Origin of the sequence: Pseudonocardia nematodicida, from assembly GCF_040105385.1 — a bacterium.
GTDB lineage: Bacteria > Actinomycetota > Actinomycetes > Mycobacteriales > Pseudonocardiaceae > Pseudonocardia > Pseudonocardia nematodicida.
The window spans coordinates 230,143-286,720 of the sequence record NZ_JBEDNQ010000008.1; the positions used below are offsets into that span (position 1 = coordinate 230,143).

54 protein-coding genes and 1 pseudogene (1 of these 55 cut by a window edge) are annotated in these 56,578 nt (G+C 72.8%); 17 read left to right on the forward strand and 38 right to left on the reverse strand.

The features are described 5' to 3' along the window. Window positions 1-31 carry the 5' portion of a LacI family DNA-binding transcriptional regulator gene (locus WIS52_RS20065; RefSeq protein WP_349299838.1) on the reverse strand. The gene continues 1,034 nt to the left of window position 1, outside the view, so 31 of the gene's 1,065 nt are visible here — the first part of the coding sequence; the start codon lies at window positions 29-31; the stop codon falls past the left edge of the window. Window positions 32-136: 105 nt separating this feature from the next. On the opposite strand from WIS52_RS20065, the gene WIS52_RS20070 reads away from it, so the two are divergent. The 5 genes from WIS52_RS20070 to WIS52_RS20090 all read left to right on the forward strand — a co-directional run bounded on the left by WIS52_RS20070 (window position 137) and on the right by WIS52_RS20090 (window position 4,995). After that, window positions 137-1,063: a sugar phosphate isomerase/epimerase family protein gene (locus WIS52_RS20070; protein ID WP_349299839.1), complete on the forward strand. Its 927-nt coding sequence runs from the start codon at window positions 137-139 to the stop codon at window positions 1,061-1,063. Window positions 1,064-1,089: 26 nt separating this feature from the next. Beyond that, a complete protein-coding gene (locus WIS52_RS20075; protein ID WP_349299840.1) occupies window positions 1,090-2,097 on the forward strand; it encodes a Gfo/Idh/MocA family protein in 1,008 nt (335 codons plus the stop codon). Beyond that, window positions 2,094-2,999 carry a sugar phosphate isomerase/epimerase family protein gene (locus tag WIS52_RS20080; protein WP_349299841.1) on the forward strand — a complete coding sequence of 302 codons (906 nt, stop codon included), beginning with the start codon at window positions 2,094-2,096 and terminating at the stop codon, window positions 2,997-2,999. Before WIS52_RS20075 ends, WIS52_RS20080 begins: the two co-directional genes overlap by 4 nt. A gap of 68 nt (window positions 3,000-3,067) precedes the next feature. Next, the gene (locus tag WIS52_RS20085) at window positions 3,068-4,564 is read left to right on the forward strand and encodes a sugar porter family MFS transporter (protein ID WP_349299959.1); all 1,497 of its coding nucleotides are present in this window, start codon (window positions 3,068-3,070) and stop codon (window positions 4,562-4,564) included. A gap of 74 nt (window positions 4,565-4,638) precedes the next feature. Next, on the forward strand, window positions 4,639-4,995 hold the full coding sequence (locus WIS52_RS20090; protein ID WP_349299842.1) for a universal stress protein: 357 nt from the start codon (window positions 4,639-4,641) through the stop codon (window positions 4,993-4,995). Window positions 4,996-5,021: 26 nt separating this feature from the next. Here the strand turns inward: WIS52_RS20090 and WIS52_RS20095 are convergent. Continuing rightward, a pseudogene (locus WIS52_RS20095) lies at window positions 5,022-5,654 on the reverse strand (ABC transporter ATP-binding protein); the annotation flags it as partial. A 953-nt stretch (window positions 5,655-6,607) separates the two neighbouring features. Between WIS52_RS20095 and WIS52_RS20100 the strand changes: the two are divergent. The 7 genes from WIS52_RS20100 (at window position 6,608) to WIS52_RS20125 (ending at window position 12,323) form a co-directional block, all read left to right on the forward strand. Beyond that, the gene (locus tag WIS52_RS20100; RefSeq protein WP_349299843.1) at window positions 6,608-7,774 is read left to right on the forward strand and encodes an enolase C-terminal domain-like protein; all 1,167 of its coding nucleotides are present in this window, start codon (window positions 6,608-6,610) and stop codon (window positions 7,772-7,774) included. Window positions 7,775-7,817: 43 nt separating this feature from the next. Further along, complete coding sequence (locus WIS52_RS20105) at window positions 7,818-9,164, forward strand: TRAP transporter large permease subunit (RefSeq protein ID WP_349299844.1); 1,347 nt, start codon at window positions 7,818-7,820, stop codon at window positions 9,162-9,164. Window positions 9,165-9,173: 9 nt separating this feature from the next. After that, the gene (locus WIS52_RS20110; RefSeq protein WP_349299845.1) at window positions 9,174-9,434 is read left to right on the forward strand and encodes a hypothetical protein; all 261 of its coding nucleotides are present in this window, start codon (window positions 9,174-9,176) and stop codon (window positions 9,432-9,434) included. A gap of 57 nt (window positions 9,435-9,491) precedes the next feature. Continuing rightward, complete coding sequence (locus tag WIS52_RS20115) at window positions 9,492-10,493, forward strand: LacI family DNA-binding transcriptional regulator (RefSeq protein WP_349299846.1); 1,002 nt, start codon at window positions 9,492-9,494, stop codon at window positions 10,491-10,493. A gap of 58 nt (window positions 10,494-10,551) precedes the next feature. Continuing rightward, window positions 10,552-10,698: a hypothetical protein gene (locus WIS52_RS20120; RefSeq protein WP_349299847.1), complete on the forward strand. Its 147-nt coding sequence runs from the start codon at window positions 10,552-10,554 to the stop codon at window positions 10,696-10,698. A 50-nt stretch (window positions 10,699-10,748) separates the two neighbouring features. Continuing rightward, complete coding sequence (locus WIS52_RS31755; RefSeq protein WP_379610687.1) at window positions 10,749-11,150, forward strand: SDR family NAD(P)-dependent oxidoreductase; 402 nt, start codon at window positions 10,749-10,751, stop codon at window positions 11,148-11,150. 1,029 nt (window positions 11,151-12,179) lie between these two features. Beyond that, a complete protein-coding gene (locus WIS52_RS20125; RefSeq protein WP_349299848.1) occupies window positions 12,180-12,323 on the forward strand; it encodes a hypothetical protein in 144 nt (47 codons plus the stop codon). Between the two features lie 15 nt (window positions 12,324-12,338). Here the strand turns inward: WIS52_RS20125 and WIS52_RS20130 are convergent, their stop codons facing one another. Beyond that, window positions 12,339-13,586 (reverse strand): type II toxin-antitoxin system HipA family toxin, encoded by a 1,248-nt coding sequence (locus WIS52_RS20130; RefSeq protein WP_349299849.1) that lies wholly within the window; start codon window positions 13,584-13,586, stop codon window positions 12,339-12,341. After that, a complete protein-coding gene (locus WIS52_RS20135) occupies window positions 13,573-13,914 on the reverse strand; it encodes a helix-turn-helix transcriptional regulator (RefSeq protein WP_349299850.1) in 342 nt (113 codons plus the stop codon). The genes WIS52_RS20130 and WIS52_RS20135 overlap by 14 nt, the downstream gene beginning before the upstream one ends. A gap of 759 nt (window positions 13,915-14,673) precedes the next feature. On the opposite strand from WIS52_RS20135, the gene WIS52_RS20140 reads away from it, so the two are divergent. Beyond that, a complete protein-coding gene (locus tag WIS52_RS20140) occupies window positions 14,674-14,946 on the forward strand; it encodes an SbtR family transcriptional regulator (RefSeq protein WP_349299851.1) in 273 nt (90 codons plus the stop codon). Between the two features lie 236 nt (window positions 14,947-15,182). On the opposite strand, the gene WIS52_RS20145 is transcribed toward WIS52_RS20140, so the two are convergent. The 3 genes from WIS52_RS20145 to WIS52_RS20155 form a co-directional block, all read right to left on the reverse strand. Continuing rightward, a complete protein-coding gene (locus tag WIS52_RS20145) occupies window positions 15,183-15,665 on the reverse strand; it encodes an OsmC family protein (RefSeq protein ID WP_349299852.1) in 483 nt (160 codons plus the stop codon). Window positions 15,666-16,230: 565 nt separating this feature from the next. Beyond that, on the reverse strand, window positions 16,231-16,809 hold the full coding sequence (locus WIS52_RS20150) for a class II glutamine amidotransferase domain-containing protein (protein ID WP_349299853.1): 579 nt from the start codon (window positions 16,807-16,809) through the stop codon (window positions 16,231-16,233). Window positions 16,810-16,999: 190 nt separating this feature from the next. After that, window positions 17,000-17,605 carry an NADPH-dependent FMN reductase gene (locus WIS52_RS20155; RefSeq protein WP_349299854.1) on the reverse strand — a complete coding sequence of 202 codons (606 nt, stop codon included), beginning with the start codon at window positions 17,603-17,605 and terminating at the stop codon, window positions 17,000-17,002. Between the two features lie 141 nt (window positions 17,606-17,746). On the opposite strand from WIS52_RS20155, the gene WIS52_RS20160 reads away from it, so the two are divergent. Beyond that, on the forward strand, window positions 17,747-18,412 hold the full coding sequence (locus tag WIS52_RS20160; RefSeq protein ID WP_349299855.1) for a TetR/AcrR family transcriptional regulator: 666 nt from the start codon (window positions 17,747-17,749) through the stop codon (window positions 18,410-18,412). Here the strand turns inward: WIS52_RS20160 and WIS52_RS20165 are convergent. The 30 genes from WIS52_RS20165 to WIS52_RS20310 all read right to left on the reverse strand — a co-directional run bounded on the left by WIS52_RS20165 (window position 18,391) and on the right by WIS52_RS20310 (window position 50,370). Beyond that, window positions 18,391-19,035 (reverse strand): response regulator transcription factor, encoded by a 645-nt coding sequence (locus WIS52_RS20165; protein WP_349299856.1) that lies wholly within the window; start codon window positions 19,033-19,035, stop codon window positions 18,391-18,393. The genes WIS52_RS20160 and WIS52_RS20165 overlap by 22 nt on opposite strands. Window positions 19,036-19,345: 310 nt before the next feature. After that, window positions 19,346-20,341 carry a glutathione S-transferase C-terminal domain-containing protein gene (locus tag WIS52_RS20170; RefSeq protein ID WP_349299857.1) on the reverse strand — a complete coding sequence of 332 codons (996 nt, stop codon included), beginning with the start codon at window positions 20,339-20,341 and terminating at the stop codon, window positions 19,346-19,348. After that, complete coding sequence (locus tag WIS52_RS20175; RefSeq protein ID WP_349299858.1) at window positions 20,338-21,261, reverse strand: LLM class flavin-dependent oxidoreductase; 924 nt, start codon at window positions 21,259-21,261, stop codon at window positions 20,338-20,340. Before WIS52_RS20175 ends, WIS52_RS20170 begins: the two co-directional genes overlap by 4 nt. A gap of 33 nt (window positions 21,262-21,294) precedes the next feature. Continuing rightward, window positions 21,295-22,221, reverse strand: a complete 927-nt coding sequence (locus tag WIS52_RS20180; RefSeq protein WP_349299859.1) for an aldo/keto reductase — start codon at window positions 22,219-22,221, stop codon at window positions 21,295-21,297. After that, entirely contained in the window at window positions 22,218-23,717 is a 1,500-nt protein-coding gene (locus WIS52_RS20185; RefSeq protein WP_349299860.1) for an MFS transporter, read from the reverse strand. Before WIS52_RS20185 ends, WIS52_RS20180 begins: the two co-directional genes overlap by 4 nt. 27 nt (window positions 23,718-23,744) lie before the next feature. Continuing rightward, the gene (locus WIS52_RS20190) at window positions 23,745-24,251 is read right to left on the reverse strand and encodes a nuclear transport factor 2 family protein (RefSeq protein ID WP_349299861.1); all 507 of its coding nucleotides are present in this window, start codon (window positions 24,249-24,251) and stop codon (window positions 23,745-23,747) included. Continuing rightward, window positions 24,241-25,668 carry an NDP-hexose 2,3-dehydratase family protein gene (locus WIS52_RS20195; RefSeq protein ID WP_349299862.1) on the reverse strand — a complete coding sequence of 476 codons (1,428 nt, stop codon included), beginning with the start codon at window positions 25,666-25,668 and terminating at the stop codon, window positions 24,241-24,243. The genes WIS52_RS20190 and WIS52_RS20195 overlap by 11 nt, the downstream gene beginning before the upstream one ends. Then, window positions 25,665-26,663 (reverse strand): NAD-dependent epimerase/dehydratase family protein, encoded by a 999-nt coding sequence (locus tag WIS52_RS20200; RefSeq protein ID WP_349299863.1) that lies wholly within the window; start codon window positions 26,661-26,663, stop codon window positions 25,665-25,667. Before WIS52_RS20200 ends, WIS52_RS20195 begins: the two co-directional genes overlap by 4 nt. Next, a complete protein-coding gene (locus tag WIS52_RS20205) occupies window positions 26,660-27,283 on the reverse strand; it encodes a dTDP-4-dehydrorhamnose 3,5-epimerase family protein (protein WP_349299864.1) in 624 nt (207 codons plus the stop codon). Before WIS52_RS20205 ends, WIS52_RS20200 begins: the two co-directional genes overlap by 4 nt. Then, on the reverse strand, window positions 27,280-28,044 hold the full coding sequence (locus WIS52_RS20210) for a class I SAM-dependent DNA methyltransferase (protein WP_349299865.1): 765 nt from the start codon (window positions 28,042-28,044) through the stop codon (window positions 27,280-27,282). The genes WIS52_RS20205 and WIS52_RS20210 overlap by 4 nt, the downstream gene beginning before the upstream one ends. Continuing rightward, window positions 28,041-29,162: a DegT/DnrJ/EryC1/StrS family aminotransferase gene (locus tag WIS52_RS20215; RefSeq protein WP_349299866.1), complete on the reverse strand. Its 1,122-nt coding sequence runs from the start codon at window positions 29,160-29,162 to the stop codon at window positions 28,041-28,043. Before WIS52_RS20215 ends, WIS52_RS20210 begins: the two co-directional genes overlap by 4 nt. After that, window positions 29,159-30,733 (reverse strand): FAD-dependent monooxygenase, encoded by a 1,575-nt coding sequence (locus WIS52_RS20220; RefSeq protein WP_349299867.1) that lies wholly within the window; start codon window positions 30,731-30,733, stop codon window positions 29,159-29,161. Before WIS52_RS20220 ends, WIS52_RS20215 begins: the two co-directional genes overlap by 4 nt. Window positions 30,734-30,775: 42 nt before the next feature. Next, window positions 30,776-31,753 (reverse strand): dTDP-glucose 4,6-dehydratase, encoded by a 978-nt coding sequence (gene rfbB, locus WIS52_RS20225; RefSeq protein WP_349299868.1) that lies wholly within the window; start codon window positions 31,751-31,753, stop codon window positions 30,776-30,778. After that, on the reverse strand, window positions 31,750-32,919 hold the full coding sequence (locus tag WIS52_RS20230) for a nucleotide disphospho-sugar-binding domain-containing protein (RefSeq protein WP_349299869.1): 1,170 nt from the start codon (window positions 32,917-32,919) through the stop codon (window positions 31,750-31,752). Before WIS52_RS20230 ends, rfbB begins: the two co-directional genes overlap by 4 nt. Window positions 32,920-32,921: 2 nt before the next feature. Further along, a complete protein-coding gene (locus tag WIS52_RS20235; RefSeq protein WP_349299870.1) occupies window positions 32,922-33,635 on the reverse strand; it encodes an antibiotic biosynthesis monooxygenase family protein in 714 nt (237 codons plus the stop codon). A 30-nt stretch (window positions 33,636-33,665) separates the two neighbouring features. Next, window positions 33,666-34,532 (reverse strand): glucose-1-phosphate thymidylyltransferase RfbA, encoded by an 867-nt coding sequence (rfbA, locus tag WIS52_RS20240; RefSeq protein WP_349299871.1) that lies wholly within the window; start codon window positions 34,530-34,532, stop codon window positions 33,666-33,668. Then, complete coding sequence (locus WIS52_RS20245) at window positions 34,529-36,094, reverse strand: FAD-dependent monooxygenase (RefSeq protein WP_349299872.1); 1,566 nt, start codon at window positions 36,092-36,094, stop codon at window positions 34,529-34,531. Before WIS52_RS20245 ends, rfbA begins: the two co-directional genes overlap by 4 nt. Beyond that, window positions 36,091-37,047, reverse strand: a complete 957-nt coding sequence (locus WIS52_RS20250) for an aromatase/cyclase (protein WP_349299873.1) — start codon at window positions 37,045-37,047, stop codon at window positions 36,091-36,093. Before WIS52_RS20250 ends, WIS52_RS20245 begins: the two co-directional genes overlap by 4 nt. Window positions 37,048-37,081: 34 nt before the next feature. Next, window positions 37,082-37,855 carry an SDR family NAD(P)-dependent oxidoreductase gene (locus WIS52_RS20255; RefSeq protein ID WP_349299874.1) on the reverse strand — a complete coding sequence of 258 codons (774 nt, stop codon included), beginning with the start codon at window positions 37,853-37,855 and terminating at the stop codon, window positions 37,082-37,084. Window positions 37,856-37,904: 49 nt separating this feature from the next. Next, window positions 37,905-38,177, reverse strand: a complete 273-nt coding sequence (locus tag WIS52_RS20260) for an acyl carrier protein (RefSeq protein ID WP_349299875.1) — start codon at window positions 38,175-38,177, stop codon at window positions 37,905-37,907. Between the two features lie 37 nt (window positions 38,178-38,214). Further along, window positions 38,215-39,417 carry a ketosynthase chain-length factor gene (locus tag WIS52_RS20265; RefSeq protein WP_349299876.1) on the reverse strand — a complete coding sequence of 401 codons (1,203 nt, stop codon included), beginning with the start codon at window positions 39,415-39,417 and terminating at the stop codon, window positions 38,215-38,217. Then, window positions 39,414-40,694: a beta-ketoacyl-[acyl-carrier-protein] synthase family protein gene (locus WIS52_RS20270; protein WP_349299877.1), complete on the reverse strand. Its 1,281-nt coding sequence runs from the start codon at window positions 40,692-40,694 to the stop codon at window positions 39,414-39,416. Before WIS52_RS20270 ends, WIS52_RS20265 begins: the two co-directional genes overlap by 4 nt. Next, complete coding sequence (locus tag WIS52_RS20275; protein ID WP_349299878.1) at window positions 40,694-41,020, reverse strand: TcmI family type II polyketide cyclase; 327 nt, start codon at window positions 41,018-41,020, stop codon at window positions 40,694-40,696. The genes WIS52_RS20270 and WIS52_RS20275 overlap by 1 nt, the downstream gene beginning before the upstream one ends. Window positions 41,021-41,277: 257 nt before the next feature. Then, a complete protein-coding gene (locus tag WIS52_RS20280; RefSeq protein WP_349299879.1) occupies window positions 41,278-43,377 on the reverse strand; it encodes an alpha-L-rhamnosidase C-terminal domain-containing protein in 2,100 nt (699 codons plus the stop codon). Then, window positions 43,374-44,219: a sulfurtransferase gene (locus tag WIS52_RS20285; protein ID WP_349299880.1), complete on the reverse strand. Its 846-nt coding sequence runs from the start codon at window positions 44,217-44,219 to the stop codon at window positions 43,374-43,376. Before WIS52_RS20285 ends, WIS52_RS20280 begins: the two co-directional genes overlap by 4 nt. Continuing rightward, window positions 44,216-45,271 (reverse strand): LLM class flavin-dependent oxidoreductase, encoded by a 1,056-nt coding sequence (locus WIS52_RS20290; RefSeq protein ID WP_349299881.1) that lies wholly within the window; start codon window positions 45,269-45,271, stop codon window positions 44,216-44,218. Before WIS52_RS20290 ends, WIS52_RS20285 begins: the two co-directional genes overlap by 4 nt. Beyond that, window positions 45,256-46,947 (reverse strand): dipeptide ABC transporter ATP-binding protein, encoded by a 1,692-nt coding sequence (locus tag WIS52_RS20295; RefSeq protein ID WP_379610724.1) that lies wholly within the window; start codon window positions 46,945-46,947, stop codon window positions 45,256-45,258. The genes WIS52_RS20290 and WIS52_RS20295 overlap by 16 nt, the downstream gene beginning before the upstream one ends. A gap of 20 nt (window positions 46,948-46,967) precedes the next feature. Beyond that, on the reverse strand, window positions 46,968-47,846 hold the full coding sequence (locus WIS52_RS20300; protein WP_349299883.1) for an ABC transporter permease: 879 nt from the start codon (window positions 47,844-47,846) through the stop codon (window positions 46,968-46,970). Continuing rightward, a complete protein-coding gene (locus tag WIS52_RS20305) occupies window positions 47,843-48,814 on the reverse strand; it encodes an ABC transporter permease (protein ID WP_349299884.1) in 972 nt (323 codons plus the stop codon). Before WIS52_RS20305 ends, WIS52_RS20300 begins: the two co-directional genes overlap by 4 nt. After that, the gene (locus WIS52_RS20310; RefSeq protein ID WP_349299885.1) at window positions 48,811-50,370 is read right to left on the reverse strand and encodes an ABC transporter substrate-binding protein; all 1,560 of its coding nucleotides are present in this window, start codon (window positions 50,368-50,370) and stop codon (window positions 48,811-48,813) included. The genes WIS52_RS20305 and WIS52_RS20310 overlap by 4 nt, the downstream gene beginning before the upstream one ends. Window positions 50,371-51,136: 766 nt before the next feature. Between WIS52_RS20310 and WIS52_RS20315 the strand changes: the two genes are divergently transcribed. The 3 genes from WIS52_RS20315 (at window position 51,137) to WIS52_RS20325 (ending at window position 55,444) form a co-directional block, all read left to right on the forward strand. Further along, window positions 51,137-52,123 (forward strand): sulfurtransferase, encoded by a 987-nt coding sequence (locus WIS52_RS20315; protein ID WP_349299886.1) that lies wholly within the window; start codon window positions 51,137-51,139, stop codon window positions 52,121-52,123. A 2-nt stretch (window positions 52,124-52,125) separates the two neighbouring features. Beyond that, entirely contained in the window at window positions 52,126-53,400 is a 1,275-nt protein-coding gene (locus WIS52_RS20320) for a YeeE/YedE family protein (protein ID WP_349299887.1), read from the forward strand. Window positions 53,401-54,211: 811 nt separating this feature from the next. Further along, window positions 54,212-55,444, forward strand: coding sequence for an IS110 family RNA-guided transposase (locus WIS52_RS20325; protein ID WP_349299888.1), 1,233 nt, complete (start codon window positions 54,212-54,214; stop codon window positions 55,442-55,444). Between the two features lie 53 nt (window positions 55,445-55,497). Here WIS52_RS20325 and WIS52_RS20330 read toward each other — a convergent pair whose 3' ends face one another. Then, the gene (locus WIS52_RS20330) at window positions 55,498-56,019 is read right to left on the reverse strand and encodes a hypothetical protein (RefSeq protein WP_349299889.1); all 522 of its coding nucleotides are present in this window, start codon (window positions 56,017-56,019) and stop codon (window positions 55,498-55,500) included. Between the last annotated feature and the right edge of the window lie 559 nt (window positions 56,020-56,578).

The window sequence follows — 56,578 nt, forward strand, 5'->3', positions numbered from 1 at the left end:
GTCGGCGCCGGGGTGGAACCGGAGTGGCCACGAGTCTCCTCCCGTGCATTCTTTGTCTTGACATAGTCATCCCGGCCTTGGATAGTTCCGCTCCGAGCGTACTAGCGCGCTCTAGCTCTACATCGGGAGATACAGCGTGGTTACCCCTTCGACTATCAAGATCGGTTCGGCGCCGGACTCGTGGGGCGTCTGGTTCCCCTCCGACCCGGACCAGACCCCGGCCGACCGGTTCCTGGCCGAGGTGGCGGCCTCCGGCTACGACTGGATAGAGATCGGCCCCTACGGCTACCTGCCCACCGACCCGCACGAGCTGGCCGACCAGCTCGAGAAGCACGGACTGCGGGTCTCGGCCGGCACCGTCTTCGAGCACCTGCATCGACCGGGCTCCTGGGACGACGTCTGGAAGCAGGTCACCGACGTGGCCGCCCTGACGAAGGCGGTCGGCGGAGGGCACATCATCGTCATCCCCGAACCGTGGCGCGACCACAAGACCGGTAACCCGCTGGAGAGCCCGGAACTGGCCCCGGAGCAGTGGCGCTCCCTCACCGAGGGCATGAACGAGCTCGGCCGCCGGATCCTCGACGAGTACGGCCTGGCCGTCCAGTTCCACAGCCACGCCGACTCGCACGTCGGCTACCAGCGCGACATCGAGCGGTTCCTCTCCGACACCGACCCGCGCCACGTGAACCTGTGCCTGGACACCGGCCACGTGTCGTACTACCGCGGCGACAACCTGGACCTCATCCGGCGTTACCCGGAGCGGATCGGCTACCTGCACCTCAAGCAGGTCGACCCAGCGGTGCTGGACCAGGTCGAGGCCGAGGACCTCACCTTCCCGGAGGCCGTCAAGCGCGGCGTCATGATCGAGCCACCTCGGGGCGTGCCCGAGATGGAGCCGCTGCTGGCCGCGGTGGCCGAGCTCGGCCGCGACATCTACGCCATCGTCGAGCAGGACCTCTACCCCTGCCACCCGGACACCCCGCTTCCGATCGCCCAGCGAACCCACACCTACCTCGGCGGCTGCGGCAACAGCGCCGTCGAGATCGGCCGCCCGCGCAGCTGAGCGCGGTACCGAGCAAGGAGGCTCACATGTCCGAACTGCGAGTAGCCGTCCTCGGCGTCGGGAAAATGGGCGCGTTCCACGTGGACTCGCTGTCCCGCCGGGTGCGTGGCGCGCGAGTCTCGGTGGTCAACGACGTCGACACCGACCGGGCCGAGCAGGTAGCCGCTCCGCTGGACGCCCGGGTCGAGACCGACCCGACCGCCGCGATCGCGGCCACCGACGTCGACGCGGTCGTGCTGGCCAGCCCCGGCTTCGCCCACGAGAAGCAGGTGCTCGCCTGCCTCGAAGCGAACAAGCCGGTGCTGTGCGAGAAGCCGCTGACGATGGACGAGGCCAGCGCGCACGCCATCGTGCAGGCCGAGGCCGAGCTGGGCCGCCGGCTGGTCCAGGTCGGCTTCATGCGCCGCTACGACCGCGAGTACGCCGCACTGCGCGACCTGATCGTCGCCGGCGACCTCGGATCACCGCTGATGATGCACTGCGTGCACCGCAACCCGGCGGTACCGGACTCCTTCACCTCTGAGATGGCGATGGCCGACTCGGTAGTGCACGAGGTCGACTGCACCCGGTTCCTGCTCGGTGAGGAGATCGTCGCGGTCACCGCGCTCAAGCCGGGCGCGACGTCATCGGCACCGTCCGGCACCTCGGACCCGATGCTGGTGCTGTTCGAGACCGAGTCCGGCCGGCTCGTCGACGTCGAGTCGTTCGTCCGCACCGGGGTGGCCTACGAGGTCCGCACCGAGGTCGTCGGCGAGAACGGGATGGCGACCATCGGGCTGGACCAGAACCTGCTGCTGCGCCGCGAAGGTCGCTGGGGCGGCCGGATCGCCCCCGACTTCGTCGAGCGCTTCGGTGCCGCCTACGACGCCCAGATGCAGGCCTTCGTCGACGCGGCCGGCACCGGCACCGTCGGCGGCCCGAGCGCCTGGGACGGCTACGCCGCCGTCGCCGTGTGCGCGGCCGGGGTCGAGGCCGTCTCCACCGGCAGGCGGGTCGAGATCCGCCTGGGCGACCGTCCCGAGGCGACCCGATGAAGCTCGCGCTCGACCCGCAGATGTTCTACTCCACCCACTCGGTGCTCGAGCTGCCCGACGTGGTGGCGCGGACGGGCTACTCCTGGATGGAACTCTCGCCCAAGGACGACTTCGTCCCGTTCTTCCGCCACCCGCGCGCCGACGACGCCACCGTGCATAAGCTGCGCCGCCGCGCCGCCGCCGCCGGGGTCGGGATCGCCTCGGTGCTGCCGGTGCTACGATGGTCCGGCCCGGACGAGGACGAGCGCCAGGCGGCTGTACGTGCCTGGAAGCGGGCCATCCAGATCACCGTCGACCTCGATGTCGACGTGATGAACTCCGAGTTCAACGGCCGTCCGGAGGCCCCGGAGTACGCGGAGAGCCAGTTCCTGCGCTCCCTGGAGGAACTGGCCCCGCTCTTCGAGGCCGAGGGCGTCCGGCTCGTCCTGGAGCCCCACCCGGACGACTTCATCGAGGACGGTCACGCCGCGGTGAACCTGGTCCGGGGGCTGAACGCGGACTGGATCGACTTCCTGTACTGCACCCCGCACACCTTCCACCAGGGCGGCGGTGGCGGAGCTGCCACCGGGATCATCACCGCGGCGGGGGAGAAGCTCGCCCACGTGCACCTGGCCGACACCCTCGACCACACCGCGTCGAACGGGCTTCGCTACATCGTCAACCCGCCCGGCTCGACGGCCCGGGTGCACCAGCACGCCGAGCTCGGCCGCGGCGAGGTCGACTTCGACGAGGTCTTCGCCGCGCTCGCCGCGGTCGGTTTCGACGGCGTCCTCTCCAGCTGCGTGTTCGGCTGGGAGGAGCACGCCGAGGAGATCAGCGTCCGGCAGCGGGAGAAGGTCCTGGCGCTGGTCGACAAGCACCTCGGCGCGGACCACCGCCCCGCCACCCACGGCGCGGGCTGATCCGGAGGTGGCCGGCCGGGGCGCACATCCCCGGTCGGCCACCGGACCGCGCACACCGACATCGGGCCCTGCGACACGACTCGCGGCCGGCTGCCGTCGTCGCGCCCGTTCCATCGTCACGCCGGTCGCCCTCGACGCGGAGGACAATCATGACCACGCACGACGGCGCGGGAACGACCGCGCTGCCCCCGGACGTCCGGGGGCCCCATACGAGCCGACTCGGGCTCGTCACCGTGATCGCCACGTTCGGCGGACTGCTGTTCGGCTACGACACCGGCGTGATCAACGGGGCGCTCGAGCCTCTGACCCGCGATCTCGGGCTCACCGCCTTCACCGAGGGCTTCGTCGTCAGCATCCTGATCTTCGGCGCTGCCGTCGGCGCCGTGATCGGCGGCACGCTCTCCGACCGGCACGGCCGCCGGCACAACATCCTGCTGCTGGCGATCGTGTTCATGATCGGCACGCTCGGCTGCGTCCTGGCCCCTGGCTGGGAGGTGCTCGCGATCTTCCGCTTCATCCTCGGGCTGGCGGTCGGCGGCGCCTCGGCGACCGTGCCGGTGTACCTGGCCGAGATCGCGCCGGCCGAGCGGCGGGGAGGTCTGGTGACCCGCAACGAGGTCATGATCGTCTCCGGCCAGTTCGCCGCCTTCGTGATCAACGCGGTCATCTACAACATCTGGGGCGACATCGACTGGATCTGGCGGGTCATGCTGCTGGTCGCCCTCGCCCCGGCGATCGTGCTGTTCATCGGGATGCTGCGGATGCCCGAGAGCCCCCGTTGGCTGGTCGCGCAGGGCCGGGAGGCCGAGGCGCTGGCCGTTCTGAGGCAGGTCCGGTCGCCGCAGCGCGCCGAGGCCGAGATGTCGGAGGTGCACCGGCTCGCGGCCGAGGAGCAGGCCTCTCGCACCGGCGGCGCAACCGACCTCGGCGTCCGGTGGATCCGTCGGCTGATCCTCATCGGGGCCGGGCTGGGTGTCTTCCAGCAGGCCACCGGGATCAACTCGATCATGTACTACGGCACCCAGCTGCTCGGTGACGCCGGCTTCTCGGCGAACGCCGCGATCGTGGCCAATACGCTCAACGGGCTGTTCTCCGTGCTCGGCATCACCGTCGGGATCCTGATCATCAACAAGATCAACCGCAGGACCATGCTGCTCGGCGGGTTCGCTCTCACCACGACCTTCCACCTCCTGGTCGGGCTGTCCGCGCTGCTGCTGCCGGACGGGACGGCGAAGGCCTACTTCATCCTAGTGTTCGTCATCCTGTTCGTCTTCTGCATGCAGGGCACCATAGGCCCGCTGGTCTGGCTCATCCTGTCCGAGATATTCCCGTTGAAGATCCGCAGCCTGGCCATCGGCATCAGCGTGTTCGTGCTCTGGGTGGCCAACGCCCTCGTCGCGCTGGTGTTTCCGCCGATGGTGCAGACAGTCGGGATCGCGAACTCGTTCTTCGTGTTCGTCGTCCTCGGCCTGGCGGCACTGGTGTTCGTGGCCAAGGTGGTGCCCGAGACACGAGGTCGGTCGCTAGAGAAGCTGGAGGAGCAGTTCCGCACGCAGTACGCATGAACGACGAGCAGTACGCGTGAACGATGCGACGGGTCGATCGACCCGGCCCGCCCACTTCAACGAGATGAGTTGTCATGAGTGTTCTCGTGGCGGTCGGCGAAGGTGCCGAGGGTGCGGCGGCGTTGACCGCAGGCGCTGACGAAGCCGCTCGGCTCGGCACCGACCTCGTCGTGCTTAACCTGACCCTGCACCGGCTGGACCTCACCGGTCCGGCCGGCGCCACGGGGGTCACGCTCGTCGAGCGGGTCGGCCCGGGAGACCGTGATCCGGTCGACGCCGTCCTCGACGAGATCGACCTCCGCGGCGACGTTGCGCGGCTGGTGATCGGACTGCGCCGCCGCAGCCGGTTGAGCAAGGCGCTGCTCGGCAGCGTGTCGCAACGGCTGCTCCTCGAGAGCCCCGTCCCGGTCCTCGCCGTCAAGCCCGACTGAGCTTAGCGCACGTCCGGCGGCCGGGTTCAGAGGCGTTCGCCGGAGCTCGCCGAGAAGGCATGGATCCGCGCCGGGTCGACGGCGCGCCGGACGACCTCACCCTGCGCCGGAGTGTGCCGGCCGTGGACCCGGGCGACGACGTCGACCGGCGTACCCGGTGCCGTGGTGACGGCTGCAGTGGAGGTACCCGGGTGTCGGGCGCCGCCGCCTCGCGCACCGTGCGGGCAGCGGGAGGTCATGGTCCCCGAGCGACGCTCCGCGGTCGGTGAGGTCGCAGGTCAGCAGGTTCATCTGCGGGGATCCGATGAAGCTCGCGACGAAGGCGTTGCACGGCCGGTCGTACATCCTGCGGGGCTGTCGACCTGTTGCAGCCGACCGTCCCGCAGGACCGCGACGCGGTCCCCGATCGTCAACGCCTCGGTCTGGTCGTGGGGCACGTAGACCGTGGTGGTGCCGAGCCTGCGCTGCAACACCGAGATCTGCGCCCTGGTCTGCACCCGCAGCTTGGCGTCCGGGTTGGACAGCGGTTCGTCCATGAGGAAGACCTGGGGCTCCCGTACGATCACCCGGCCCATCGCCACCCGTTGCCGCTGCCCGCCTGACAGCGCCTTGGGCTTGCGGGCCAGGAACTCGGTGAGATCGAGTAGCCGGGCGGCATCGGCGTTCGGCCGATTGTACCGTTTGGTACTCGAATGTCGCGTCCTTCCAGGCGTCCACACCGGGCCGCCCGGCCCCCTCTCGCCCGTGGGCCTGAACCAGTGGGTGCCTGCCTCTCGCCAAGGGGCGAGAAAGGTGGTGGGCGTGCAGGCCACAGCATCCGAGGTCCATGATGGCGCCGCCTGCCCGGGTATGGTCCCAGCGCAGGTCGTCACCGTCGGGGCGGGTATCAGGGTGCGCGCCTCGACCGCACGCAGGTCGCCGATCTCCCCGGAACTCAGGATTTTGTGTGCGCGCAGCATGACCGGGGGTGGAACAGATAGTGGAAGCCCTCGACGGTGGTGACCTAGTGGCGCGTGCTGCGCCGGCGACCAAGCGCACTTCCGCAGCGTTCGATGCAAAAGTTTCTCGCTCAGCACATGCATGCCCGCGCGGACCGCATCGAGGTTCCAGGGTCCGTGCAGTGCGTTCGCCAACGGGTTGTAAGACGATCTCAACCCTCGGTGAAGCCACGACGTCCTGATAGCCGCCGAGCACGGCCTCGATGCCGTATTTGTCGGCGACCGCCGCCGCGCGGTCGCGCTCGAAGGCTGCCAGGGCGACGATTCGGTCGGCCGTCGTCCTGGCCGGGGAGATGAGGGACAGCCCAGAGATCCGTGCGGTGCCGAGCACGCGATGCGAAGGGCTTCCATGGGTGGGGCTCCTGAGGAGGGGGTCTGCCGGCCACGCGCGGCCATGGCCGGTGATTCGCGTCGCCGGAGGAAGACGGAACGGACCACCGTGAGGTCGGTCGGGAGGTCTAGCGGTTCAAAGCGCGCAGGAACCCCTCGCCGACGTCTATTACGTCGTCGCGGCCGGCCATCTGTGGAGGCGGCGACAGTGGCTTGACGGGTTGCTAGGCGCCTGGCATGGTCCGCGTTCAATCGATTGAACGATCGACGTGACGAGGGAGTCCATGCGCATCACCGGCATCAGGCATCTGCGGGTCCCGCTCGAGGGGAACGTCTCCAACGCGATGGTGAGCTTCGCCGACCATGACGTCTCGCTGGTCGCGGTGGCTAGCGACGTGGTGCGCGACGGGCGACGGGTGACCGGGATCGCCTTCAACTCCATCGGGCGCTACGCCCAGCCCGGCCTCATCGACGAGCGCTTCGCGCCCCGGCTGCTCGCCGCCCCGGCCGAGAGCCTGCTCGACGGTTCGGGATCGCGGTTCGACCCCGCGGCGATCGGTGCGCTCCTGATGCGCAACGAGAAGCCCGGCGGTCACGGCGACCGTGCGGGTGCGGTGGCCGCGCTGGAGCTCGCGATCTGGGATCTCAACGCGAAACTCGAGGGGGTCCCGGCCGCCGACCTGATCGCCCGCGAGTTCGGCCGGGCGGCGACGCGTCCGGGGGTGCCGGTCTACGCGGCCGGCGGCTACTACCGGGACGAGTACGGGACCTCGGCGCTGACCGAGGAGCTGGCCGGTTACCGGGACGCCGGCTACGGCGTCTTCAAGATCAAGATCGGGGGTGCCCTGCTCGCGGACGACCTGCGCCGAATCGAGGCAGCACTCACGGTCACTCGGGATCCGTCCCAGCTCGCGGTGGACGCGAACGGCCGGTTCGACCTGGACACGGCGCTGTCCTATGGCAAGGAGTTGGAGCCCTACAGTCTGGCCTGGTACGAGGAGCCGGGCGACCCGCTGGACTACGACCTCAACCGGGCCGTCGCCGAGATCTACAGTGGACCGATCGCCACGGGTGAGAACCTGTTCTCCCGCCGGGACGCGACCAACCTGGTGCGCCACGGCGGGATGCGACCGGGGCTCGACGTGTTCCAGATGGACGCCGGCATCAGCTACGGGCTGACCGAGTACGCCGGGATGATCGCCGACCTGGAGTCCGCCGGGCACAGCCGCACCCAGGCCCGGCCGCACGGCGGGCATCTGATCAATCTGCACATCGTGCACGGGCTCGAGCTCGGTGGCTGCGAGGCGTACCCGGGGGTCTTCCAGCCGTTCGGCGGCTACTCGCCGGGGGTCGAGGTCGTCGACGGCCGGATCGCCCCGACCGCCGCCCCCGGGTTCGGCCTGGAGGAGAAGCCCGAACTCCGTCCTCTGATCAGCCGCCTGCTCGGCTGATCACCTTCCGTCCCCCACCCTCGCTCTCAACGCGGAGAACTCCATGGGTATCGCAGTCATCGCGCTGGCGGTCTACATCGCCCTGATCATCGTCATGATCGCCGTGCTGAAACGCTCGGTCGGGGAGGCACTGGGCGTCTCCTTCGTCGTTCTCTGCGCCTTCGGCGGCGGGGACTTCCTCGGCCTGTTCGCATCCGGAATGGCGGAGGCGTTCAGTGAACCGATCGTCTACGCCGCCATGACGTTCGTCTTCCTCGGTGCGATCTTCGTGCGGACCGGGCTGATCGACCGCATGGTCGGAATCCTCAATTCGCTCCTCGGTCGGATGACCGGCGGTGCCGGATACGTCTCGACCGTCGCCGCCGCGCTGTTCGGAGCGGTCTCGCACGGCGGTTCCGGGAATGCCGCCGCGGTGGGCGCCGTGACGATCCCCTGGATGAACCGCTCGCACTGGCCGAAGCACATGTCGGCCACGATCGTGGCCGGCAACGCGGGAATGGGAACGGTGATTCCGCCGAGCCCGTCGCTGCTCATCCTCGCCGGAAGCGCGGCCGTCGCGCCGGTCATCGGGCTCGAGGAGCTGTTGCTGCCCGGCCTGGTGGCCGCCGGCTACATGCTGCTGTACCGGCTGATCCTGGTCGCGGTGTTCGTCCGCCGGTATGGCGTCGAGAAGGTCGATCGGGCCGACCTGCTCGGTGTCGGCGAGTCCATCCGGCAGGGCTGGTGGTCGCTGCTGGTGTTCGTCGGTGTCGCGCTGCCGGTCGTGGTCACGATCGGACCCCTGGCACAGCGGGCGATCGACTGGATCGGCGAGAGCGCACACGACACGATCAACATCGTCGTCTGGATCCCGGCCCTGATGTCGGTGGCGGCCATCATCCTGGGCTGGAAGAAGCTGCCGCACAGTGCCTCGGGCTGGTTCGCCATGTTCCGTGACTCCGGTCCGCGGTTCAGCGCGGTCGGTGCGACCGTGGTCTTCGCCTTCGCCGCCTCCGAGGTGCTCACCGAGCTCGGGCTCGGTCCGCAGCTGGGTGAGCTGCTGTCCGGGTTCCAGGCTGCGCCGCTGCTCACCGTCGCTCTGGTCGGCATCCTGGTCATCCTCGTCGCCGGTCCGCTGCCCTCCGCCGCCACGATAGCCACGATCGGTGGTGTGGCCTTCTCGGTGCTCACCGCCGCAGGAGTCCCGCCCGCCGCCGCCGTGACGGCGATTCTGATCTTCTCCTCGACCGAGGGGGCTTCTCCTCCGGGTGCTGCCCCCATCTACATCGCCTCCGGAATCTCGCAGGTCAACCCGGTCAGAACATTCCTACCGCTGGTGAGCTGTTACGTCATTCCGATGTACGCGCTGGGAATCGTGGTCGGGATGTCCTGGCTGCCGATCGTCTTCTGAGAGGTCGTTATGACGAACCAACAGGAATCGCACACGCGCGTCGCCGCCACCAAGGTCCTCGACAACGTGTTCGGCGCGGTGCTCGCCCTGTCGTTCTGCGTGGGCGCGGTCATGGTGCTGATCCAGCTCGTTGCCCTGGTCCTCGGTGCCTCGACCGTGGTCGAGATGGCGTCGAACCTGCTGGGGCCGGTGGCCTACGCCGCCGCGGCCGGTGCGGGTCTGCTGAGCCTGGTCGGCCTGTACCTGCACCGCTGGAAGACCGACGAGTAACCTGCTCCGGTGGAGCAACGGCACCGGCGCGGGCCCGCCCGGGTCACGATCACACACGTGGCCGAACGCGCCGGTGTCGACCGGGCTCTGGTGTCCCGGGTGGTGAACGAGGACCCCCGGCTCCGGATCCGGGACGAGACTCGCCGGCGGATCGTCGATGCCGTCGCCGAGCTCGGCTACACCCCCTCGCGCACGGCGCGCAATCTGCGGCTCTCCCGGACGGGGTCGGTCGGTCTGGTCGTACCGGAGCTGACCAACCCCGTCTGGGCCGCGCTCACCGAGGCGATGGAGGGCGCGGCCGACTCGCTCGGGCTCACCGTGCTGGTGGCCAGCGAGTCGTCCCGCCCGGGACGGACCGACCACTTCGTCCGGCTGCTCGACGAGCAGTTCCTCGACGGCTTGTTGCTCGCAGCGCCAGTCGATGCCACCGAGGCGGCCCGGATCAGTGATCGCAACGTGGTCTTCGTCAACCAGGTCCACGAACCGCCGGCCCGCTCAGTCGTCTTCGACGACGGTCTGGCCATCCGGATGGCCGTCGACGCTCTCGTCGAGCTGGGGCACATCGACATCGCCCACATCGGTGGGCCCCGAGAGCGCGACGCAACCCGGCGACGCGCCCAGGCATTCAGCGAGGCGGTCGAGCGATTGGGCCTACCCTTGCACCCGATCGTCATCGGTCCGCTGAGCATCGACGGGGGAGTGCACAGCGTCGACCAGGTGCTGGACGAGCATTCGCGCGTCACCGCTGTCGTTGTCGCAAACGTGCGATCCGCCGTCGGTGTGCTGCGCCGGTGCGCCCAACGAGGGGTTACGGTTCCCGACGAGCTGTCCGTCGTCTGCGTGCACGACAACGAGGTCGCCCAGGTGGTGTCGCCGCCGCTGACCGCCGTCGCGATGCCCGTGCATTCCCTGGGCGAACGCGCCTTGCAAGCGCTGGTCGGCCTGGACAGCGCGCGCCAGCCGGTCATCGTGCGGGACGGGATCGCGGTGACGGAACGGGGGTCGAGCGGCCCGCCCCGCGCCGGCCCGCCCCGCGCCGGGCCGCACCGCGGCGGGTGACCGGCGCCGTCGGCGGTCGCCCGGGTCCGTTCAGTCGAGGTGGCCGAGGTGAGCGGAGATGCGCCGGATGTCGTTCGCGCGGGCGAAGTCGACGATCTCCGAGTTCCTCTCCGACGTGCTGCCGGCCTGTCTCGGCGACCATCGGCCCGATCGTGCCGATCTCGGGTTCCATGCGCTCCGCCACTCCGGCGACGCTGATCGCTGAAATCGGCATCCCGGTGTGGTCACGGATCGCGGCCCCGCAACAGCTCGCCGGTGCTCGCGCGCAACGGCGGAGGAGCCTTGGTCAACGTGCTCTCTGCCGCCAGCTGGGTCATTGTCCCAACTGCCTACGCGGCTTCGAAGGCCGCGATGTGGTCGGCGAGCAACTCCCTGCGCATCGAGTTGCGGCCGCAGGGCACTCACGTCCTCGGCGTGCACCTCTTCCTCGCCGAGACCCCGATGACCGACGGGCTCGACCTGCCGATGATCCAAGCGAGCGGCGTGGTTGCGCAGACGTTCGACGGACTCGTCGTCGGGGCATGGAGAGGTGCTGACCGACGATGTCACGCGACGGCTGAAGGCCCAGCTCGGTGGCGACATCGAGGAGATGTACGCGACGCCACTCCTGCCGGGGCCTGGCTGTGCAACCCTGGTCGGGCCGCTACCCTCTGTTGATCGTGGAGTAGGGCTTGGAGCCCGGGCGCGGCGGTCGAGGTCGGTGGACCAGGGGTTGGCGCAGCGGCTGTCGCCGGCGAGGCCGCACACGGCGTCGAAGTCGGCGTGGTCCTGGTCGGGGACCCGGTGTAGGTGTGGGTGTAGGAAGCGTCAGCTGATCGGGTGGGTCCAGTTCGGCGAACAGGCCGACCGCGACGGGAGACGCACCCTCACAGGTGCGCCAGGAGCTGGTTGGCCGGTCCTCGGCCCGGAACAGCCCGACGTCTTGATCTCGCGGTACCCGCGGCACGAACCCCTTGCACTGGTACGGAGCCGATAATGCCAATTATGACAAACAGAACAGCAACTATTGCACCTGATGACCGAGCGCCCTCTCCCTCGCCGGGTGCGGAAGCCGGGCCGAGCAAGAGCGCTCCGAGTTCGCGAACGAACACCGCACGACGGATCTGTGGGAGCACCCGCTCATCGACTACCGCGCGAGCGCACAGCAGGCGGCGCAGCGCGTGACAGAGTGTGTGTGGTGAGCTTGCGGAAGATCAGCGCGACCCTCGGGAGCTGCTGACGGCGGGGACGACGCCGTCCAGCGTGGCGCGTCAGGTCGGCTACACGCAGATGTCGAACTTCAGCCGGGCCTCCGAGCTGACAGGCAGTGGACCTCGCGCAGCGCGGGACACAGGATCGCCGCCGCACAGGAGCAGCGGATCGACGAGGTGGCTGACGACGCCGATGTCCGGAAGCACACGATCCCGGTCGGCGCCGACCACCCTCGGACGGCGCATAGCGGTACGTCGTGCTGGCGCCGCGGGCCTCCGAGACGCAACCGATCTGCGGTGGCGCGCCCCTCGGGCCGGCGCACCCGGAACCGCGGGGAGGCCAGGAGATGCGGTGGATACAAGAACTGGTCACCGTGCGGTGAGGACCGCCCGAACTTGCAGGTCCGAGGGTTGCGCGGCAAGCGCTGAGCCTAGCCATCGGCTGTGGATCGAGCGGAAGTATCACTCGCCAACAAGCCAAGGCACCCTCGGCGACTTGACGCCGGTCGAGTTCGAGGCGAAGCTGACCGAGCCGCTCACACTCGTGACCTATCGCGAATCTGACATCAGCTCGTTCCTCACGCGCTCGCATGACGGCAATGAACTGGCTGTTGCAGTTCTACACATGGTGGCCATCTGACGATGGCCCTGCTCGTCAGAGTGGTATGGCATCGTAGTCGAAGAATGCCGCCCTCGGCAATATCTGCCTCTTTCGAAGATTCTGCTTGTCTGCGGAGCTCAAGCGCGCCACCTCCGCAGCATCATTCCAGTTGTCGCGGATCGCCGACACGAGATGATCGATGATGTCCCGACCCTCTGAACCGCTGAGCCCGTAGGTCTCCGACTCGCGCACCAGAGCCGCAAAGTTGGACACCTTCGCGCCGTGGTGCCCTCGTCCAAATGCCATCGCCTGCTCGAATGTGTCCCCGGACCTCTGCCCTGGCGCGAGGTCGTAGGCTGGGGTGAGCTCCAAGTACCTCCCGTTCCAGAACGCGGCGTGGTTCCGGGCATGGTCATCGTTGTTGCTGATGGCAATGTTCATCGCGATGCGCCGGAACAGGTCCGGGCCGGGCTGAGTCGCGTCCTCCGCGTACATGCGAAGCACATCGAGGATCTGCGGGTAGGACACGTACCGGGCGTACATCTCGTCAGTCTGGGCCATTGTCAGGCCAGATACGACGTGGTGTCTCCCGCCGGTTCCGTCTCGATCGAATCGCCTGACGAGAAGGACTTCTTTTCCCAAGGATGAGACGACTTTGCTCTCGGGGACATCGATTCCCGCCCTGCGCGCAAGCTCAAGCATCGCGCCTTCAGCGTTCACGACTGAGAACACGCGATCATCTGAGGACGCGAACTTCGCGAGCCACTCACTCCCATCTTCATCGGTGAGAGTCGCCTTTGGCCGTGCGCCTCCGAGGCTTGTGCCATGTATCAGCGCCGCGTCGAGGCTTGCCGACAGCTCCTCCCCACCCTCATCGAGGATGATGGCCGCCTTGTGCAGCTCATCGAGGGTCGCCGAGTCATCCCGCGGTACGTAGTTCTCACTACTGGCCTGGAAGTCCAGTGCTCCGAAGCGATTCGAGCTAGAACTTAGCATGTAGTCGATCTCGCTGAGAGAGTTCGGGGTGGCACCTCTTCGGCGTTCTATGACACCCCGACCCCATCTGTCGGGACTCCCGTCCCTGAGGGCGCCCGCGATGGTCAGCCCGTCTGCCGGCTCCTGTATGCCGGGGCGCAGCGGAAGTTCCGGGGCGAACAGACTGATGGCATCCGGCCGCGATCGGTACCTCAGCGCGTAGATGAAGGTAACGAGCGACCCAGCCTGCTCCACCCGCCCGGCCAGGACAGGCTCCTTCTGGTTCGGTGGCCACGTCCAGACATAGAGCTCCTCAGAAGTCGTCATCGATGGTTCCTCCCGTGGGCCTGCGAACACGGCTGGGGAGTAGAGCGAGCATCTCCTCGCCGCGCTGGCGACGGATCGCGAGTTCGGCGCGGTCCTCGATGCCGAAGATGGGCACGCCGACGAGGTCTGCCAGATCCAGCATCGTGCCGACCGCGGTGCCACGATGACCGGACTCCGCTGAGAGCACGGTCTGCTCCGAGACATTCGCGCGACCAGCGAGGTCCTTGGCCGTCCAGGCTCGGTCGAGCCGACCGCGCCTGATGAGTTGACCCCACACGCTGAGGGCATCCTGCACGTGCGGCCGCAGCGGTACAGATCGCTTCGCCATGGTTGACCTCGTTAAAACGTGACTTAACTGCCCAGAGACATGTTTTATCATAGCGGCGGGGTTGGGGCGCTCTTGCCGAACCAGCCCCGAGGTTTGGAGCAGGTCCGCTCGATCCCTCCGCGCCGTGGCCTGGGAACGTGCCAACCTGTCGCCCGAAGACGCCGACCGGCTGGTGACGTTCACACTCGACGGCCTCCGGCGCGGCTGAAATACTGGCGGTGTTACATGACTGTCCAGGCGGAGGTCGCGGCCGTGATCGACCGGCCGTAGTGCCGCGCCGACAGCGAGCAAGTGCCAGCGCAGCGGCGTTCGTCCGTGGCAAGCCGGAGAGCGCGGCGATCTGGACCGAGCTGATCAAGACCTGATGGAGGGCGCCGCCAGCGCGGTGTGCCTGTCTCCAGCCGGATTCCGGTGCTGTCCTCTCGCGGGCCACTTCGACACGGCGTCGGATTGCACTGGTACTTGCCTGCCAGTGGACGGGGTGGGGCGGGCTCCCAGCGACGACCTCCTGTCCAGCAGACGCCGGTGGGCCGTCGCGTTCAGCGAGGCCAGCTGCTGGCCGACGGGCCCGGCGATCGTGCGGCTGTACCCAGTCTCGCTGAATGGTTTCCGGCGACACCAGGGCGAGATGCGTGCCATCACGGCCCGGCTCCGGCCCTGAGTCCCCCACCCGCCGTCGCGTCGCCAGGATTCTGGGCGACAGGGGCGTTGATCACACTGGATCATTCCCGCCTGATCGGCCACGACGAGGACAGAATCATGGCCAGCACATCCTCGACCATCACCGTGGCCGATCTTCACGCCTGGGTGCGCGCCGTCGTCGAGCACGCGTCCACCTACAGCGGACTGGCCGACCTGCTCGTGGCCGCCGACGCCGGGTCGGAACTGCACGACGACTGCGCACGGATCACGGCGATCGGGGAAGCGCCTGTCGCCGGGGCGCGCACCGCCGGAGCAGTGCGCGCCGATCTCCGCGGCGAGGACGTCTTCGCGCTGACGAACGCGGCGTCCTGGGCACGTGCCGGCCTGTAGCCCGAGAACGCCGACCGGCTAATGACGTTCACGCCCGACGGCTTCCGGCGCGGCGAGGACTCCTGACCCGCCACCACCGAGACCGTCCGAGCAGGGGTCGCGGCCGTGATCGACCGCCTGTGGTTCCGTGCTCGAGAGTGAACAAGCGCCCGGACAGCGTCACGGTTCGGCCTCCGGCTCGGAGCTTCCTGCCCGCCGTCCCGTCGCCCGGAGTCCTGGCGACGGGACGGTCGGGGTCAGACCGCGGCCGGGAGCTCCGCCCGCGTCCAGTCGTTGATGAGCTCGAGGCCGCTGCGCTCGAACAGCTGCGTCACCGGGCACCGGCGGGCGGTCTCGGAGATCAGCCGGGCGAACTGTTCCTCGGTGGCGTCGGTCTCGACCGTCGCGCGGACCTCGACCCGGTCGAAGTTGGCGTTGCCGGCGGCGCCGCCGACCAGGACTGCGGTGTCCAGGTCGCCCTGGGCATCGAAGGTCCAGCGGCCGAGCCGGATACCCAGGTCCTTGGCCACCAGGCTCACGGCGACCTGGTTGCACGAGGTGAGCGCCCCGAGCGCGTAGAACAGCGGGCTCGGCGCGGAGTCGGCGCCGCCGAAGGCGGGATAGGCGTCGGTCAGGAACTCGTGGCCGGCGTCGCCGGCCACGGTCAGGGTCGGGAGCACGCCGCTGCCCTCGCCGTGCAGGGCGAACGGGACGACGGTCTCCTTGGGCTGGATGGCCATGAGTGCTCCCCTCGGACGGCTGCCGGCACCGTCGGCGGCGCTCCCGCGCGACGTGCCCGGGGGACACCCGACGGCGCGAACCTCGGGAGTGGGAAAGGCTGACGGGATGCGGTCTGACTGGGCCCGCGCTCAGAAAGCGGCCGAGCGGCGACAGCCGCTCGCCGTGACGCGGACGAGGTCGACGTGCATCCTGCGCACGAGAACCGATGCCGCCGGGGTCACGGAACGATCCTCACACACCTCCTGCCGCCCGGCCACCGTTCGCGACGTGGGGAGCGGCGGGCGGGACGGGTCCAGCGTGATGGGCTCCGACGTGTTTCCCCCGTATCGCCGTCGGCCCCTCGGCCAGGAGTGAGCGGATGATCTCGTCGTGCTCGGTTGCGCCGGTGTCCGCCTCTTCGATATTGGGCGTACCACCGCCGACGTACAGATGATGTCCGAGCAGCCCCGCGAGTTGGGGATACTCGAGATCGTTCCGCGCGAGCACCTGCCGGCTGATCTCGGGTGGTGACACACGAGGGAGAACGACGGGTGGGACCGGTGCCGGGAGCCGCACCCGCGGACGTCACGCAGCGTGCAGCGTGGTGCGGCCTCCCGCGCACACGCTGTCGAAGGTCGCCTCGTGCTGGGCGACCTCCCACGCGGCCGCCCCACGGGCCCCGCCCGTCCGTGTGGGCCGCAGGACGTTGTGCACATGCACCCTGTCCCGGACCCGCCGGAACCGGAGCAGGTCCGGCGACGCCGTGCCGTTGGCGAGGACCAGGCGGGCCGCTCCCTCGTCCCAGAGGATCACTGAGCACTCCTCGCCGAGACGGCCGACGAAGCCCTCCCCCCACGCCGTGTACGCCGAGATCGCGACCTCCGCGGAGTTCCGGCACGCGGCCCCGAACCCGAGTGCCCGCAGGTCCGACACGGAGCCGTCGTGTATCCGGCCCAGGACCACCGCGGCGGTGCTGCTGCCGTCGACCTCGAGGACGGCGCGGTGGACCCGGTCGCCCGACACGGGCTCCCCGACCGAGTAGAGGACCGACCGTCGTGACGTCCAGAGCGTGGTGCCCAACGGGCTCGCCTCGGGGAACGAGCCCACGAGCGACGGGTGGTCGAGACTGCCCGGGAAGTGGAATACCCCACTGAGAACCGACACGGGACACTCCGGTGATCGGGTGGCGGACCGGCGGCGGGCCGGATCCGTTCGACGGTTCCAGGATCCGACGGCGGCCCCGGCGGGTTCAACGTCCCGGACGTCAGGGTCGTGTCAACTCCCCCGGGGCCACCGACGACGGCGCCCCCGGCCCTGTCGGACCGGGGGCGTCGCGGGTGCGTGGCGCGCGACGTCAGGCCGCGGCCGCCGCCCGGTCGCGGAGCGGGGCGAGCGCGTCGGACCAGGCCACGACCTCGTCGAGGAGCTCGCCGACGGTCTCGTCGTGGTGCGGCCCGGCCTCCAGCACGCCGGTCTCGGTCGGGTCCTCGATCCGGAAGTCGGTGAACAGGCCCAGCGCGACCTGGCTGCGGACGCCCGGGACCTTGACCTCGGCGAACACCTGGCGCAGGTGCTCGGCGGCACGGACGCCGCCGTGCACCCCGTAGCTGACGAAGCCCGCGGCCTTGTTATTCCACTCCGCGTACAGGTGGTCGATCGCGTTCTTCAGGACCGCCGGGATTCCGTGGTTGTACTCCGGCGTGACCACGACGAAGCCGTCGAACCCGGCCACGGTCTCGGCCCACCGCCGGGTGGGCTCCTGCTGGTACTGGCCGAACAGCGGCGGCAGCGGCTCGTTGAGCAGCGGGAGCTCGACGTCCGCGAGGTCGACGATCTCGTAGGTCGCCGCGCCGGAGAGCGCGGTCGCGTGCGCCTCGGCCTTCTCCTTGATCCAGCGGGCGACGAGCTCCCCACGCCGGCCGGGCCGGGTGCTCCCGATGACGATGGCGATCCGGGTCATGTCTGTGCTCCTGAGTCTCGGTGCGCTCGGTTCTCGGTGCGGTTGCCGGCGTCGCGCGCCCGTAGTGCAGCCTCTAGGCACACGGACCACGCTGCAACGCGTACTGCAGTAAGGTACCACGTGCATTGCATTGGAGGGACCATGGTCAACATCAGTCGCGGCGGCGGCCGTCGGGCCGGAGGGCTCATGGACAAGCGCCGGGCGATCATGTCCGGCGCGCTCGGCGTCTTCGCCCGGGACGGGTACGCGCGGGCCAGCATCGACGCCATCTCGTCGGCCGCCGCGGTGTCGACCCGCACGATCTACAACCACTTCGCCGACAAGGAGGAGCTGTTCCGGACCGTGATCCGGGAGAGCTCCGCCCAGGTCGCCGAGGCCCAGTTCGAGATCATCGAGCGGCACCTCGAGGTCGACGGACCGGCCGGCCTCGAGGAGGCGCTCGTCGCGTTCGGGCTGGAGTGGGCGACACCGACGCCCGAGTACGCCGACCACTACGCGCTCGTCCGGCAGATCAACGCCGAGATCGAGCACATCCCGAAGGAGACGGTCCGCACGTGGCAGCGCACCGGCCCGCATCGGGTCATGCGCGACCTCGCCTACCGGCTGGGCCGGCTCGCCGAGCGAGGTCTGCTGGATGTCGACGATCCCGACCGGGCCGCCCTGCACCTGGCTCTTCTGGTGTCGACGACTTCACCCGCCTATCTGGCCACGACGCTGTCGCCGGCCGAGGTCGAGATGATGGTGCGCGCCGGGGTGCGGACGTTCCTGCACGGGCACGCGCCGGATCAGGGCCGCCCCATGCGGTAGCCGACCCCGCGGACCGTCTCGATCCACGCCGCGTCACCCAGCTTGTTGCGGACCGAGTTGACGTGCGTGTCGATCGTGCGCCGGGAGTACGAGCCGTCCCACACCTCGCGCAGCAGGCGGGACCGCGACACCACCCCGCCGCCGGCCCGCACGAGCATGTGCAGCATGTCGAACTCCTTGCGGGACAGTTCGACCTCGGCATCCCCGACGCGGACCCGGCGCTCGACGGGATCGAGGGACAGCCCGCCGGTCCCGGCGCCGATCGGCGGCGCACCCGACCGGAACCTGCGCAGCACGGCATCGATGCGGGCCCGCAGCTCGTACAGCCCGACCGGACGCACCACACAGTCGTCGGCCCCCGCCTGCAACCCGAGCACCCGGTCGACCTCCTCGGGACGCGCCGTCATCGCGATAATCGGGATGCCTGACAGGGCGACCAGGGAACGGCACAGGTCGAACCCGGCCCGGTCCGGGAGGTCGAGGTCAAGCAGCACGATGTCGACCTCGCTGTAGCGGTGCAGCGCCTCGATCGCCGATGCGGTGACCGCCGACCGGATCTCGTGCCGGCCGAGCTCCTGCGCCAAGTGGGCGGCGCGTTCGGTGTCCGGGTCGACCACCAGCACGCGCCGGCCGGCGACAGCCGTCGCCCCACCGAGCGGGACGCGCGCCGTCCACCGCCCGGAGATCGCCGGTTCGTCGGGTGCGGAATGGGATGCGTGGCACCGGTCGCACGCCGCCCCCACTTCGGCAGGTTCATTGTTCACGAGCGTGCTGCGCATTGTGAGTCGCCCCCCGGCTGATCAACCGTCGAGTGCACTCCGTCGGGCCACTGCATTCAACGGTAAACGACTGACGGAGCGATGACAACAAAGTTGTTCCGACTCACACAAGCCAAATCCAGCCGGAGTCCGGACCTCCCCTGCGCGAATCAAGTTAATGCCGGTCGACCGGCTTCTCCCAGTCCTCCTCGCGCGGATCCACGCGTCGCCGCACGATGCCGTCGTCGCGCGGTCCGGGCGGCGGGAACCGGAACGTGTCGAAGTCCGTAGTCTCCCGGAAGGCCGGATGTCCGTACAGGTCGCGGGCGTAGTCCCACAGATTCGGGAAGTCGGCGAGGCCCCGTTCGCTGATCCCGCATGCTGGGTTGTAGGCGAGATCGAAACGCGCGAGCGTCGTCCAGAGACGGATATCCGAACCGGTCACCGAGGAACCGAAGAGAAAACGGCTGCGGGACAGCCGGCCGTCGAGCAGCTCGAACGCACCGACGACCTTTCCCGACCACGTGTCGTAATCGGACTGGGTGACCGCCCCGTCCGCCCGGTAGACGCCGTCGTTGACGTTCTCGTAGAGGTAGGAATCCATTGCGGACAACTCGTCCGCGAGATCCGCCGGGTAGAGGACCACGGCCGGATCGCTCCATCTCCGGAACGCGTGGTCGAGGTCCACCAGGAGGTCCGACGGGTCGTTGCTGACGATCGTCCGCCGGTGGCGGTCCCACAGCACCGGCGTCGAGACATGTCCGGACCATCCGGGCGCCGTCGCCTCGTAGGCCTCCCGCAGCAGCAGGAACCCGTTCACCGGGTCGGCCCCCCGGCGTTCGCGGAACGCCCAGCCCCGGGCGTCCCGGCGGTCGTCGACGTAGCTCAGGGTCAGCACCCGCTCGAGTCCCAGGAGACGGCGCGCGATCGCGATGCGCTGCGCCCACCCGCAGCCCCACGACAGGTACAGGTGGTAGCGGCCGGGCTCGGCCCGGAATCCCCCCGCGCCGGCGGTCAGCCGGCCGCGGAACGGCGCCGCCGCCCGGCACCACCCCGACGGTCCCTGGTTGCCGCCGTGGCCGTAGGGACCGAACCGCTCGACGTCGACCGGGCTCGCGTAGCGCGGGACCCGGCCCGATCCGGAGTCCGCGACGCCGGTGCCGGTGGTCACCGGGCGCCCACCGCGACGCGCACGGCCGGAGCGATCTCCTCCGCCCAGCGGCCCAGCGCGATGTCGTCGCTCGTCGCGTCGGAGACGTGCAGCACGAAGCCGGCAGCGCCGTGCTCCAGCACCGCGGTGGTCAGCTCCTCGATCCACTGGTCCACCGAGCCCGCGATCCACCGGCCGTCGTCGTCCCGGGTCTCGGTCACCGGCCGGTCGGCGATCCGGGCGAGGACGTTGAACACGGTGCGGATCTCGGCGGGCGCACGGCCCACCCCGGCGGCGGCCTCGTCGATCACCGGCCGGGACCGGCGGTAGAGCGGGCTCACCCAGTCCGCGGCGTGCCCGGGGATCCACCCGTCCGCGTGCCGGCCGGTGACCTGCAGGGACCGGTGCCCGACCGAGCCCGTCCACACCGGTGGCGCGGCCACCGGGGCGGGGTCGATGCCGGTGATCGACGTCGACACACCCTCGAACGTCACCGGGTCTCCCCCACCGGACAGCTGCCGCAGCACGACGATCGCCTCCTCCAGCGCGGCCACCGCGTTCGACGGCGGCAGCGCCGGACCGCCCATCCGCGCGATGTCCCCGGGTGACCCGCCCGCGCCGAGCCCGAGCACCACCCGGCCGCCGGAGAGCGCGGACAGCGAGGTGACGGTGCGGGCGAGCAGCGGGGTCGGGCGCAGCGGGAGGTTGGTGACGCTGACCGCGGTCGTGATCTGCCCGGTCGCACCCAGGACCACGCCGAGCGTGGCGTACGCGTCGAGCTTCGCGCCGACGTAGGGATGGTCGGACACGGTCAGCAGGTCCAGCCCGGCCCGGTCCGCGCGCACGGCGACGCGCAGCAGGTCGGCGGCCCGGTCGACGCCCGAGCGCCACGGGCTGAAACCGAAGATCGGCGCCTTCGCGGATGTGGTCGGTGTGCTCATCGGGGACTCCGGTTCGTCGGTGGGAGCGGCGGTTCAGCGGTGCGCGGGGGCGGGTCGCGGGGCGACGGGGTCGAGCTCGTCGAGCAGCTCGTCGGGCACCGTGACCGCGGCGCCGGCGACCAGCTCGTCGATCCGCTCCGGCGTCGTGGTGCCGAACACCGGGGCGACCGGCACGCCCCAGTGCCGGGAGCGCGCGGAGATCCAGGCGTGGGTGATCGCGGCCGGGGGCAGCGAGAGCCGGGCGGCGAGCGCGCGCACCCGGCCGGGCAGCCCCGGGTCGCCGGGGAAGGTCGTGTCGAACTCGGCGTCGCGCGAGTCGTCGGTGGCGCTGAGCGTGCCCTGGGCCTGCGGCGACCAGGGCACGACGCCGATCCCGAGCTCGGCGCACACCGGGACGACCTCCTCGACCTCGCGCGCGGCGACCGACCACTGCGACTGCAGCGCGGTGACCGGGTGCACGGAATGCGCGGCGCGCAGCTCCTGCCCGGTGACCTCGGACAGCCCGATGTGCCGCACCTTCCCGGCGGCGACGAGCTCGGCCATGGCGCCGACCGACTCCTCGATCGGCACCTCCGGGTCGCGGCGGTGCAGGTAGTAGAGGTCGATCACGTCGACGCCGAGCCGGCGCAGGCTGGCCTCGCACGCCGGACGTGCGTACGCGGCGTCCCCCCGCAGCGAGAACTCGTCGCCGTCGCCGCGGACGACCCCGAACTTGGTCGCGAGCTGGACCTCGTCGCGGCGCCCGGCGATCGCCGCACCCACGATCTCCTCGTTCACGCCGCGGACGTACATGTCCGCGGTGTCGAGGAACGTGACGCCCGCGTCGAGGGCCCGGCGGATCGTGCGGTGGGCCCGTTCGGCCTCACCCGCGACCCCCTGCAACCCCATGCGCATGCATCCGAGGCCGACGACGGGGACCTCGAGGCCGGCGCCGGGCCGGCCCAGGACGGTGCTCTTCACAGGTGACTCTCCTCCTCGGTGGGGACGACCGCCGGCCGGGCCCGGCTGGTCAGGTACAGCACGGCGGCGCCGGCGAGGACGCACAGCCCCGCGACGAGCCCGAGTCCGACCCGCCATGCCGCCGTGTACTGCTCGGCGAGGTACCCGGCGTCGCCGCCGGACAGGTCGCCCAGGGCGACCCGGCCGGCGAGCTCCCGGTCACCGGTCCCTGCCTGCACGACGGTGACGAGCACGGCACCGAACACCGCGAGCGCCACCGTGTTGGCGGCGCTGCGCATCGTGTTGAGCAGGCCGGACGCCATGCCGACGCGGTCGGCGTCGACGAGGTCCAGGGCCTGCGCGTCGATCAGGCCGACGGCCGCCCCGTTGCCCAGCCCGAGCAGCAGCAGCGGTCCGGCCAGGGTGAGGACCGCTCCGCCGGGCGACAGGCCGACGAGCCACGCGTTGCCGGCCGCCAGACAGCCGACCGCGATGCCGACGACGACCCGCGCGGGCACCCCGCGGGCGACGACCTGCCCGGCCAGCGGCGGTACGAGCAGCACCGGCACGGTCATCACCAGCATGAGGGCCCCGGCCTCCTGAGCGGACAGCCCGCCTGCCCCCTGCAGCCAGGTCGGCAGGTAGACCAGGACCCCGACCGTGCCGAAGGCGAGCGTGACGGCGGCCAGCAGCCAGCCGACGAACCGGCGGTCGCCGACCAGGCCGAGATCCAGGACCGGGTCCGCAACGCGCCGCTGCACCACCGCGAAGGCGACCAGCAGCAGCGCGCCCACGCCGGCCGAGGCCAGCACGACCGGGTCGCCCCACCCGGCCTGCGAGACGCGGTTGACGCCGAACATCAGCCCGACCATCCCGGTGACGAACAGCAGCGTCCCGGTCAGGTCGAACCGCGGACGGACCGACGCCGTGGACTCCCGCATCGCCGGGGTCCCGGCCAGCACGACGAGCCCCGCCGCGGCGAACACCGCGAACATCGCCCGCCAGCCGAACGTCCCGACCAGCCAGCCGGCGACGGTCGGCCCGAACGCCAGGCCGGTCCCGACGACCGCACCGACGGCACCGAACGCGCGGGTCCGGGCCGGTCCGGTGAAGGTGCTCGCCAGGATCGCGCCGCCGCAGGCCAGCACGGCCGCGGCTCCGACGCCCGACAGCGTCCGGGCGGTGTCGAGCAGCAGGACGTCGCCGGACAGCGCCGCTCCCAGCGTGCTCAGCGTCCAGACGACGACGCCCGCCGCGAAGACCAGCCGGCGCCCGACCCGGTCCCCGAGCGAGCCCGCGACGAGCATCAGGCAGGTGGCGGCGAGGAAGTAGCCGGTCACGACCCACTGCAGGGCCGCGCCGCTGCCGCCGAGCTCGGCGGAGATCTCCGGCAGCGCCACGCTCGTCCCGGACATGGCCATCGGGACGACGAGGAACCCGATCAGCACCCCGCCGAGCGTGAGCGCGGTGCGGACCGGGCCACCCGGGGTGTCACTGACTCGTTCGGAAGCACTCACGGCACCATAGTACAACGATCAGTGCATTTATCTAGCATGTTCGTTGCTCCCAGGTGGGGTGCCGCGGGTCCAGACGAGATCGAAGTCGAACCGGGCGATCCGCCAGCCGCGCGCCGTCCGGACCACCCGGGCCGTGTAGTGCCCGCCGATCGCGAAGTGCTCGGTGCGGTCGTGCGCGTCGGGCAGGTGGACCGCCTGCAGGTGCGCCGTCGCGGTGGCCCGGGCGGGGTCGTCCGGGTCGGGGTCGACCCGGTGGTTGGTGCTGCTGTGGTGGGTCCTGGCGAACGTGGTGCGGGCGAGCTCCTGGAAGGAGCGCAGGCCGTCGATCCCGACGTAGGTCCCCATCGGGAACGCGACGACCGCGTCCTCGGTGAACACGCTCTCCAGCCAGGAGTCGGTGTGCCGTTGCCGGTCCAGCGCGCCGACGTAGGAGTCGAGCAGGTCGACGACGTCGGCCCGGTCCAGCAGGCGGCGCAGGCGGGCGGCGGTGTCGGCGGCGGTGTCGTCGGCGGTGTCGTCGGGTTCAGCGGGCATCGGGGCGTCCTCCCAGGACGAGTGCGGCCACGAGCGTCCGGGCCGCGACGTTGACCTGCCGTCCCTGTCCGGTCAGGGCCGAGAGCTGGGCCGGTGTGACCCAGCAGAAGCCGGGCGGGGGTACCAGCGGCGCGCGCTCGTCGTCGAGCTCGACGATCACGTACCGGGTCAGCGCGTCGAGGAACCGGCCGCCCTCCTCGGAGTGCACGACGTCGTGGTGCACCTCGGTACCGGGCGTCCCGGCACCGTCCGCCCCGGACAGGGCCTCGAGCACCGTTCGCAGGAACGGGGGCCGGCGCTCCTCCGGCTCGCCGGTCCAGAGCCCGGGCACCGTCTGGACGGTCGGGGCCACCTCCGCCCCGTGCAGCAGGCCCGGTTCGAGCTTGGCCGCGGCCAGCAGGTGCGGCACGCCGTCGAACCGGCGCAGCACGAACGCCGCGAGACCGTCGCCCCGGGGGGCGACGAGCGGCTGGGTCCAGCCCGGGACCTCCCGGCTCCCGGCGCGGACGTCGACGGCGACGACGTGGAAGTGCCGGTCGTCCGGGCGGCGCAGGGCGTACTCGTCGCGCTCCCAGCCGGTCACCCGGGCCAGCGGGATCCGGGTCGCGGCCAGGTCGTGCCGGGAGCGCCGGGCGGTCAGCCAGGACGCCAGGCCGGCGTCGGTCCGCAGCGCCGGGCCGCCGGGCGCGACGGCGGGCAGGCAGGACAGCACGGTGCGGGCGTCCATGTTCACGGTGGTGTCCCGCGTGAGCAGCGCCGCGACCTGCCCGAGGGTGAGCCAGCGGAAGTCCTCGTGCGCCGGGACGTCCGCAGTGGTCTCGACGAGCATGTTGCGGTTGAACTTGCGGTGGAACCACGCGCCATGTTCGGACTGGAGCACGTCGGCGATCACCCGGGCCGGGTCCGGTGCGGTGAAGTGCTCCAGGAACCGCACCGCGGCCCCGGCGTGCGCGCCGGTGTAGTTGCTGCGGGTGGCCTGGACGGTCGGGGACAGCTGCACCAGCCCCGGGTTCCCCGGCTCCATCTTCGCCTGCACGAGCACGTGCAGCACGCCGTCGAACTCCCGGGCGAGGATCCCCAGGATGCCGATCTCGGGCTGGTCGATGATCGGCTGCTGCCAGGCCGGGACCGGGCCGGTGGCCCCGGTGACCGACAGCCCGCCGATGCTGAAGAACCGCCCGGTGCGGTGCCGCAGGTCGCCGGTGTGGTCGTCGAAGTACCAGCCGTCGAGCGCGGCGAACGGGATGCGTCCGACCTCGAAGCGGTGGGCGCGGCTGCGCTCGGCCAGCCAGCCGGGGACCGCGTCGGTCCGCAGGTCGTGGCCCTCCTCGACGGCGGCGAGCGAGCGGGCGATCCGCCGGTGCAGTGTCGCGTCGCTGCGCGGGAGCAGGGCGGCACCGGTGGGCGCGCCGGTCATCGCAGGGCACCTTCGCGGTCGCCGGCCACGAACCGCACGGTCGCGGCCAGGCCGTCGTCGAGCGGCACCGCTGGGCGCCACCCGGTCGCCGCCCGGAACCCCGACGCGTCGACGGTCACGTGCCGGAAGTCCCCCGACTCGGCGTGCGCGGGCGGGTCCACCGTGACGACGTCGACCGGCGGCGCGCCGGTGTGCTCCCCGACCAGCCGGGCGACGGTGGTGAAGGCCTCCCCCAGCGGCGTCCCGGTGCCGGTGCCCAGGACCCAGTGCCGGCCGCCGAGCCGGTCCAGGTGGTCCCCGGCCCGGACCAGCGCGGACGCGGCGTCGGAGACGTGCAGCAGGTCGCGGCGGACGGTGCCGTCGTGCCACATGGTGATCGGCTCACCGGCGACGGCCCGGCGGACCATCGTGCTGACGACGCCCTTGTCGCGGGCCGTCGAGTCCGGCGCGTACCCGTAGACGGTCGGCAGCCGGACCGACGTCCCGCGCAGCACGCCGTCGGCGTGCGCACGCAGCAGGAGCTGCTCGGCCGCGAGCTTCTGGCGGTCGTACCCGCCGCGTGGCCGGTCGGGTTCGCCGCCGTCGACGACGTCGCCGTCCGGGGTCCCCACCTGGGACACCGCACCGGCGAACACGACGCCGGCGGGCGGGCCGGGGCGGTGGGCGAGCGCCTCGACCAGGTCGCGCACGACGCCGACGTTGACCCGCTCGGCGGCGGCGTCGCCGTCGCCGATCCGCCAGGTCCCCGCCCCGGCGATGTAGGCCACGGTGTGGATCACCAGGTCGCCGTCGGCGACCACGCCGGCGACCGCCCCGGGTTCGGCGAGGTCGGCGGACACCGGCTCGACCCGGGCCCGGGACCCGGGTGGCACGACCGGGGTGCCCCGGGACACCGCCCGCACCGTGACGTCGCGGCGGGCGAGCTCGCGCAGCACCGCCGAGCCGACGAAGCCGGTGGCCCCCAGCAGGACCACGGTCGGGCGCCGGGCCGTCACGTCGGCTCCCCGGCGCCGAGGGCGGCCCACAGGTCGTCCTCGACGACCCGGCTGGTGTAGTACTCCGGCAGCAGGCCGGCGGCGAGCGCGTCGCGCAGGGTCGGTGCCTGCTCGTCGCGCGGCGAGCGCCGGGGAGCCGTCCCGTCCGGCAGCGCCAGCCCGACCTCCGGGTCGAGTGTGGACACCGCGAGCTCGTGCTCCGGCAGGTAGCCGCCGGACATGACGTAGACGACCACCGAGCCGTCCTGCAGCGACAGGAACGCGTGCCCGACCCCGACCGGCACGTAGAGGGCCCGCGGCGCGGTCCCGTCGAGCTCCGTGGTGTGCACGGCGCCGAACGTCGGCGACCCGACGCGGAGGTCGACGACGAAGTCCAGCACCCGCCCGTGCGGGACGTAGACGTACTTGGCGCGGCCGGGCGGCGCCGCGGTGTAGTGGATCCCGCGCAGCACTCCGGCGGCGGAGACGTTGTGGCTGATGTCGCGCACCGGGAACAACGGCCTGCCGAGTGCCGCGGTGAAGTCCGGCTCGCGCAACGGCGAGGTGAACAGGCCGCGGGTGTCGGCGTGGACGGCGGGGCTGAACTCCACGACGCCGTCGACGGCGGTCTCCGTGCTCATCGCGCCACACCCACGAACACCCCGTTGCCCGGGTAGGCGTCCGGGTGGTAATCGACGTCGAGCCCGGCCGCGGTGAACGCCTGCTGGTAGCGCTCGCGCGGCAGCAGCGCCATGACGTGCTCGTCGACGAAGCGGCGGATCCCGTGGCCGGCCTCGGCCACCACGTAGTGCACCTCCATCCGGCTCGCGCCCGGCGAGTGGCGCACGGTGTGCGAGACCCGGGCGACGGTGCGGTCGCCCTGGCGGGTGATCGAGGAGCCGACGTGGTGCGGGGTGAAGTTGTCGGGGAACCACCAGGGCTCCACGACGACGACCCCGCCCGGGGTGAGGTGCGCGGCGAACCGGGCGAGCGAGGCGTCGAGCTCGGCGCCGTCGGCGAGGTTGCCGACGGCGGCGAACAGGCAGACCACGGCGTCGAACCGGCGGCCCAGGTCGAACGTGCGCATGTCGCCGTGGTGCAGCGGCACGCCCGGGAGCCGCCGGCGGGCGACCGTCAGCATGCCGTCGGTGAGGTCGATCCCCTCGACGTGGCCGACGTGCCCGCGCAGGTGGTCGAGGTGGGTGCCGGTCCCGCAGCCGACGTCGAGCAGCGAGCCGGGGCGGGGCCGGTGGCGGCGGACCAGGTCGGCCACCACGGCGCTCTCGTGGGCGTAGTCCTTTCCGCGGCCGGAGTAGATGGCGTCGTAGATCTCGCCGAGGTCGTAGATTCCCTGGTCGGCGCCGGCGCCGGTGCCGTTCGGTGCGGTGTCGATGCTGCTCACAGTGCCGCCACCACCTCTCGCAGCGCGGTGATGACCTCGTCCTGCCGCGACTCGGGCAGCGACGGGTACATCGGGAGGGAGAAGATCTCGCCGGCCAGCCGCTCGGTGACCGGCAACGACCGGTCGCCCTGGCCGAGGTGGGCGAACCCGCTCATGGTGTGGACCGGCCACGGGTAGCTGATGTTCAGACCGATGCCGCGGGCCGCCAGCGCCTCGATGATCTCGTCACGGCGCGGGTGGCGGACCACGTAGACGTAGTAGACGTGGGTGTTGCCGGGTGCGGTCGCGGGCAGCTGCAGCTCGCCGGGGCCCGTGAGGTCGGCGAGCCCCTCCTCGTAGCGGCGGGCGACGGCCTGCCGGCCGGCGACGTAGGTGTCGAGGCGGGTGAGCTTGCGGCGCAGGATCTCGGCCTGCACCGCGTCGAGGCGGGCGTTGTGCCCCGGTGACCGGACGACGTAGTAGACGGTCTCCATCCCGTAGTACCGCAGCTGCTTGAGTGCCCGGTCGGTACCGGCGTCGTCGGTGACCACGGCGCCGCCGTCGCCGTAGGCCCCGAGTACCTTGGTCGGGTAGAAGCTGAACGCGGCGGCGTCGGAGAACGTCCCGGCGAGCCGGCCGTGCCGGCGGGCCCCGTGCGCCTGCGCGCAGTCCTCGACGAGCGCGAGCCCGTAGCGGCCGGCGAGCTCGCGCAGCGGCTCGATCTCGACGCACTGGCCGTAGAGGTGGACCGGCAGCAGCGCCTTGGTCCGCGGCGTGATGGCCGCCTCGACCAGTTCCGGGTCGATGAGGAAGTCCGACTCGCGGACGTCGACGAACACCGGTCGGGCCCCGGCGGCCACGATCGCCACCACCGTGGGTGCCGCGGTGTTGGAGACCGTGATGACCTCGTCGCCCGGGCCGACCCCGACCGCCTCCAGCGCCAGCTCGACCGCGTTGGTGCCGTTGTCGACCCCGGTGGCGTGGGCGAGCCCGTGGTAGGCCGCGAACTCGGCCTCGAACCCCGACACGCTCTCGCCGAGCACGAGCTGCCCGGAGGAGAACACCGTGTCCACCGCGTCGAGGATGTCGTCGCGTTCCTTCTCGTACTCCGGCAGGTAGTCCCAGACCCGGGTCGTCATGTGTTCTGCTCCTGCAGCTCGGTCCGGTCCCGTGCCGCGGCGGCCCGGGGGTCGGAGGATGGGGTGGGCGCGCCGAACCAGCTCCGCAGCGCGTCCCGCAGCCCGTCGGTGCCGTCCGGGGCATCGGTGGTCGTGGCCCACACGACGTGGCCGTCGGGCCGGACCAGCAGCGCGGTCGTCCCGGTGACCGGGTCCCCGTCGCCGGCGGGGACGACCCCGGCGACGACGACGTCGACCCGGTCCGTCCAGCCGTCCGCGATCGCGGCCGGTCCGTCGGCGGCGGGCCCGGGCGCGACCAGCAGCACGCCGCGGGCGGGATGCAGCAGGTCGAACGTCGAGGGCGGCACCGGGGGCTCCAGCGGCCGCGGTGGGAGACGCCTGCCGAGCAGCGGGTGCGCACCCGGCCCGACCTCGTAGGCCACGTCGAGGCCGCTGACCGTGCCCGCGAGGTGCCGCTTGACCTCGTCCAGCCCGATGAGCTCGGTGAACAGCGCGCGCAGCGGGTCGGCCTCCGGGCCGCCGAGGAACACCGTCCCCTGCACGCGGCTGTTCGTCAGCAGCCGCTGACCGGCCGGGTGCCGCTCGTCGTGGTAGGTCGCGACCAGACCGGGTGCCGCGTCGCCGCGCAGCGCGGCGGCCAGCTTCCAGCCGAGGTTCACCGCGTCCTGCACGCCGGCGCTCAGCCCCTGGCCGCCGGCCGGGAGGTGGGTGTGCGCGGCGTCGCCGGCCAGCAGCACCCGCCCGCGGGCGTACTCGGTGACCAGGTGGGTCGCGTCGGTGAAGGAGCTGACCCAGTCGGCGCCGCCGTGCCCGATGTCCTCGCCGGTGATCCGCTTCCAGGCGGCCGCGACCTCGTCGAACCCGACGGTCTCGTCCCGCCGCCGGGCGGGGACCCCGTCCTCGCAGACGATGATCCGGTCGACGCCGGGCGCCAGCGGGGCGGCCATCACCATGCCGCCGTGCAGCCGCTCGCCGAGGAACCTCGGCGGCAGGCCGAGACCGGTGACGTCGGCGAGGTACATCCCGCGGGTGGCCGGCGTGCTCACGGACTCGAAGCCGGCCGCGGAGCGGACCGCACTGCGCCCGCCGTCGGCGCCGACCAGGTAGGCGGCCCGCAGCTCGCGGGGCCCGTCCGGACCGCTCGCCCGGATCCGGACGCCGGTGTCGCCGGGGTCCGCGCCGGTGAGCAGCCCGTCGAACGACCAGCCGCGGCGGACGTCGGCACCGAGCTCGCGGGCCCGCTCCTCGAGCACCGCCTCGGTCTGCGACTGCGGGATGCCGCGGGCGCCGAAATGGGCGTCCGGCAGCACCGTGTAGTCGAACTGCACGCCCCCGAAGTGGCCCAGCGGGCTGGTCTCGAGGGTGCCGAACCGGGTGCCGAGCCCGCGTTGCAGGAACAGCTCGGTCGCCCGCGCGGTGAACCCGAGGCCGCGGGACTGGCCCGTCGGCTCGGCCAGCCGCTCGAGCACGACGACGTCGGCGCCGCCCAGCCGAAGCTCGGCGGCGAGCATCAGACCGGTCGGGCCGGCCCCGACGACGATCACGCCGGTGTCTCGGGTGTCAGCAACCATCGGTTCTCCTCGGGTCGTGGGTGCGGGAGGTCGGGACGGCCCTCACGGGGCGGCCGCCGGCTCGGTCACGGCCGGCTCCCACCAGCCGGGGTGGTCGCGGTACCAGGCGACGGTCGCGGCCAGGCCCTCGTCGAAGCGGGTGCGCGGGACCCACCCCAGCTCGGTGCGGATCCGGGTGTCGTCGAGCGCGTAGCGGCCGTCGTGGCCGGGCCGGTCGGTGACGTGGCGGATGCGCGACCCGTCCGCGCCGCAGAGCGCGAGCAGCCGCCGGGTGAGGTCCAGGTTGGACAGCGCCGTGCCGCCGCCGACGTGGTAGACCGCGCCGGCCCGCCCGCCGGTCAGCACCCGGTGGACGGCCCGGCAGTGGTCGTCGACGTGCAGCCACTCGCGGACGTTGCGGCCCTGCCCGTAGACCGGGACGGTGCCGCCGCGCAGCAGGCTCGTCACGAACCGCGGGATCAGCTTCTCCGGGTGCTGGCGGGGGCCGTAGTTGTTGCAGCACCGGGTGATCGAGACGTCGACACCGTGCGTGCGCCACAGCGCTCTGGCCACCAGGTCCGACCCCGCCTTCGACGCCGCGTAGGGCGAGTTCGGCAGCAACGGCTCGGACTCGGTCCAGCTGCCCTGCTCGATCGAGCCGTAGACCTCGTCGGTGGAGACGTGGACGACCCGGATCGGCCGCCCGGCGCGCACGACGCCCTCCAGCAGGGTCTGGGTGCCGAGCACGTTGCTGCGCACGAACTCCGCGGCGGAGTCGACCGAGCGGTCCACATGGGACTCGGCCGCGAAGTGCACGACGGCGTCGTGGCCGGGCAGCACGTCGTCGACCACGTCGCGGTCGGCCACGTCCCCGACGACCAGCCGGACCCGCGGGTCCTCGGGCAGGTTCGCCACGTTGCCGGCGTAGGTCAGCGCGTCGAGCACGGTGACCTCGTACGGGCGGCCGTACTCGCCCGTGACGAGGCCGCGCACGTAGCGCGATCCGATGAACCCGGCGCCGCCGGTGACGAGGACCCTCACGAGGGCTCCAGCAGTCCGGTCAGCCGGTCCAGCACGGCGGCCGGGGTGGGCATGGCCCGGATCTCGGCCGCGACCTCGGCCGCGGCCACCCCGAAGGCCGGCTCGTCGAGCAGCCGTCCGAGCGCGGCGGTGACCGCGGCGGTGTCGGCGTCCCGGGCGTCGACGCGCAGGCCGGCACCCCGGACGGCGGGCACGCTCGCGTTGGCGGTGCTGTCGGTGCCGGGCGCCGGCAGCGCGAGCTGCGGCACGGCGGCGTCGAAGGCGGCGTACATGCTGCCCATGCCGCCGTGGTGGATCAGCGCCTCGCAGGTGGGCAGCAGTGCCCGCAGCGAGATCCAGTCGACCGGGCGCACGTGCCCGGGCAGATCCCCGGCGAGTCCGGGCAGGGCCGCGCCGTTGGTCGTCAGCACGAGTTCGACGTCGAGCGCCGCCGCGGCGTCGACGACCACCTGGAGCAGGCCGCCGTCGCCGTAGAGCAGCGGGATGGACCCGAGCGTCGCGGCCACCCGTCGCCGCCGGCGGGGGCGCAGCAGCCAGTCCGGCAGCACCCCGCCCCCGGTGTAGGGCGCGTAGCGCATCGCGAGCGTGTCTCGGGCCCGGGACTCCTCCGGGACGTCGAGGTGCACGGTCGTGAGCGAGGCCGGGCTCAGGTCGATCTCGACGTCGGCCTCCCCCACGTCGTCGAGCCCGAGCTCCTCGACCAGCTTCGCGCTGTGCCGGACGGCGGGCCGGAACGTCGGGCGGCGGGTGCCGAGCCCGTGCAGCACCGCGGGGACGCCGAGCGCGCGGGCGGCGATCAGCCCGACGACGTGCGGCGGCGGGTACACGACGGCGTCGGCGCCCCAGCTCCGGGCGGCCTCGAGCAGCGGACCGGCCGTGATCGCGCCGATCTCGGCGAAGACCGAGGCGAACCAGTCGGTCAGCTCCTCGGGGCTCCAGGTGTGCGCGATGTCGGTCTCGGTGAGGCGGCGTGCCATGTCCAGGTAGGGGGCCGCGGCCCCGTCCCCGGCGTCGACGGTGTGCAGGCCGGCGGCGGCCGCGGTCGGGACCGCCGAGCCGCTGCTGACGACCAGCACGTCGTGCCCCGCGGCCAGCGCGGCGTGCGCGAGCGGCACGACCGGCAGGACGTGCGAGGCCCCGGGTACGGAGGTGAACAGCAGGCGCATCGTCAGCTCCCCGGCGTCCGGCCGGCCGGCACGTCCGCGGTGTCCGCCGTGCGGGAGTGGACGAGCCGGTAGCCGTTCGAGGACCGCGCGGTGACCAGCTCCCCCGCCCGGCGGCGGGCGCCCGCGACGTCCGCGGGCCGCCGCTCCTCCGGCAGGGTGTGGAACCGGTCGTAGTCGGCCCGGGAGGCCCACTGCGCGAAGTTGACCACGGTGCTGCCGTCGAGCGACCGGAAGTAGGTGTGCGATCGGTAGCCGGGGACCTCGTCGCGCAGCCACTGATCCGGCTTCGCGAGCTCGTCGAGCAGCGCCTGCTGGTTCGCGGGGTCGACATCGAGCACCACGATCACGGTGTGGTCGTCGCGGCCGAGGGCGATCTCGGTGGCCTCGAGGTCGGCGTGGCGCTGGGCGAAGACCGCCTCGGTCTGCAGCAGCCGAACCGAGGTGGCCAGCTGCCGGAACAGCGGGACCGTCCCCTTCCGGAAACGGTCGGAGGAGTACCGGGCCTGCAGATCGGCGAGGCTGCGCCACTGGACGAGGTTCGCCGTTCCCGGTCGCTCCACGGCCGCGTGCACCGACGAAGAGATCCAGCCCGGGTAATCGGCGTTGTCGACGATGTCGCGCATCTCCTCGACGACCCGTTCCTGATTCTGCGGGAGGTCGGTCTCGAAGATGTTGAACACCGCGAGGAGCCCGTCGTCGGGATCGATGAACGGCATGGGTGTACCCCTTTCGGAAATGAGCCGGAATCAGGCCGCGGCGAGTCGCATGACGTACTGGCCGTACGGCGACGTGTGCTGGGCGCGACCGAGCAGGTAACAGGACTCCCGGTCGATGTAGCCCTTGCGCCAGGCGATCTCCTCCAGGCAGGCGATGCGGGTCCCCTGGCGGTGCTCGAGCACCTGCACGTACTGGGCGGCGTCGACGAGCGAGTCGTGCGTGCCGGTGTCCAGCCACGCGTAGCCGCGCCCGAGCAGCTCGATGTGCGCGGCGCCGCGCTCCAGATAGGTGCGGTTGACGTCGGTGATCTCCAGCTCGCCGCGTTCGGAGGGCTTGAGGCCCGCGGCGATCCCGACGACGTCGCGGTCGTAGAGGTAGAGGCCGGTCACCGCGACGTTCGACGGCGGGTCGGCCGGCTTCTCCTGCAGCCCGACGAGCCGCCCGGCGTCGTCGAGCTCGGCCACCCCGTAGCGCTCCGGGTCCCGCACCGGGTAGCCGAACAGCACGCAGCCGGTGATGTCATGGGCCGCGCCGGTGAGCGTCGCGCCGAGCGACGGGCCGTGGAAGATGTTGTCCCCCAGCACCAGCGCGACCGGTTCGCCGTCGATGTGGTCGGCGGAGACCAGGAAGGCGTCGGCGAGCCCGCGCGGCTCGTCCTGGGTGGCGTAGGTCAGGCGCAGTCCCAGGTGGCCGCCGTCGCCGAGCAGTCTCCGGAAGGCCGGGAGGTCCTCGGGGGTCGAGATGATCTCGATGTCGGTGATCCCGGCGAGCATCAGGACCGACACCGGGTAGTAGATCATCGGCTTGTCGTAGACGGGCAGCAGCTGCTTGCTGACCCCCTGGGTGATCGGGTACAGCCGCGAGCCGCGGCCGCCGGCCAGCACGATGCCCTTCACGACACGGCCCCGACGGCGGTGCGACGTCCGGCGGCGGCGGGGCCGAACCACAGCGCCAGCGCCGAGCTCAGCGCCCGGACCGGGCCGGGCCCCGTACCGCCCCACGCGACGTGCCCGTCGGGCCGGACGAGCAGCGGGTCCGTCCCGTTCCACGTCCCGGGGGCGTCCGGGTCCGCCTCGCCGCGCGCCGGGCCCTCCAGCACGTCGGCGACGGAGACCCGGCCGGACCAGGCCGCGGCGGCCCAGCGCAGCGCGCGCCGGTACGGACCCGGTGGGAGGAGCAGCAGGCCGCGGCCGTCCCTGGCGAGCTCGGCCGTGGTGGTCGCCGCGGCCGGGCCGGTGCCGGCCCGGACCGGGGTCGGCGGGAGCCGCCGCCCGGCCAGTGCGTGCGGCGGGGCCCCGTCCGGCGGGGCCGGGAGCTCGTAGCGGGTGTCCAGGCCGGTGATCGCACCGGCGAGCAGGCGCCGGACCTGCGGGATCTCCAGCAGCTCGGTGGTCAGCGCCCGCAGCGGGACCGCCTCCGGCCCGCCGAGCAGCAGGACGGCCTGGGCCGCGATCTGGTCCAGGGTCCGCCGCCCCACCGGCCGGCGCTCGGCGTCGTAGCTGTCGAGCAGCCCGGCCGGTGCGCGGCCGGTGGCCTCGGCGGCGAGCTTCCAGCCGAGGTTCGCCGCGTCCGCCAGCCCGAGGTTCAGCGCCTGCCCACCGACCGGCAGCCGCTGGTGGGCCGCGTCCCCGGCGAGCAGCACCCGGCCCGACCGGTACCGCAGGGCCTGCCGGGAGGCGTCGTCGAACCCGTCCACCCAGGTGGCGACGGCCCCGCTCAGGTCCTCGCCGGTGACCCGTTTCCATGCCGACGTCACGTCGGCGAGGTCCGGCGGGCGGCCGCCGGGGGCCCGCCCGGCGTCGTGGACCATCACCCGGGTCGCGCCGCCGGGCAGCCGCGCCGCGACGGCGAGCCCACCGGGGTGGCGTTCGAACCGCCGTTCCCGGATGTCGACCCCGGTCAGATCGGCCCGCAGCAGCGTGCGGGTGGCGGCCCGGCCGGTCGCCGGGATCCCGGCGAGGTCGCGGACCGGCCCGTCGGCGCCGTCGCAGCCGACCAGCCAGGACCCGGCGATCCGCCGTGGCCCGGCCGGGCCACGGACAGCCACCGCGACGGCGTCGCCGGTGTCGGTCAGCCCGACGACCTCGTGCTCCCGCCGCACCTCGACGCCGAGCTCGCGGGCCCGGCCGGCGAGGATGCGCTCCAGCGTGGCCTGCGGGACCTTCCACTGTCCCGCGTACGGGCTGGCGGGTGCCGGTGGTGCGACGAGGTCGAGCGGGATGCCGCCGACGTGCCCCCGGGGTTCGACGGGCGGGTCGCCCAGCGCCGAGGACAGGCCGCGCCCGTCGAGGAACTCGACCGTCCGGGCGTGCAGCGTCGAGGCCCGGGACCCGGTCATCGGCCGGGCCCGCCGCTCCAGCACGACGACGTCGGCCCCACCGAGTCGCAGCTCGCACGCGAGGAGCAGTCCCACCGGCCCGGCCCCTGCGACGATCACCGGCGCGTCCTGCGCGTTCATCCGCCGGCCGCCCCCTCGGCGTGGTCCCGCGCGTGCCCGAGCGTCGCCAGGCTGTTGGCCGAGAGCGCACCGCGCACGTACTCGCGCGCGTCCGCCACGCCTGCGCCGGCCCCGAGCACCCCCTCGACGGCGTCCGGCTTCAGGGTCACGGTGTGCTGCGACGTGGCGGTGGTGATCCCGGTCGCCTCGTCCTCGGCGAACGTCCAGCGGCCGGTGTGCAGGTCGAGCAGGCCGGGCAACGTGACCTGCTTGTAGGCGATCGACCGGTGCGGGAACGTGACCCGGTAGGACTTCGTGAGGTGGGTGGAGCCGTCCTTCGCCCGGGTCCGCATCTCCAGCGACTGCAGCCCCGGGGAGGGCTCCCGCAGGTCGACCTCGGCGACGTGCGGCAGCCGCTGCGCCCAGAGGTCCGCGCGGTCGATGAAGTCGAACAGGTCCTTCGCCCGGCCCCGGACGGTGACCGAGTCCTCGAAGTCGAATGTCAGCTCATCGGCCGAGACCGCGGCCTCCACATTCCGCTTCAGCGCGTCGAGCTCACTGCGCGAGTTGCGGTCCACCGCCCGGTCGATCCACTCCAGACCGGCCGGGTCGTCGTCGACGGCACGGTAGTCGTGCAGCAGCCGGATCCGGGTCCGCCCGTCGTCCAGCGGTTCGAACAGCCATGCGCCACCCATCTGCGCGACCGGCGGGGTGGACACCTCCTGCCGGAACCCGATCCGGCGGTCCTCCGGGGCCAGGGTCCGCCGTGAGGTCCAGGTCTTCGCCTCGTCGTTGGCGGTGGCCCAGATCCGGATGCGCTCGGTCCCCGGAGCACGTTCGAGGTGCTCCACGTGGATCGTCGGGGGGAAGATGCGCGGCCAGTTCACGACCTCGGCGATGTAGCGATAGACGGTGTCCGCAGGCGCCGAGACGGTGATCTCGTGTTCGACCTCGCGCAGCGTGCTCTGTGACATCGGGACTCCCGTGTGGACGGATCGGAGCGGACGGTCAGAAGTTGCCGAGACCGCCGCAGACGTTGAGCGCCTGCGCGGTGATCGAGGCGGCGGTGTCGGAAGCCAGGTAACCCACGAGCCCCGCCACCTCCTCCGGGGTCGAGTAGCGACCGAGCGGGATCTTGGCCTGGAAGCGCTCGAGGATCGCCTGCTCGGAGGTGTCGTAGGCGGCGGCGTAGCCCTGCCGGACGCGCTCGGCCATCGGCGTCTCGACGTAGCCGGGGCAGACCGCGTTGACGGTGATGCCGGTCGGGGCGAGCTCGTTGCCCAGCGCCTTGGTGAAGCCCACGACGCCGTGCTTGGACGCCGAGTAGGGGGCGCCCAGCACCACGCCCTGCTTGCCCGCGGTCGAGGCGATGTTGATGATGCGGCCGCGGTCGCGCCCGCGGAGGCCACCGGTGTTGAGGACCTCGCGGGTCACCCGGAAGACGCTGTTGAGGTTGGTGTCGATGACGTCGTGCCACAGCTCGGCCGACACGTCGGCGGTCACTCCCCCGCCGCTGCGTCCGGCGTTGTTGACCAGCACGTCGACCTGCCCGTAGGTGTCGACGGCCGCCCGCACGAACGCGTGGACGCTCTCGTCGCTGCGGACGTCGAGCGCGGTCCCGGCCGCCTCGACCCCCTCGGCGGTCAGTTCCTTCACCGTGGCGGCGACACGCGCGCCGTCGCGGGCCCCGATGAACACCCGGTGGTCGGTGCCGAGCAGCCGGGTGACGGCGAGCCCGATCCCGCTCGTGCCGCCAGTGATGAGTGCAGTGCGCCTGGACATGGGATCTCCTGGTGTCGTCGGGCCCCGTCGGGGCCGGTGCGTGGGCACGTCAGCGCGTGGGCGCGGCGGCGAGTGCCTCGTTGAGCACCCCGAGCAGGGCACGGGGGGTCGGGGCCTCGGCCGCGGCCGACTCGTCGACGCTGATGCCGTGGGTCCGCTCGACGGCGCCGACGGTCTCCAGCAGCGCGAGCGAGTCGTAGCCGAGCGACTCGAACGTCACGTCGGCGACGTCGCCGCCGAGGTCGACGTCGTCGTCGGCCCCGGCGCTGGCGCGCAGGACCTGGATCAGGTCGTCGAGGGTGAGGGCGTGGGGTCGGGTCACGGGGTACCTCCTGGGAAGGATGGGACGGGACGGGTGCTCAGCGCCGGAGCACCAGCGCAGAGTTGAAGCCGTGGTGCCCACGGGCGAGGACCAGCGCGGTCCGCAGCGTCGCCGGGCGGGACGCGCCGACGACGAGGTCGAGACCGTGGCCGGGGTCGGGACGGACGTGCGGCGCCGGCGGGATCACGCCGTCGCGCAGGGACAGCAGCGCGGCCGCGACGTCCACCGGGCCGCCCCCGGAGTAGAGGCGGCCGGTACCCGCCTTCGGCAGGGCCACGGGCACGCCGCGCACACCGAACACCGCGCGGAGAGCGGCCGCCTCGGCGCGGTCGAGCTCGGGGACCGCGGCGCCGTCGGCGAACACGACGTCCACCTCGCCCGGTGCCGCGCCGGAGTCGCGCAGCGCGACGTCGATGGCGGCCCGCAGCGCGGACGTACGGCCCGGCCCGGGGCGCGGGTCGAACGTCGCCCCGTACCCGGCGATCTCCCCGTACACCCGGCGGCCCCGCGCCCGGGCCGCGGCGGCGTCCTCCAGGACGAGGATCGCGCCGCCCTCACCGGGGACGTGGCCGTCGGCGGCGGTGTCGAACGGCAGGTAGGCGCGGGTGGGGTCGGCGCCGGTGCTGATCCGGCCCGACGCCAGCTGCGCGACCCACCCCCACGGGCAGAGCGACGCGTCGACGCCGCCCGAGACCACGGCCGGGATGCCCCGGCGGATCTGCCGGCGGGCCTGCGCCAGGGCGTCCAGGCCGCCGGCCTGCTCCCCCACCACGACGCCGCTCGGGCCCTTGAACCCGCCGCGGATCGAGATCTGCCCGCTGTTGACCGCGTAGAACCAGGCGAAGGACTGGTAGGCGCTGACGTGCCTGCTCCCGGCGCTCCAGAGCTTCCGCAGCTCGTCCTGCCCGAACTCGAACCCGCCGGACGCGCTGGCGGTGATCACACCGACGTCGAACGGCGACAGCGCGCGGTCGGTCAGCCCGGCGTCGGCGATCGCCCAGTCCGCCGCGGTGAGCGCGAGCCGGGTCATCCGGTCGGTCTGCGGGAGGAGCTTGTCGGGCAGGTGGTCGGCCGCCTCGAAGCCGGTGATCTGCCCGGCCAGCCGGGACGGGTAGCGGCCGGCGTCGAAGCGGGTGAGCGGTCCGATCGCGCTCCCGCCGCCGAGCGTGGCGGCCCAGTAGTCGGCGACACCCAGACCGGTCGGCGCGACGACCGACAACCCCGTGACTGCGGTACTCATGCCGCGGCCCGCTCGGGCCGGGCGAGGACGATCGCGCTCTGGAACCCGCCGAACCCGCTGCCAACCGAGAGCACGGTGTCGACCCGGTGCTCGCGGGCGATCAGCGGGACGTAGTCCAGGTCGCACTGGGGATCCGGGGTGTGCAGGTTCGCCGTGGGCGGCACGACGCCGTGCTCCATCGCCAGGATCGAGGCGGCGACCTCGATCGAGCCGATCGCCCCCAGCGAGTGGCCGACCATCGACTTGATCGAGCTCACCGGGGTCCGGCGGGCGTGCTCCCCGAGGCTCCGCTTGAAGGCGGCGGTCTCGTGCCGGTCGTTCTGCTTGGTCCCCGAGCCGTGCGCGTTGACGTAGTCGACGGCGTCGGCGGGCAACCGCGCCTCGTCCAGCGCCACCCGGATGGCCTCGGCCATCTCCACGCCGTCCGGCCGGAGACCGGTCATGTGGTAGGCGTTGCTGCGGGTCGCGTAGCCGGCGACCTCGGCGAGCACGGTCGCGCCGCGGGCCCGGGCCGCCTCGAGCGACTCCAGCACGAAGAACGCAGCCCCCTCCCCCAGCACGAATCCGTTGCGGGTGGCGTCGAACGGGCGCGAGGCGCTGTCCGGTTCGTCGTTGCGCGGGGTCGTGGCCTTGATCACGTCGAAGCAGGCCATCGTGATCGGTGAGATCGGCGCGTCCGACGATCCGGCGACCACGACGTCCGCGCTGCCCTCCCCGATCAGCTCGGCGGCGAACCCGACGGAGTCGATGCCCGAGGTGCAGCCGGTGGAGACCACGGTCGCCGGGCCGCACGCCCCGACCGCCCACGCCACCTCCGCGGCGAACGAGCTGGGCACCATCTGGTCGTAGAGGTGCGGAACGGCGTAGCGGTGGTCGACCAATGCGAGCCGGCCGCTGTCGCTGACGACCCGGTACTCCTCGTCGAGCGACATCGTCGCCCCGACCGCGGTGCCGACCGTCACCCCGACCCGGTACGGGTCGAGCGCGGCCAGGTCGATACCGCTGTGCGCGACGGCCGCCCGGGCCGCGACGACGGCGAACTGCGCCGCCCGGTCCATCCGCCGGACCTCCTGCGGGGACAGGCCGTGCGTCGCGGCGTCGAAGTCGATCTCGGCCGCCACCCGGGAGCGGAACGGGGCGGGGTCGAAGAAGGTGATGCCCCTGGTCGCGGTGCGCCCGGAGCTGATCAGGTCCCAGAACCGGCCGGCGCCGACGCCACCGGGCGCGAGCACCTCCAGCCCGGTGACGACGACCCGGCGCCGGTCGGGCCCGGTCATCAGTCGGCCTGCCAGGTGTAGAAGCGGGCCGCCATCGCGTCGGCGGGCGACCGCCAGGTCGCCACGTCGTAGGCCTCGATGTGCGGCCGGAGGTCGTCGCTGACGCGGACGAACTGCGGGTCGGTCTTCGCGGACTCGATGGCGTCCGCGCCGTGGTCGTCGTCGAAGTCCTGCAGATGGAAGTAGAGACCGTGATAGGTGAAGAGCTGCCGGCGACGGGTACCCATCCGGTGCGGCATGTCCGACGTGTCGAACTCGCCGAAGATGCGCGCCACATCGGATGCCGAATCCGGATTCATGCGGGCGACGATCAAGGTGCTGTGCATTCGCTGGAAACCCCCGTCGATTCGTTCTCGACTGCGCGCGACAACGCGACGCCCCACCTTTCGGTCAGACATTCCGGGTCGCGTTCGATCTCTTTCAAGAGTCGTCGACGGATTTCATGATCACAACCGTCGCGGGGTCAGGTGATTGTCAAGTCCGGCGATCCCCGGCCGGATCCCGGACCCATGACGAAAAGAAAGGGCGGTCGCATATCGCGACCGCCCTGTAATTCCGGGGGAAATTCAATGAAATGTGCTGATCACCACGCCCAGGTGTGGGTCCCGGGACCGGCCGGCAGCTCCACGCCGCCGTCCACCGGCCGGGCCGCCGGGCCGCCGGCGACCGGACCGCCGTGGTCCCACACGACCTCGCCGTCGACGGCGATCGTCCGGTCGGCGCCCTGCAGCGGCACCACCACGTGCCCGTGGGCGCCCCCGGGCACGACCACCGTGAGCCGGAACGTCTCGCCGGCGTCGTCGCGGCGGTGCTCCCAGCGCACCGTGAGACCACCGCCCGGGGCGGGGACGTGGCCCTGGGCCCAGCGCAGGCCGGAGGTGCGCGGGGCGACCACGAACCGCCGGTAGCCGGGCGCGCGGGGGCGCACCCCGAGCACGCCCTCGGAGAGCGCGGGGACCGGCGTGGTCCAGGAGCTGTTGGCGAAGGCCCGCGCGGGCAGGGACCCGTCGTCCTCGCAGTGGAACCAGCCGGTGCCCGGACCGTTCTCGAGCATGTGCCCCCACCACCGCCGGATCAGGTCGACCGCGCCGTGGCCGTCGCCGTGCCGCATCCGGCCGAGTGCCTCCAGCGCGTTCGGATAGCCCACGATCCCGGCCATCCGGTACGGGTTGGCGGAGTACTCGCTCGACGACGTCCCGAACGGCGTCGCCAGCCGGGAGGACAGGAACCGCAGCACCGCGTCCGCCCGTGCCGGGTCGAGGGTCCCGAACACCAGGTTCGCGGCGTTGGCGTCGGCGGTGTGGTCGCGCAGCGGGTCCCGGTCGTTGAGGACGAACGCGCCGGCCCGCTCGTCGAACAGGTGCGCCAGCAGTGCGGTCCGCACGGTGTCGGCCTGCGACCGCAGCTCGGCCGCCGCGACCGCCGAGCCGCCGGCCTCCTCCTCCAGCAGCGCCAGCCCGTGCAGGGCGGCGTGGTACACGGCGTTGCCGAACGCGTCGACGCCGGCCGCGACGTCGGTCGGCGCCCAGTTCGACACCCAGGCGTGCTCGGCCGACGGGTCGGTGCGCCGGTCGGCGGGCTCGGCGTAGAGCCCGTCCGGACCGGCCCGGCCGCGCAGGAACGCGACGGCGCGGCGGGCAACCGGCAGCATGGCGCGGGCGAACCCGGTGTCGCCGGTGTGCAGCAGGTGGTCGGCGACCGCGGCGACCCAGAAGGCCGTGAAGGAGTCGATGCGCAGGTCGCGGTGCAGCGACAGCGGCCCGAGCCGGCCCAGCGCGTGGTCCGGGTCCGGGGCGTCGGCGGGCCATCCGGTCGGCGCGGCGCCCGTGTCCGGGTCGGTCCAGGGCACCAGGTGCGAGGTGGCCGCCGGGAAGGACCCGTCCGGGTTCTGCACGCGGACGTACTGGCGCAGCGAGTTGCGCACCAGCCAGGCGTAGTCGCTGCTGCGCGGGTAGCCCGCGAGCGCCTGCAGGTGCAGGTCGCCCATGAACAGCACCCGGTCGAAGGTGACCGTGAGCATCCAGGGGCTCCCGGCCTCGGACACCGTCGCGAGGTCGCCGGTGTGCGCGCCCGCGTACCACGCCCGGGTCAGCAGCTCGTCGTCGCACCGGAAGCTGCCGTCGTCGCGGACGGGGTAGGTCGTCGGCCGGAGGCGGACGTGGGACAGGGCGAGCTCGCCGGGTCCGTCCAGGGTGATCGCGACGTAGCGGACCTCCCGCTTCCCGGGGCTGCGCAGCAGGCCGGGCTCGGTGACCTCGAAGAGGTCCACACGCGACCACGGCAGCGCGTCGGTCCCGAACGGGCGGCCCATCCCGTCGCCCTGGACGGTCAGCCGCTGCCGGAACTGGGCGTAGGCGACGCGGACGACCGCGCCGGGCGGTGCGGTCACGCCGATCTCCACCACCCCCATGAGCAGCCGGCCGAGGTCGGCCACCAGCACCGTGCTGTGCGCCTCGGTCGTCGCGATGCGGACCGGTGGCTCCGCGGTGCGGTCCGGGGCCGTACACAGCAGACAGACGTCGTGCGCCCCGCCCGCGGCGCCCAGCACCTCGACCGCGACGGGCGCGACCAGCTCGGCGGGGACGTCCGCGGACGGGCCCGGGCGCTCCGGGACGGGGTCGCGGGAGGCCCGCACGGCGTCGCGGGCGGGGGTGCCGGGCGCCCGCCGCGCCCCGGACGTCACGGCGCGTCCTCGCCGGTGGCGACCGGGCGCGCCGGGTCGGCCGACCACTCCGACCACGAGCCCGGGTAGAGCGCGCCGCTGATCCCGGCCAGCTCGAGGGCGAGCAGGTCGTGGCAGGCGGTGACCCCGCTGCCGCAGTACACGACGACGTCGGTGCCGGGCCGGATGCCGAGCCCGGCGTAGCGCTCGCGCAGGTCGGCCGCCGGGACGAACCGGCCGTCGCTGCCGAGGTTCCCGGCCCAGGGTGCGCTGCGCGCACCGGGCACATGCCCCGAGCGCACGTCGGTCGGCAGCACGCTCGCCCCGCTGAAGCGGTCGGCGGCGCGGGCGTCCAGCACGACGGGCCCACCCGGTCCGCGCACCGCCGCGGCGACGTCGTCGGCCGTCCGGATCGCGCCCGGCGGCCACGGCACCGGGGTGCGTACGGCGGGCCGCGGCTCGACCGGCCCGGTCTCCAGCGGGCCCGGCCAGGCCGCCGGTCCGCCGTCGAGCAGGGCAGCCGGGGTCCCGATCCGCCGCAGCAGCCACACCAGCCGGGCGGCGAACGCGCCGCCGGCGTCGTCGTAGGCGACGACCGTGGCGCCGTCTCCGATCCCGAGGCGGCCCAGCGCGGCCGCGAACGTGTCCGGGTCCGGCAGGGGGTGCCGGGCACCGGCCGGGTCGGGTGGCGCCGAGAGGTCGGTGTCGACGTCGACCCACACCGCGCCGGGCAGGTGGCCGGCCGCGTGGGCGGCGCGCCCGCTGCGCCCGTCGAGGTACCACCGGACGTCGGCGACGACGACCTCACCGGGCAGCGCCCGCAGCGCGTCCACGTCGATCACCGGCGGGAGCGGCGCGCTCACGAGACACCCACCACGGCACCGTTCACCCCGGCCGCCGGGGCCGGTCGCGCGCCGAGCTGCGGCAGCACCTCGGCGGCGATCAGCTCGACCGACGCGGAGACCTCGGCCGCGGGGATCCCGCCGATGTCGACCGCGAGCAGGTGCAGCCCGTGTCCCCACAGCTCCCCGAGCCGGCCGAGCTTGTCGACGACCTGGGCCGGGCTGCCGCACAGCAGCGGGCCGTCCGGGCCGGCCTGCTCGTCGAGATCGAGCGGGCCCTCGGCGCCGGCGAGCCGGTAGTAGGCCTCGACGTGGCCCTGCCACTGCCGGCGGGCCTCCTGCGTGGTCGGGGCGACGAACGCGTGCGAGGCGCCCCCGAGCCGCGGCGGCGGGCCGGCGTGCCCGTGCTCGCGCCACAGCGTGCGGTAGAGCTCGAACCACCGCGTCCACTCGCCCGGGGTGCGGGCCACCGTGCCGAACACCATCGGCAGGCCGTTCTCGACCGCGAGCCGGATCGAGTCCTCCGAGGCGCCGCCGCTGACCCACACCGGCGGACGCTCCTGGTGCGGACGCGGCCGGGCGGTCACCTCGGTCAGCGGCGGCCGGAACCGCCCGGACCAGGTCACCGACTCCTCCCGCCAGAGACGCAGCAGGAGCTCGACGTTCTCCCGCTTGCGGGCCACCCGCGTCGCCGGGTCCTGGTCGAAGACCGCGTAGACCTCCGGGAAGAACGACGTACCGGCGATCAGCTCCAGCCGCCCGCCGGAGAGCTGGTCGAGCAGGGCGTAGTCCTCGGCGAGCAGCACCGGATCCCGGTTGGTGACCAGGGTGGTGGCTGTGGCCACCCGGATCGTGGAGGTCCGCTCGGCGATCGCCGCGAGCACCAGCGACGGCGCGGGGACGGTGTCGTAGTGCCGGAAGTGGTGCTCACCGACGGCGAACCAGGCGAAGCCCAGCCGCTCCGCGGCGACGGCGTCGTCGACGACGCCGCGCAGCCGGTCGTGCACCGTCGGACGGTCCCCGCTGCGATGGTCGGGCAGCAGGCTGGCGAAGGTGATCAGACCGATGTCCACGGGTGGTCCTCCTCGAGGGGCGGGGTGAGCCGGCGCAGTCCGGGGACGGCGTCCAGGAGCTCGCGGGTGTAGGGGGTGCGGGGGTCGGTGAGCACGCGCGTCGTGGGGCCGGACTCGACGATCCGCCCGCCCCGCAGCACGGCGACGTCGTCGCTGACGTGCCGGACCACGCCGAGGTCGTGGGTGATGAACAGGTAGCTCAGGCCTCGCTCGCGCTGCAGGTCGACGAGCAGGTCGAGGATCTGGGCCTGCACGCCGACGTCGAGCGCGGAGACGGGTTCGTCGCAGACCAGCAGGTCCGGCCCGACCGCGAGCGCCCGGGCGATGGCGACCCGCTGCCGCTGACCGCCGGAGAGCTCCGAGGCCCTCCGGGCGGCCGTCCCGGCGGGCAGTGCCACCCCGTCGAGCAGGGACGCGACCGTCTCCGCCCGTTCCCGGCGGTCCCGCACCCCGGCGTTGCGCAACGGCTCCCCGACGATCTCGGCCACGGTGAAGCCGGGGTGCATCGCCGAGTACGGGTTCTGCGCGACGAGCTGCACCCGCCGGTGCAGCCGGCGCAGCCCGGCCCGGTCGGGACCGGCCGGGTCGTGCCCGTCGACGTCCAGGGAGCCCGAGTCGGGGGCCTGCAGACCGAGCAGGGTACGGGCGATGGTCGTCTTCCCCGACCCGGACTCCCCGACGAGCCCCAGGGTGCGCCCGCGGGCGACGGTGAACGACACCCCGTCGACGGCGGTCCGCCGGGTCCCGGTGCGCCCGCCACCCCGGTCCGGGAAGGACACCCGCAGGTCGCGGACGCGGACGATCGGGCCGGGTGTGTCCGGCGCTCCGCCGTCCCCGGCCGGATCGCGCCGCTCCGGGGGGCGCAGCGCCGGTGCGGCGGTGAGCAGCCGGCGGGTGGCCGGGGCGGACCCCGCCGTGAGGACCGTCGGTGCCGGGCCGGACTCCACGGCCCGGCCGCCGGCGAGCACGACGACGTCGTCGGCCCGGTCGGCGACCACCCCGAGATCGTGGGTGACGAGCAGGACCGCGGTCCCGGCGTCGGCGACGGCGCGCAGCAGGTCGAGGATCCGGCGGGCGACCGTGACGTCGAGGGCCGAGGTCGGCTCGTCGGCGACGACCAGCTCGGGCCGGGCCACCGTGGCGATCGCGATCAGCACGCGCTGGCGCATCCCGCCCGAGAGCTCGTGCGGGTACTGCCGGGCACGCACCGCGGGGTCCGGCAGCCCGACCCCGGCCAGTGCCTCGACGGCCCGGTCCCGGGCCTCCCGGCGACCGGTCCGCTCGTGGATGCGCAGCACGTCGGCCACCTGCCGCCCGACCGGGGTGAGCGGGTCGAGGGCCACCCCGGGGTCCTGGGGCACCAGCCCGATCCGGGCGCCGCGAACCCGCCGCCACCCGCGGCGGTCGAGACCGGTCAGCTCGGTACCGCCGAGCCGGACGCCGCCCGCGGTGATCCGGCCGGACCCCGGCAGCAGCCCGATGACCGCGTGCGCGAGCGTGCTCTTGCCCGAACCGGACTCGCCGACGACCGCGGTGATCCGGCCCGGCGCGGCGCGCAGCCCGACGCCGGACAGCGCGACCGACCCGCCCGCGACGCCGGCGTAGGTCACCTCGAGCCCCTCGACCGACAGGCCCGGTTCGCCGGGGCCCCCGTCGCCGGCCGGTGCCCGCGGCACCTCCTCCACCCGTGGAGCGCTCACCGGGTCCTCCCTTCGGCGTCGAGCAGCCGTGACAGCCGGTTGGTCGCCAGGACCAGCGCGGTGAGCGCCAGCCCGGGCAGCGTCGTCAGCCACCAGGCGGTGGCGAGGTGGTCGCGGCCGGCCGCGACCAGCGCCCCCCACTCCGGGGCGGGTGGCGGCTGCCCGTAGCCGAGGAAGCTCAGGGCGGACACCGCCAGCACGACCAGGCCGAAGTCCAGGGCCGCGAGCGCGAGGAGCGGGGCCGCCACCGCCGGGAGCACGTAGCGCAGCAGGATCCGGCCGGTACCCGACCCGCACAGCAGCGCGGCCTCGACATAGGGGGCCGTGCGCACTCGCAGCACCTCCGCCCGGGCCAGCCGGGCGAAGGACGCGAAACCGGCGACGCCGACGGCAACCGCCACCTGGACGACGCCGAACCCGATCGCGGCGATGACCAGCAGCGACAGCAGCACGCCGGGCACGGACAGCGTGACGTCGACGACCCGCATCACGACGGCCTCGAACCACCCGCCGAACCAGCCGGCGAGCACGCCCAGCCCCACCCCGACGACCAGGGCGATCGCCAGCGCGATCGCCGCCGCCTGCAGCGAGACCGCCGTCCCGTGCACGACCCGCGCGAACAGGTCCCGCCCGAGCGCGTCGGTGCCGAACGGGTGCGCGGGCCCCGGCGGGAGCAGCTGCTCCCCCGGCACCCCGGCGATCGGGTCCCGGCCGGTGAACAGGCCGGGAGCCAGCGCCCAGCCCCCGATCACCGCCAGGACCAGCAGCGACGCCACGACACCGGGCCGGGTCCAGGCCCGCCACCGGCCCCGCCCGGGGCGGCGCGCGGCCCCGGCGCCGGGGTCCACCGCGGCGGCGCCGACCGGCGCGCTCACCCGGGCACCAGCCGTCCGGTGGAGCGGATCCGCGGGTCCAGCACCGGGTAGAGCAGGTCCACCGCCAGGGTGACCAGCGCGAACACCGTGGCGGCGACCACCACCACGCCCTGCACGACCGGCAGGTCCTGGGCGGCGACGGCGGACTGGGTGATCCGGCCCATGCCCGGCCGGGCGAACACCGTCTCCACCACGACCGCACCACCGATCATCCCGCCGACGAGCAGCCCGGACACCGTCACGGCCGGGATCGCCGCGTTGCGCAGGCCGCGGCCCAGGACCAGCCGCGCCGTGCCGGCCCCGGTCGCCCGGACCGTCTCGGCCCAGGGCTCGCGCAGCGTGTCGTGCAGGCTCTTGCCCAGCACCTGCGCCACCAGCGCCGCCCCGGGCACGGCGAGCGTCACCGCGGGCAGGATCACCGACGAGAACCCGCTCCCGCCGAGCGAGGGAACCAGGCGCAGCTGCAGTGCGAAGACCTGGATCAGCACCAGGCCCAGCCAGAAGGTGGGCACGGAGATCGCGAGCGCCGGCAGCGACCGGAGGAGCTGCCGGGCCGCCGGGGAGGAGGCCAGGTTGGCCGCGACGCCCAGCGCGAGCCCGCCCAGCAGCGACAGCAGCAGCCCCAGTGCCCCGACCTGGAGCGTCGGCGGCAGCGCGCCGACGATCATCTCGGCCACCGGCTGCCGGGTACGGATCGACTCGCCGAGGTCGCCGCGCAGAGCGTCGAACAGGGTCGTCACGTACTGCGCGGGCCACGGCCGGTCGAACCCGAGAGCCGCCCGGGCCGCGGCGACGTCGGCGTCGGTGACCTCGCCGTAGCCGTTGGTCCCCTTGAGGTAGAGCGCCACGGGGTCGCCCGGGAGCAGCCGCAGGACCAGGAACGTCACGGTGAACGCCGCCCAGACCACGAGGACCGTCCGCCCGACCCGACCGGCGACGTAGCGCGCGACCCCCGCGCCCGCCGTCATCCGGTCCGCCAGGCGTCGTGCAGCGTCAGCCGCAGCGAGGCGTCCAGGCGCAGGTCGCGGACGTCGTCGGTGACCCCGTGCACCAGCCGCGTCTCGTAGAGCGGGATCGTGTGCGCCCCCTCGATCAGCAGCCGGACGGCCCCGTCCACGGCCTCCTGGCGCTGCGCGGAGTCGGCGAGACCGGCCTGGCGCTCCAGGAAGGTGTCGAGCTCACCGCCCGGCAGGCCCCACAGGTTCGGGCCGGTCGAGAGGAACAGGTTGCGCAGCACATCGGGGTCGGCCCGGGACACGTCGACCGCGGTGAAGTCGAAGTCCCCCCGGTCCTGCCGCTCGACGTAGACCGGGGCGGTCACGACGTCGAGGACGACGTCGATGCCCAGCCGCCGCAGCTGCTGCTGGACCTGCTCGTTCTCCGGCTGTGCCGCGAACGGGATCAGCCACACCAGGCGCAGCGGGACGCCGTCGCGCACCCGGATCCCGTCCGGGCCGGGCACCCAGCCGGCGCCGTCCAGCAGCGCGGCGGCCTCGGTCGGGTCGTAGCGCACCTCGGCGCTCTGGTCGACGTAGAACGGCGTCGTCGACGAGAGCACGCCGGTCGCGACCCGGCCCTCCGGACCGAAGACGGTCCGCACCAGCTCCTCGCGGTCGATCCCGAGCAGGATCGCGCGGCGCACGTCCGTGTCGCCGAGGACGCCGTCGTGGTTGGGCGACAGCGGCGGCGCCGCGCCCGGGTTGATCGTGGTCAGCAGGCTGAACCCGTTGCCGTCGAACCGGGGCTGGTCGGCGAGCTGGACGGTCTCGGACACGTCGATCTGGCCGGACTCCAGTGCCGCGGCCCGCGCCCCGTCCTCCGGGACGAACAGGAACCGGACCTCGTCGAGGTGGGCGGCGCCGGGGTTGGTGGCCAGCGACGACGGCCAGGCGTAGTCGTCCCGGCGGGTGATCACCGCGTCCTGGTCGGGGGTGTAGCTCTGCACCACGAAGGGCCCGGAGCCGATGAACTCGCCGCGGCACCGGGCCGCGAGGTCGGCCCCGGCCGAGGCCGGAGAGAGGATGCCAAAGCTCGTCCCGGCGGTCGCCTGCAGGAACTGGGCATTCGGCTGCTCGAACCCGACCGTGAGGTTCAGCGGGTCCTCGATCTCGGTGCCGGTGTAGCCCTGGATGTAGGCGGCGGCGCCGCTGGCCGGCTGCTCGGCGAGCCAGTCGAAGGTGGACTGCACGGCCTCGGCCTCCACCGGCGTGCCGTCGCTGAACGTCACGTCCGGCCGCAGCGTGAACCGGAACTCCCGGGCGTCCTCACTGACGGTGAACGACTCGGCCAGCCAGGGCCTGATCTCGCCGGTCTCGGGGTCCTGGTCGGTGAGGGAATCAACGACCCCGCGGACGATCTCGAGCGCGTTCCGTTGCCCGGTCTGCTGGGGGTCGATGCAGGTCGGGTCGTCGGGCAGGGCGATCTGCACCGTCCCACCCTGCTGGGCACCGTCGGCGGAGGCCTGCTCGGTGGGCGACGACGTCGCGCATCCGGTCAGCGTCGCGGCGGAAAGTGCGAGTGCCACCGCGGCGACGCGCCGTCGCCGGGCAGCACGAAAGGATCTTTCGGACATGGGTGACTCCTGAGGGGTGCGTGCAGGCACGAGCCGTGAGCCGGTGGGAGAGGCGGCTCGGACGGACCGGGGATCAGAGCAGCTGGGTGACCGCGACATCCGGGAGCGGGCGACAACGACAACGGTCGTCGGCATGACCGGGGCGGTGCTCGCGTGTCGGGCGACACGAGCACTCGAGCACGCTCTCAGGAGCGTGGCTGCAGGTCATGCGGGTAAAGTACAACGATTAATGCATTAAAGGAAGACGTCCGGGGCACATTGTGACGCAGAGCGGCGACTCCGCCCACCACGGTTCGGATCCGGGCCTTGACGCCACAGATCCGGACAATGAAGGATATTCCTCATGAGCCGGACCATCCTCCTGACGCGTCGTCGTCATGTGGACATGGCTCGTGTCTCCTCCCAGGGCTGTCGACCCCGCCGCTGATCCGGGCCCGGACCCGTCCGGGCGCCGCCACGACGACGACCGGTCGCCCGTCCCCTCCCCCACCGCCTCGGCTGATCTGCCGACGCGGCCTCTCGCACCCGCAAGAGCCGGCCCTGACGCGTACCGCGCGCCAACGGGCCGCCGACGCGACGTGCCCGCACCAGCCGGAGAGACACGATGTCCACGCCCACCTCACCTCCATCATCAGACTCCCCCGATCCCACCGGAGACCCCGCCGGGCACGGTGACGCCGCCCGCTCCCCCGCCCCCAGCTGGAAGCGTCTGGGCATCGTGGGCGGGGCGATCGTCGGTGCCGTCGCCCTGGTTGCCGGGATCGTCGCCGTGGGCGGCGCCGGCGGCGATGCCCCGGCACCCGCTGCGTCGGCCGGTTCACCGGTGATCGAGGACCACTCCGCCAACACGGTCGTCGACACCGAGTGGCTCGCGGCCAACCTCGACGACCCCGACGTCGCCGTCATCGAAGTCAGCACCGAGCCCGGCCTGTACGAACGCGGCCACATCCCGGGCGCGACCAACTACGTCTGGACGACCGACTTCGTCTCGACGGTGAACCGGGACGTCGTGAGCCGGGAGGACTTCACCGAGCTGACCCGGCGCACCGGCATCGATCCGGACACCACGGTCGTCCTCTACGGCGACAGGGACAACTGGTTCGCCGCCTGGGGAGCATGGGTGTTCACCCTCTACGGCCACGAGAACGTCACCGTGCTCGACGGTGGGCGGGGTGCGTGGGAGGCCGAGGGGCGGCCGCTCTCGGTGGACGCGCCGGCAGCCGGGCAGGGCACCTGGGAGGCCGCCGAGGCCGATCCCGACCTGCGGGCGTTCCTGCCCGAGGTCATCGAGATCGCCCGTGCGGCGGAGTCGGGCGGCACCACGGGCACCGACCTGGTCGACATCCGCGGTGCGGCCGAGTTCAGCGGTGAGATCTTCGCGCCGGAGGGGTTCCAGGAGACCGCGGTGCGGGCGGGACACATCCCGGGGGCGGTGAACGTCGCCTGGGCCGAGGCGGTCGACGAGGACGGGCGTTTCAAGCCCGTCGACGAGCTGCGCGAGATCTATGCCGCGCAGGGCGTCGACGGGAGCCGGCCGGTGGTCGTCTACTGCCGGATCGGCGAGCGTGCCAGCCACACATGGTTCGTGCTGAGCCAGATCCTCGGCTACGACGTCAAGCTCTACGACGGGTCGTGGACCGAGTACGGCAACACCGTCGGCGTCCCGGTCGTCAATGAGGCCGGCACGGTCTGGGGCGTCGCATAACCGTGGACCCCCTCCGTTCGCCCGGCTCCTCCGATCACGGAGGGGCCGGGCGCTCGACGTCACCGCACGAACAGGCGACCGGGGCGGGGGCGTCCCGCCGCTGGACGCGAGCCGACACGGCCCGGACCGCGCTCGCGCTGGCCGTCGCCGTCGCCCTGCTGGGTGGAGCCGCGGCGCTGCACGGCAGCGCGGCGCACGGCGCCGACGCCGGCTTCTCGCTCCTGCTCGGCGCCGCGCTGGGGATCGTGTGCGAACGCGGCCGGTTCTGCTTCTACTGCATCTTCCGGGACCTGTTCGAGGACCGGAACTCGCACGGCGCCTACGCCGTGCTGACCGCGCTGGCGGTCGGCGCCCTCGGCTACACCGTCGTGCTGGCCATGTTCGTGCCGGATCCGTCGTCGGGCACACTGCCGCCGGGGGCGCACATTGGCCCGGTCACCTGGACCACGCTCGTCGCCGCGATCGCGTTCGGACTCGGCGTGGTCCTCTCGGGTGGCTGCATCGGGGGGCACCTGTACCGGCTCGGCGAAGGATCCGTGCGCGCGCTGCCCGCGCTCGCGGGCGCCGCCGTCGGTTTCGGACTCGGGTTCGCGAGCTGGAACCCGCTCTACCTGGCCGGGCTGTCGAGCGCGCCGTCGCCCTGGCTGCCGCAGCTGTTCGGGTACGGCGGCTCGCTGGCCCTGACCCTGGCCGTTCTGGCGGTGGCGGCCGTCGCACTGCTGCGCAGGTTGCCCGACCGTGCGGCGCGGTCGGCCTCGCCCGTCACCCTGGCCGAGGTCGGCCGCACCGTGTTCGCGCGGCGCTGGCCGCCGCTGCTGACCGGTGCGACGGTCGGCATCATCGTCGTCGTCGCCTACCTGCGGGTCGAGCCGCTCGGGGTGACCCGGCAGCTCGGGTCCGCCACCCGGACCGTCCTGGACGGCACCGGCCTGCTCCCGGCCACCCTGCACGGGCTCGACGGGTTCGCCGGGTGCGCCACGGTCGTCGCGGAGGTGGTGCTGGCCAACGGCTGGCTGATCCTCGGCGTGGTCGCCGGCTCGTTCGCCGCCGCGCTGCCGGGGCGACGCTTCCGGATCGAACGTCTGACCGGCAGCGGGACGGTCAGCGCGGTGATGGGCGGGCTCCTGCTCGGCTGGGGCGCGATGACGGCGATCGGCTGCACCTTCGGCGTGCTGCTCTCCGGGGTGTCGGCGTTCGCCCTGTCGGGGTGGGTCTTCGCCGCGGGACTGCTGCTCGCGTTGTGGGCCGGTTTCCGGCTCGGCCTGCACCGCAACTGATCTTCTTCCGAGACCGGGACGCCGGCGGGCGGTGTCGCACGACTCCGGCGTCCCGCCCCCTCAACGCAGCCAGTCGGCCAGGTCCCACCCGGTGCGCGCGGCGACCCGCCCGACGTCGTCTCCCAGTGCCGTCGGGCGAGACGCGTTCCACCGGGGCGCCGTCGCCGAAGGCCGCGATCCGGCGGCCGAAGCGCTCGTAGACCGCGGCGTGCTCGCCGCGGCCGGGGACGACGACCACGGTGCCCCCGGGGCGGATGCCCTCGGGCTCGGTCCAGGAGGAGACGACCGGAACTGCGCCCGCGACGGTCATGCGGGAACCACCTCTCGACGAACGTCCGCGCAGCGTCGACACCCGGGAACGGACCCGGAGACACCAGGGGACACCTCACCGCCGGACGACAGGACGGGAGGAGGGGACGGACGGAACCCGCCCGGGATCAGCGCCGACAGGCGGCCGAGGACACGGTGCCGTGGTCGATGACCCGGCGGCGCGTCAAGGTCCCGGCACGACGCGGCCCGACATCCGGCAGGGCGCCGGTCCGGTGCGAGATCGTCGTGGGGGGCACGCAACCGGTGGAGCACGACGGGCCCCCCGTTACCTTCTTGATCAAGCCCGGTGAGGGCTTGCAGGCCGCCGGTCGCGGTATGACTCGTGCCCTCTGTCGCCAGATGATCTGGGGGGTGTTGTCGCCGCGACCGGAGGGCGCCAACGACCGCTGATAGAGACCTGACCGCTTCGGGGTCTGCTCGTAACGTGGCTGCCGGCGCGGGCGCTTCCGGTCGGCTTGCCGCCACGAGATGGGAGCGGTGGTTGTCCGATCCTGATCAGCACCCGAGCGGGTTCGCCGTGTTCTGCGGACTCGATGTCGGCAAGTCCGAACACCACGCCTGCGCGGTCGACGCGACCGGCAAGCGCGTCCACGACAAAGCTCTGCCCAACGACGAGACCGCCCTGCGCACCGTGCTCCATGAGCTGACCGCGCACGGGCCAGTGCTGATGGTGGTCGACCAGCCAGCCTCGATCGGCGCGCTCGCGATCGCGGTCGCCCGTGACCTGGGAATCGCGGTCGCATACCTGCCCGGGCTGGCGATGCGCCGCATCGCTGACCTGCACCCGGGCCAGGCCAAGACCGACGCCCGCGACGCACACGTGATCGCCGAGGCCGCCCGCACGATGCCGCACACCCTGCGCCGGGTCGGCACCGATGACGAGACCCTCGCCGAACTCTCGGTGCTCGCCGGCTACGACGACGACCTCGCTGGCCAGTCCACACGGCTGACCAACCGGCTGCGAGACGCGCTGCTGCATGTCCACCCGGCGCTGGAACGCCTGCTCGGACCACGTCTGGAGCGCGGCGGCATCTTGGATCTGCTCGCCGCCGCACCGACCCCGCAAGCGTTGCGCGACCTCGGGGCCGAGGGGATGGCTCAGGTCATGCGGGCCCGCTCCCCCCGGCTGGCGCGCAGCCTGCCTGCCCAGATCCTGACCGTCCTCGACGCGCAGACGCTCGTCGTCCCTGGCAGCGCCGCGTTCGCCCGGGTGATCGCCGGCGTCGCGACCCAGCTGCGCGACGTCCACATCGAACGCGACGATCTCGCCACCGAGCTCGAAGCCCGCCTGGAGGCCCACCCTCTTGGACCGGTCCTGACCTCGATGCCCGGGCTCGGAGTCAGGACCGCCATCAAGATTCTCACCATCGTCGGTGACGGTTCCGGATTCCCCACCGCCGGACACCTGGCCGCCTACGCCGGCCTGGCTCCGGTCACCCGACGGTCCGGCTCCTCGATCAAGGGCGAGACCCGCTCCCAGCGCGGCAACCACGCCCTCAAGTCGGCGCTGTTCCTGTCCGCGTTCGCCGCACTGGCCGACCCGGCCAGCCGTGCCTACTACGACCGCAAACGAGCCCAAGGCAAACGCCACAACGCCGCCCTGATCTGCCTGGCCCGTCGCCGCACCGACGTCATCTACGCGATGCTCCGCGACCGCCGTCCCTACACGCCACCGGCCGGCGCTACCCCTGATCCAGGGCTCGCTGCCGCTTGACAACCCATAGAGACACCCCCCCGGGTCCAACGACGAATGTTCATCACAATCGATCAGCGATCGAGAACTCGCTGCGCCGGCTCGGCCGGCGCCGGATCCGGCGGCGGAGCCGGGGCAATGCACGTAGCCGCGGGCCCGGACACCGCGGACGACGTCGCCGCAGGGGCGCCGCCGGCGCCGTGGTCGTCCGGTGCGGGTCGGGCAGCCACGTACAGCGCCCCCACCGCGATCAGTAGGTTGATTAATGTGTAGATCGCCATTGCCGTCGGCGTCGCCCACCATCGTGGGTTCGCCCGGCGCATCTCGGTGAGCACCTGCCCGAGCTGACCGATCACCACGTCCGCCTGCTCTCGGGTGACCGGGGCTGCCGACGTCAACAGCGGCGAGGTCACCGTCGCCGTAGCGGTCAGCGCGCCTCCGGCCGCGAGCGCGACCCCGGCCCGACCCCGGCCGTGGCGGACGTCGTCCCACGTCCCGTTCTGCTGCATGAGGTCGTTCCACGTCCCGACCAGCTCACCCCAGGTGATCCCGTCGCCGCCCCACGTCGCGCCCGATCCCGAACCCGGAGTCGTCATGCGCACCATCCTCTCGCACTCCGCCGACTCCGTTCGCCTGCCAGGAGCCGGCAGAAGTAGTCCTGCAGGTCAGCCAGCCCACGCGCGCGGCGGCGCGCCTCGCCCCGGCCGCGACCAGCACGCGGACGATGGAACGCCATGACACGCCGCCCACCGCCCAGCAGCGAGGTCCGCACCCACCCGACGCGGTTGGAGACCCGGCCCGGCCCGAGCGCCACCCTCGGCCGCCCCGTGCCCGGCGCTACCGCCGTCAACCCCGACACCGGCGAGGTGAACGACATCATCGAGCCCGGTGACCTGACCCGCGCACTGCGCCGCCGCACGCCGCGGCTGGTTGCCGCCCACGATTGGGCCCCATCGCGGGCCGGATCGTGGAGGTGAAGGAACTCATCCCGGTGACCCGCGGCTGCCGCGGACCGCACCGGACGGGACATCGTGGCCACGTGGCGCGGGCGGGCCAGCTTCCTCCCGACGCGCGAGGGCAAGGAGGCGCGGGCCGTCGCGCAGGCGTTCGGCACCGAGCAGGCGTACTCGATCGGCTGCAAGGTCACCGCCGGCG

Excerpts from the sequence above, each read along its gene's own strand:
- WIS52_RS20105 (WP_349299844.1), top strand. The coding sequence starts at position 7,818 with ATGGGTATCGCAGTCATCGCGCTGGCGGTCTACATCGCCCTGATCATC.
- WIS52_RS20140 (WP_349299851.1), top strand. The coding sequence starts at position 14,674 with ATGGCCAGCACATCCTCGACCATCACCGTGGCCGATCTTCACGCCTGG.
- WIS52_RS20110 (WP_349299845.1), top strand. The coding sequence starts at position 9,174 with ATGACGAACCAACAGGAATCGCACACGCGCGTCGCCGCCACCAAGGTC.
- WIS52_RS20235 (WP_349299870.1), bottom strand. The coding sequence starts at position 33,635 with ATGCCGTTCATCGATCCCGACGACGGGCTCCTCGCGGTGTTCAACATC.
- WIS52_RS20080 (WP_349299841.1), top strand. The coding sequence starts at position 2,094 with ATGAAGCTCGCGCTCGACCCGCAGATGTTCTACTCCACCCACTCGGTG.
- WIS52_RS20130 (WP_349299849.1), bottom strand. The coding sequence starts at position 13,586 with ATGACGACTTCTGAGGAGCTCTATGTCTGGACGTGGCCACCGAACCAG.
- WIS52_RS20145 (WP_349299852.1), bottom strand. The coding sequence starts at position 15,665 with ATGGCCATCCAGCCCAAGGAGACCGTCGTCCCGTTCGCCCTGCACGGC.
- WIS52_RS20270 (WP_349299877.1), bottom strand. The coding sequence starts at position 40,694 with ATGACCGGGCCCGACCGGCGCCGGGTCGTCGTCACCGGGCTGGAGGTG.
- WIS52_RS20205 (WP_349299864.1), bottom strand. The coding sequence starts at position 27,283 with ATGAGCACGGAGACCGCCGTCGACGGCGTCGTGGAGTTCAGCCCCGCC.
- WIS52_RS20305 (WP_349299884.1), bottom strand. The coding sequence starts at position 48,814 with ATGACGGCGGGCGCGGGGGTCGCGCGCTACGTCGCCGGTCGGGTCGGG.
- WIS52_RS20250 (WP_349299873.1), bottom strand. The coding sequence starts at position 37,047 with ATGTCACAGAGCACGCTGCGCGAGGTCGAACACGAGATCACCGTCTCG.
- WIS52_RS20265 (WP_349299876.1), bottom strand. The coding sequence starts at position 39,417 with ATGAGTACCGCAGTCACGGGGTTGTCGGTCGTCGCGCCGACCGGTCTG.
- WIS52_RS20220 (WP_349299867.1), bottom strand. The coding sequence starts at position 30,733 with ATGGTTGCTGACACCCGAGACACCGGCGTGATCGTCGTCGGGGCCGGC.
- WIS52_RS20215 (WP_349299866.1), bottom strand. The coding sequence starts at position 29,162 with ATGACGACCCGGGTCTGGGACTACCTGCCGGAGTACGAGAAGGAACGC.
- WIS52_RS20175 (WP_349299858.1), bottom strand. The coding sequence starts at position 21,261 with ATGAGCACACCGACCACATCCGCGAAGGCGCCGATCTTCGGTTTCAGC.
- WIS52_RS20330 (WP_349299889.1), bottom strand. The coding sequence starts at position 56,019 with ATGACGACTCCGGGTTCGGGATCGGGCGCGACGTGGGGCGGCGACGGG.
- WIS52_RS20155 (WP_349299854.1), bottom strand. The coding sequence starts at position 17,605 with ATGACCCGGATCGCCATCGTCATCGGGAGCACCCGGCCCGGCCGGCGT.
- WIS52_RS20245 (WP_349299872.1), bottom strand. The coding sequence starts at position 36,094 with ATGAACGCGCAGGACGCGCCGGTGATCGTCGCAGGGGCCGGGCCGGTG.
- WIS52_RS20100 (WP_349299843.1), top strand. The coding sequence starts at position 6,608 with ATGCGCATCACCGGCATCAGGCATCTGCGGGTCCCGCTCGAGGGGAAC.
- WIS52_RS20090 (WP_349299842.1), top strand. The coding sequence starts at position 4,639 with ATGAGTGTTCTCGTGGCGGTCGGCGAAGGTGCCGAGGGTGCGGCGGCG.
- WIS52_RS20190 (WP_349299861.1), bottom strand. The coding sequence starts at position 24,251 with ATGCCCGCTGAACCCGACGACACCGCCGACGACACCGCCGCCGACACC.
- WIS52_RS20075 (WP_349299840.1), top strand. The coding sequence starts at position 1,090 with ATGTCCGAACTGCGAGTAGCCGTCCTCGGCGTCGGGAAAATGGGCGCG.
- WIS52_RS20195 (WP_349299862.1), bottom strand. The coding sequence starts at position 25,668 with ATGACCGGCGCGCCCACCGGTGCCGCCCTGCTCCCGCGCAGCGACGCG.
- WIS52_RS20135 (WP_349299850.1), bottom strand. The coding sequence starts at position 13,914 with ATGGCGAAGCGATCTGTACCGCTGCGGCCGCACGTGCAGGATGCCCTC.
- WIS52_RS20275 (WP_349299878.1), bottom strand. The coding sequence starts at position 41,020 with ATGCACAGCACCTTGATCGTCGCCCGCATGAATCCGGATTCGGCATCC.
- WIS52_RS20230 (WP_349299869.1), bottom strand. The coding sequence starts at position 32,919 with ATGCGCCTGCTGTTCACCTCCGTACCCGGGGCCTCGCACGTCCTGCCG.
- WIS52_RS20120 (WP_349299847.1), top strand. The coding sequence starts at position 10,552 with ATGCGCCGGATGTCGTTCGCGCGGGCGAAGTCGACGATCTCCGAGTTC.
- WIS52_RS20160 (WP_349299855.1), top strand. The coding sequence starts at position 17,747 with ATGGTCAACATCAGTCGCGGCGGCGGCCGTCGGGCCGGAGGGCTCATG.
- WIS52_RS20255 (WP_349299874.1), bottom strand. The coding sequence starts at position 37,855 with ATGTCCAGGCGCACTGCACTCATCACTGGCGGCACGAGCGGGATCGGG.